The organism is Veillonella rodentium, assembly GCF_900187285.1.
Classification (GTDB): Bacteria; Bacillota; Negativicutes; order Veillonellales; family Veillonellaceae; genus Veillonella; species Veillonella rodentium.
This window is the reverse complement of sequence record NZ_LT906470.1, coordinates 1675344-1733014: the sequence shown is the minus strand read 5'-3', so window position 1 is coordinate 1733014 and position 57671 is coordinate 1675344. Positions and strand designations below refer to the sequence as shown.

The 57671-nt window shown below is 44.7% G+C and carries 52 protein-coding genes and 8 tRNA genes (2 of these 60 cut by a window edge); 53 read left to right on the top strand and 7 right to left on the bottom strand.

The window, feature by feature from the left end; translation table 11 throughout:
• The 15 genes from CKV62_RS08100 to atpC form a co-directional block, all read left to right on the top strand.
• Positions 1 to 94 carry the end of a phosphoglucomutase gene (locus CKV62_RS08100; protein ID WP_095066456.1) on the top strand. The gene continues 1544 nt to the left of window position 1, outside the view, so 94 of the gene's 1638 nt are visible here — the last part of the coding sequence; its start codon lies off the left edge, out of view; its stop codon occupies positions 92 to 94.
• A gap of 135 nt (positions 95 to 229) precedes the next feature.
• Positions 230 to 505: an ACT domain-containing protein gene (locus CKV62_RS08095; RefSeq protein ID WP_038116444.1), complete on the top strand. Its 276-nt coding sequence runs from the start codon at positions 230 to 232 to the stop codon at positions 503 to 505.
• A gap of 8 nt (positions 506 to 513) precedes the next feature.
• Positions 514 to 1872: a PFL family protein gene (locus CKV62_RS08090; protein ID WP_095066455.1), complete on the top strand. Its 1359-nt coding sequence runs from the start codon at positions 514 to 516 to the stop codon at positions 1870 to 1872.
• 35 nt (positions 1873 to 1907) lie between these two features.
• Positions 1908 to 3059, top strand: coding sequence for a glycosyltransferase family 4 protein (locus tag CKV62_RS08085; RefSeq protein ID WP_038116442.1), 1152 nt, complete (start codon positions 1908 to 1910; stop codon positions 3057 to 3059).
• Between the two features lie 56 nt (positions 3060 to 3115).
• A complete protein-coding gene (gene wecB, locus CKV62_RS08080; RefSeq protein WP_095066454.1) occupies positions 3116 to 4258 on the top strand; it encodes a non-hydrolyzing UDP-N-acetylglucosamine 2-epimerase in 1143 nt (380 codons plus the stop codon).
• Position 4259: 1 nt separating this feature from the next.
• Positions 4260 to 4454 (top strand): AtpZ/AtpI family protein, encoded by a 195-nt coding sequence (locus CKV62_RS08075; protein WP_095066453.1) that lies wholly within the window; start codon positions 4260 to 4262, stop codon positions 4452 to 4454.
• Between the two features lie 10 nt (positions 4455 to 4464).
• On the top strand, positions 4465 to 4830 hold the full coding sequence (locus tag CKV62_RS08070; RefSeq protein WP_095066452.1) for a Tat pathway signal protein: 366 nt from the start codon (positions 4465 to 4467) through the stop codon (positions 4828 to 4830).
• A gap of 190 nt (positions 4831 to 5020) precedes the next feature.
• Entirely contained in the window at positions 5021 to 5713 is a 693-nt protein-coding gene (atpB, locus tag CKV62_RS08065; protein ID WP_169835180.1) for a F0F1 ATP synthase subunit A, read from the top strand.
• Positions 5714 to 5735: 22 nt separating this feature from the next.
• Positions 5736 to 5963: a F0F1 ATP synthase subunit C gene (gene atpE / locus CKV62_RS08060; protein WP_005377043.1), complete on the top strand. Its 228-nt coding sequence runs from the start codon at positions 5736 to 5738 to the stop codon at positions 5961 to 5963.
• Positions 5964 to 5981: 18 nt separating this feature from the next.
• Positions 5982 to 6479, top strand: a complete 498-nt coding sequence (gene atpF / locus CKV62_RS08055) for a F0F1 ATP synthase subunit B (protein WP_095066450.1) — start codon at positions 5982 to 5984, stop codon at positions 6477 to 6479.
• 4 nt (positions 6480 to 6483) lie between these two features.
• The gene (atpH, locus tag CKV62_RS08050) at positions 6484 to 7035 is read left to right on the top strand and encodes an ATP synthase F1 subunit delta (RefSeq protein WP_095066449.1); all 552 of its coding nucleotides are present in this window, start codon (positions 6484 to 6486) and stop codon (positions 7033 to 7035) included.
• A gap of 16 nt (positions 7036 to 7051) precedes the next feature.
• Entirely contained in the window at positions 7052 to 8590 is a 1539-nt protein-coding gene (gene atpA / locus CKV62_RS08045) for a F0F1 ATP synthase subunit alpha (protein ID WP_095066448.1), read from the top strand.
• Between the two features lie 3 nt (positions 8591 to 8593).
• The gene (atpG, locus tag CKV62_RS08040) at positions 8594 to 9448 is read left to right on the top strand and encodes an ATP synthase F1 subunit gamma (RefSeq protein WP_095066447.1); all 855 of its coding nucleotides are present in this window, start codon (positions 8594 to 8596) and stop codon (positions 9446 to 9448) included.
• A gap of 18 nt (positions 9449 to 9466) precedes the next feature.
• Entirely contained in the window at positions 9467 to 10891 is a 1425-nt protein-coding gene (gene atpD, locus CKV62_RS08035) for a F0F1 ATP synthase subunit beta (RefSeq protein ID WP_095066446.1), read from the top strand.
• A 3-nt stretch (positions 10892 to 10894) separates the two neighbouring features.
• Complete coding sequence (atpC, locus tag CKV62_RS08030; RefSeq protein ID WP_095066445.1) at positions 10895 to 11302, top strand: ATP synthase F1 subunit epsilon; 408 nt, start codon at positions 10895 to 10897, stop codon at positions 11300 to 11302.
• A 48-nt stretch (positions 11303 to 11350) separates the two neighbouring features.
• On the opposite strand, the gene CKV62_RS08025 is transcribed toward atpC, so the two are convergent.
• The 4 genes from CKV62_RS08025 to CKV62_RS08010 form a co-directional block, all read right to left on the bottom strand.
• The gene (locus tag CKV62_RS08025; RefSeq protein WP_095066444.1) at positions 11351 to 12226 is read right to left on the bottom strand and encodes a hypothetical protein; all 876 of its coding nucleotides are present in this window, start codon (positions 12224 to 12226) and stop codon (positions 11351 to 11353) included.
• A 100-nt stretch (positions 12227 to 12326) separates the two neighbouring features.
• Positions 12327 to 12402: transfer RNA gene (locus CKV62_RS08020), tRNA-Val, on the bottom strand.
• 3 nt (positions 12403 to 12405) lie between these two features.
• A tRNA-Glu gene (locus CKV62_RS08015) sits at positions 12406 to 12480 on the bottom strand.
• Between the two features lie 5 nt (positions 12481 to 12485).
• A tRNA-Asn gene (locus tag CKV62_RS08010) sits at positions 12486 to 12561 on the bottom strand.
• Between the two features lie 743 nt (positions 12562 to 13304).
• Here CKV62_RS08010 and CKV62_RS08005 point away from each other — a divergent pair.
• The 4 genes from CKV62_RS08005 (at position 13305) to CKV62_RS07990 (ending at position 17407) form a co-directional block, all read left to right on the top strand.
• Entirely contained in the window at positions 13305 to 14147 is an 843-nt protein-coding gene (locus CKV62_RS08005; RefSeq protein WP_095066443.1) for a fumarate hydratase, read from the top strand.
• Between the two features lie 19 nt (positions 14148 to 14166).
• The gene (locus tag CKV62_RS08000) at positions 14167 to 14727 is read left to right on the top strand and encodes a Fe-S-containing hydro-lyase (RefSeq protein WP_004695073.1); all 561 of its coding nucleotides are present in this window, start codon (positions 14167 to 14169) and stop codon (positions 14725 to 14727) included.
• Between the two features lie 219 nt (positions 14728 to 14946).
• Entirely contained in the window at positions 14947 to 15498 is a 552-nt protein-coding gene (locus tag CKV62_RS07995; RefSeq protein ID WP_095066442.1) for a TIGR01440 family protein, read from the top strand.
• Positions 15499 to 15508: 10 nt separating this feature from the next.
• A complete protein-coding gene (locus CKV62_RS07990; protein WP_095066441.1) occupies positions 15509 to 17407 on the top strand; it encodes an LPO_1073/Vpar_1526 family protein in 1899 nt (632 codons plus the stop codon).
• Between the two features lie 61 nt (positions 17408 to 17468).
• Here the strand turns inward: CKV62_RS07990 and CKV62_RS07985 are convergent, their stop codons facing one another.
• Positions 17469 to 18194, bottom strand: coding sequence for a Crp/Fnr family transcriptional regulator (locus tag CKV62_RS07985; protein ID WP_095066440.1), 726 nt, complete (start codon positions 18192 to 18194; stop codon positions 17469 to 17471).
• 273 nt (positions 18195 to 18467) lie between these two features.
• Between CKV62_RS07985 and hcp the strand changes: the two genes are divergently transcribed.
• The 24 genes from hcp to rplL all read left to right on the top strand — a co-directional run bounded on the left by hcp (position 18468) and on the right by rplL (position 37638).
• Entirely contained in the window at positions 18468 to 20033 is a 1566-nt protein-coding gene (gene hcp / locus CKV62_RS07980; protein ID WP_095066439.1) for a hydroxylamine reductase, read from the top strand.
• Positions 20034 to 20569: 536 nt separating this feature from the next.
• Complete coding sequence (gene sdaAB / locus CKV62_RS07975; protein ID WP_095066438.1) at positions 20570 to 21232, top strand: L-serine ammonia-lyase, iron-sulfur-dependent subunit beta; 663 nt, start codon at positions 20570 to 20572, stop codon at positions 21230 to 21232.
• Between the two features lie 11 nt (positions 21233 to 21243).
• Positions 21244 to 22116 (top strand): L-serine ammonia-lyase, iron-sulfur-dependent, subunit alpha, encoded by an 873-nt coding sequence (sdaAA, locus tag CKV62_RS07970; protein WP_095066437.1) that lies wholly within the window; start codon positions 21244 to 21246, stop codon positions 22114 to 22116.
• A 73-nt stretch (positions 22117 to 22189) separates the two neighbouring features.
• Positions 22190 to 23605: a CCA tRNA nucleotidyltransferase gene (locus CKV62_RS07965; protein ID WP_095066436.1), complete on the top strand. Its 1416-nt coding sequence runs from the start codon at positions 22190 to 22192 to the stop codon at positions 23603 to 23605.
• Positions 23605 to 25572, top strand: a complete 1968-nt coding sequence (locus CKV62_RS07960) for a penicillin-binding transpeptidase domain-containing protein (RefSeq protein ID WP_095066435.1) — start codon at positions 23605 to 23607, stop codon at positions 25570 to 25572. Before CKV62_RS07965 ends, CKV62_RS07960 begins: the two co-directional genes overlap by 1 nt.
• Positions 25573 to 25617: 45 nt before the next feature.
• A complete protein-coding gene (locus tag CKV62_RS07955; protein ID WP_095066434.1) occupies positions 25618 to 26445 on the top strand; it encodes a bifunctional 5,10-methylenetetrahydrofolate dehydrogenase/5,10-methenyltetrahydrofolate cyclohydrolase in 828 nt (275 codons plus the stop codon).
• Positions 26438 to 26779, top strand: a complete 342-nt coding sequence (gene hypA / locus CKV62_RS07950; RefSeq protein WP_095066433.1) for a hydrogenase maturation nickel metallochaperone HypA — start codon at positions 26438 to 26440, stop codon at positions 26777 to 26779. Before CKV62_RS07955 ends, hypA begins: the two co-directional genes overlap by 8 nt.
• A gap of 14 nt (positions 26780 to 26793) precedes the next feature.
• The gene (gene hypB / locus CKV62_RS07945; protein WP_095066432.1) at positions 26794 to 27447 is read left to right on the top strand and encodes a hydrogenase nickel incorporation protein HypB; all 654 of its coding nucleotides are present in this window, start codon (positions 26794 to 26796) and stop codon (positions 27445 to 27447) included.
• The gene (locus CKV62_RS07940; RefSeq protein ID WP_095066431.1) at positions 27444 to 28730 is read left to right on the top strand and encodes a hypothetical protein; all 1287 of its coding nucleotides are present in this window, start codon (positions 27444 to 27446) and stop codon (positions 28728 to 28730) included. Before hypB ends, CKV62_RS07940 begins: the two co-directional genes overlap by 4 nt.
• 28 nt (positions 28731 to 28758) lie before the next feature.
• Complete coding sequence (gene brxF / locus CKV62_RS07935) at positions 28759 to 29223, top strand: BREX-3 system P-loop-containing protein BrxF (protein WP_095066430.1); 465 nt, start codon at positions 28759 to 28761, stop codon at positions 29221 to 29223.
• A 246-nt stretch (positions 29224 to 29469) separates the two neighbouring features.
• Positions 29470 to 29545 (top strand) — tRNA-Thr (locus CKV62_RS07930).
• Positions 29546 to 29554: 9 nt separating this feature from the next.
• Positions 29555 to 29639: transfer RNA gene (locus CKV62_RS07925), tRNA-Tyr, on the top strand.
• 5 nt (positions 29640 to 29644) lie between these two features.
• Positions 29645 to 29720, top strand: a tRNA-Met gene (locus CKV62_RS07920).
• Between the two features lie 30 nt (positions 29721 to 29750).
• A tRNA-Thr gene (locus tag CKV62_RS07915) sits at positions 29751 to 29826 on the top strand.
• A gap of 5 nt (positions 29827 to 29831) precedes the next feature.
• Positions 29832 to 29908 (top strand) — tRNA-Met (locus CKV62_RS07910).
• A gap of 222 nt (positions 29909 to 30130) precedes the next feature.
• Positions 30131 to 31318 carry an elongation factor Tu gene (tuf, locus tag CKV62_RS07905; protein ID WP_095066429.1) on the top strand — a complete coding sequence of 396 codons (1188 nt, stop codon included), beginning with the start codon at positions 30131 to 30133 and terminating at the stop codon, positions 31316 to 31318.
• A gap of 433 nt (positions 31319 to 31751) precedes the next feature.
• Entirely contained in the window at positions 31752 to 33989 is a 2238-nt protein-coding gene (locus CKV62_RS07900) for a nitric-oxide reductase large subunit (protein WP_095066428.1), read from the top strand.
• 266 nt (positions 33990 to 34255) lie between these two features.
• Positions 34256 to 34405: a 50S ribosomal protein L33 gene (gene rpmG, locus CKV62_RS07895; protein ID WP_004693530.1), complete on the top strand. Its 150-nt coding sequence runs from the start codon at positions 34256 to 34258 to the stop codon at positions 34403 to 34405.
• Between the two features lie 41 nt (positions 34406 to 34446).
• Complete coding sequence (gene secE, locus CKV62_RS07890) at positions 34447 to 34668, top strand: preprotein translocase subunit SecE (protein WP_038116182.1); 222 nt, start codon at positions 34447 to 34449, stop codon at positions 34666 to 34668.
• An 11-nt stretch (positions 34669 to 34679) separates the two neighbouring features.
• On the top strand, positions 34680 to 35216 hold the full coding sequence (nusG, locus tag CKV62_RS07885) for a transcription termination/antitermination protein NusG (RefSeq protein WP_038116184.1): 537 nt from the start codon (positions 34680 to 34682) through the stop codon (positions 35214 to 35216).
• A gap of 100 nt (positions 35217 to 35316) precedes the next feature.
• On the top strand, positions 35317 to 35742 hold the full coding sequence (rplK, locus tag CKV62_RS07880) for a 50S ribosomal protein L11 (protein ID WP_004693535.1): 426 nt from the start codon (positions 35317 to 35319) through the stop codon (positions 35740 to 35742).
• 74 nt (positions 35743 to 35816) lie between these two features.
• Positions 35817 to 36527, top strand: coding sequence for a 50S ribosomal protein L1 (gene rplA / locus CKV62_RS07875; protein ID WP_095066427.1), 711 nt, complete (start codon positions 35817 to 35819; stop codon positions 36525 to 36527).
• Between the two features lie 174 nt (positions 36528 to 36701).
• Positions 36702 to 37199, top strand: a complete 498-nt coding sequence (gene rplJ, locus CKV62_RS07870) for a 50S ribosomal protein L10 (protein ID WP_054674852.1) — start codon at positions 36702 to 36704, stop codon at positions 37197 to 37199.
• A 70-nt stretch (positions 37200 to 37269) separates the two neighbouring features.
• The gene (rplL, locus tag CKV62_RS07865) at positions 37270 to 37638 is read left to right on the top strand and encodes a 50S ribosomal protein L7/L12 (protein ID WP_038116191.1); all 369 of its coding nucleotides are present in this window, start codon (positions 37270 to 37272) and stop codon (positions 37636 to 37638) included.
• 48 nt (positions 37639 to 37686) lie between these two features.
• Here the strand turns inward: rplL and CKV62_RS07860 are convergent, their stop codons facing one another.
• A complete protein-coding gene (locus tag CKV62_RS07860) occupies positions 37687 to 39303 on the bottom strand; it encodes an ArnT family glycosyltransferase (protein ID WP_095066426.1) in 1617 nt (538 codons plus the stop codon).
• Between the two features lie 254 nt (positions 39304 to 39557).
• On the opposite strand from CKV62_RS07860, the gene CKV62_RS07855 reads away from it, so the two are divergent.
• From CKV62_RS07855 to rpoC, 3 genes are all read left to right on the top strand, one after another.
• On the top strand, positions 39558 to 40973 hold the full coding sequence (locus CKV62_RS07855; protein WP_095066425.1) for an aspartate ammonia-lyase: 1416 nt from the start codon (positions 39558 to 39560) through the stop codon (positions 40971 to 40973).
• A gap of 365 nt (positions 40974 to 41338) precedes the next feature.
• Complete coding sequence (gene rpoB / locus CKV62_RS07850) at positions 41339 to 45493, top strand: DNA-directed RNA polymerase subunit beta (protein ID WP_095066725.1); 4155 nt, start codon at positions 41339 to 41341, stop codon at positions 45491 to 45493.
• A 27-nt stretch (positions 45494 to 45520) separates the two neighbouring features.
• Positions 45521 to 49723 carry a DNA-directed RNA polymerase subunit beta' gene (gene rpoC / locus CKV62_RS07845; protein WP_095066424.1) on the top strand — a complete coding sequence of 1401 codons (4203 nt, stop codon included), beginning with the start codon at positions 45521 to 45523 and terminating at the stop codon, positions 49721 to 49723.
• 244 nt (positions 49724 to 49967) lie between these two features.
• Here rpoC and CKV62_RS07840 read toward each other — a convergent pair whose 3' ends face one another.
• Positions 49968 to 51989: a BCCT family transporter gene (locus tag CKV62_RS07840; protein ID WP_095066423.1), complete on the bottom strand. Its 2022-nt coding sequence runs from the start codon at positions 51987 to 51989 to the stop codon at positions 49968 to 49970.
• Between the two features lie 355 nt (positions 51990 to 52344).
• Here CKV62_RS07840 and CKV62_RS07835 point away from each other — a divergent pair, with 355 nt between their 5' ends.
• The 7 genes from CKV62_RS07835 to rplC form a co-directional block, all read left to right on the top strand.
• Entirely contained in the window at positions 52345 to 52590 is a 246-nt protein-coding gene (locus tag CKV62_RS07835; protein WP_095066422.1) for a ribosomal L7Ae/L30e/S12e/Gadd45 family protein, read from the top strand.
• Positions 52591 to 52666: 76 nt separating this feature from the next.
• On the top strand, positions 52667 to 53041 hold the full coding sequence (gene rpsL / locus CKV62_RS07830) for a 30S ribosomal protein S12 (RefSeq protein WP_038116209.1): 375 nt from the start codon (positions 52667 to 52669) through the stop codon (positions 53039 to 53041).
• 51 nt (positions 53042 to 53092) lie between these two features.
• Entirely contained in the window at positions 53093 to 53563 is a 471-nt protein-coding gene (rpsG, locus tag CKV62_RS07825; protein WP_095066421.1) for a 30S ribosomal protein S7, read from the top strand.
• A gap of 18 nt (positions 53564 to 53581) precedes the next feature.
• Complete coding sequence (gene fusA / locus CKV62_RS07820; protein ID WP_095066420.1) at positions 53582 to 55657, top strand: elongation factor G; 2076 nt, start codon at positions 53582 to 53584, stop codon at positions 55655 to 55657.
• A 50-nt stretch (positions 55658 to 55707) separates the two neighbouring features.
• Positions 55708 to 56895: an elongation factor Tu gene (gene tuf, locus CKV62_RS07815; protein ID WP_095066419.1), complete on the top strand. Its 1188-nt coding sequence runs from the start codon at positions 55708 to 55710 to the stop codon at positions 56893 to 56895.
• A 181-nt stretch (positions 56896 to 57076) separates the two neighbouring features.
• Complete coding sequence (rpsJ, locus tag CKV62_RS07810) at positions 57077 to 57388, top strand: 30S ribosomal protein S10 (protein WP_004695100.1); 312 nt, start codon at positions 57077 to 57079, stop codon at positions 57386 to 57388.
• Positions 57389 to 57400: 12 nt separating this feature from the next.
• Positions 57401 to 57671, top strand: partial view of a 50S ribosomal protein L3 gene (gene rplC, locus CKV62_RS07805; protein ID WP_095066418.1) — the start only. The gene runs 371 nt beyond the window's last position; 271 of the gene's 642 nt are visible here — the first part of the coding sequence; the start codon lies at positions 57401 to 57403; the stop codon falls past the right edge of the window.

The following is a 57671-nucleotide window of genomic DNA, read 5'->3' as shown; positions in this document are numbered from 1 at the left end:
TTATGGTGAAAGCTATAAAGGTGACCGCGGCCTCGTAGCATTGTTGACGGCTGGTGAAGAAATTGTAACCGCCGCACTTTCAGAAGATGCATAACTATTTATAGTTTTGTGTAATCTCATGAAGAATTCACCGTAAAAAAGCGATAAATTATGATATAATATATTAATATAGTTTATCGAATGACCGTATATGGTTAGATGGTTTGTAGTCCATAGAAAAGGTGATATTATGAAATTAGTTGTTACCGTTGTCGGCGTCGACCGCGTTGGTATCATTGCGGGGGTCAGTACAGTTTTGGCTGATCATGGAGTCAATATTCTATCAATTAATCAGACTATTTTAGATGGTCTGTTCAATATGATTATGATGTGCGAGACTGAATCCGAAGACGTAAAGGATTTGACGTCTATTCAGGATGCATTGACAGCATTAGGAACGAAACTCGGCGTGGAAATTCGCGCTCAACATGCGGATATTTTCTTGAGCATGCACCGCGTAGGATAGGGGGCACTATGTTATCTATCGATAATATTCTAGAAACGAATCAGATGATTCATGATAATAAGCTTGATGTGCGTACGATTACGATGGGCATCAGTTTGTTAGAATGTGCTTCCAGTTCCGGTAAAGAGTTATGTGATCGCATCTATGATCGCATTACAAAGGAGGCGGAACACCTGGTATCCATCGGTGAAGATATCGAGCGAGAGTTCGGTATTCCTATCATCAATAAACGTGTTTCCGTGACACCTATATCCCTCGTGGCGGGCGGTACCGATTTAACGTCTTATGTACCTGTGGCGGAGGCCATGGATAGAGCGGCAAAGACCGTCGGTGTTAATTTTATCGGCGGTTTCTCGGCTCTCGTTACAAAGGGGGCGACACGAGCGGATCGCATCCTGATTGAATCAATTCCCGAAGCATTGGCGACGACGGATATCGTGTGCAGCTCCGTAGGTGTAGGTTCTACTAAGACCGGTATCAATATGGATGCGGTGCGGGAAATGGGCCTCATCGTAAAAAGAACGGCGGAACTCACCAAGGATAACGATGCCCTTGGCTGTGCAAAGCTCGTTATATTCTGTAATCCTGTTGAGGATAATCCGTTTATGGCGGGGGCCTTCTTCGGTGTTACGGAACGGGATAGTGCTATTTCCGTGGGGGTATCCGGTCCTGGCGTTGTGAAACATGCATTGGAGTCCGTTCGCGGTGAGCCGTTTGATGTAGTGGCTGAAACGATTAAACGAACGGCTTTCAAAATCACTCGCGTAGGCCAACTGGTGGCACAAGAGGCGTCCCGTCGCCTCGGTAAACCGTTCGGCATCATCGATTTGTCGTTGGCACCGACACCGGCCGTAGGCGATTCGGTGGCACATGTTCTGGAGGAAATGGGTTTATCTTCCTGCGGCTGTCATGGTACGACGGCTGCGTTGGCACTGCTTAACGATGCGGTGAAAAAAGGCGGTCTCATGGCATCATCGCATGTAGGCGGCCTCAGCGGCGCATTTATCCCCGTATCGGAAGATGCGGGCATGATCGATGCCGTGGCTTGCGGCAGTCTTTCCCTTGATAAGTTGGAAGCCATGACTTGTGTGTGCTCCGTAGGGCTTGATATGATCGCTATCCCGGGGGACACGACGGCAGATACGATTTCCGCTATCATCGCTGATGAAGCGGCGATTGGCATGATTAATAATAAGACGACAGCGGTTCGCGTCATTCCTGTACCGGGTAAAACGGTCGGCGAAGTCGTTAAGTTTGGCGGACTGTTAGGCTATGCTCCTATTATTGAGGTGAGTCCTTATAGTGCGGCAGAGTTTATTGCGCGTGGCGGTCGTATTCCGGCACCTATCCGCAGTTTGACGAACTAATTCAGTGAATGTGACCCGGTTGTTGGAGGTGTCTTATGAGAGAGTTCATGCCTGATTATGTGTGGGCCTTTGTGTTGGCGCTCATCATAACATATGCATTGACGCCCCTGGTGAAACGCTTTGCGGTCGCCGTCGGGGCAATAGATAAGCCGGATGCTCGTAAGGTGCATCACGGTGCGATTCCACGACTCGGTGGATTGGCGATTTTTCTCGGTTATATGGGATCTGTTCTGCTTAACGGTTCAATTCCTCATGACCATAAATTATTCGGTTTTGTGCTCGGTACGGTCATTCTCGTTATCGTCGGTATTTGGGATGATATCAAGCAGATCGAACCTAAGACAAAGCTGATGGGGCAGATTATTGCGGCGGCTATTCTCGTGGCGTATGATATTCGAGTGGATTTTATCAACCTTCCTTGGGGCGGTGTGATATACCTCAAATATTGGGCGATTCCTTTGACTATATTTTGGATTGTAGGCTTTACGAATATCGTAAACCTCATCGACGGCCTTGACGGGTTGGCTGCGGGCATATCCTTTATCGCCTGTATCGCCGTGTGTGCGATGACCTTACAGCTCGGTCAGATTGATTTGGCTTGTATTGCACTTGCTTTGGCGGGTGCTACGGTAGGTTTTTTGCGCTATAACTTTAATCCGGCTAAAATATTCATGGGTGATACGGGATCTATGCTGTTAGGCTATACGTTGGCGGCTATTTCCGTTATGGGTGCCGTAAAGACGGCGGCCATGATTGCTTTAGTGGTGCCGGCTATCGTGTTAGGGTTGCCGATTCTGGATACCTTATTCGCCATTGTACGCCGCAAAATCAGCGGGCGTCCGATTTTTAAACCCGATAAGGGTCATGTGCATCATCGTTTGCTAGCTCAAGGGTTATCTCAAAAGCAGGCGGTCCTCATGATGTATGCCGTAACAGCTCTTTTCGGCGGCGTATCCGTTATCGTTGCGGAGGTTAACGCCTGGGTCGGAGCGACCTTGGTATTAGTGATTTTCTTGTGCAGTATCTATATTGCCCGCCGCCTTGGTGTTATCATGCATAGCGATGCGGCAGGGCATCCGTTACCACGTCCTACAATTGAACGCAGCGACTCGGATGATACCATATCCTTCGATCGCGATGAATTGGCCAAAGCCTTGGAGAATCCGGATGATTCTCATAAGGAATAACCATATGTGGGGCGCTTGCGCCCCTTTTTTTCTACCTTATTATATTGGAGGCAACTATGTTAAAAGTTATGACAATCTTCGGTACAAGACCTGAGGCGATTAAGATGGCCCCTCTTGTGAAAGCATTGCAGGCAGCTCCGGATATGGAGCCTATTGTAACGGTAACGGCTCAGCATAGAGATATGCTCGATCAAGTACTGCATTTATTTAACATTACGCCGGATTATGATTTGAATATTATGAGTCAGGGGCAAACGTTGTATGACGTAACAAATCGTGCATTGTTGGGCCTCAAGGATGTGTTGGAAAAAGCGAAACCCGATGTCGTTCTCGTTCACGGTGATACGACGACAACCTTTGCGGGTGCTCTGGCGTCCTTTTATCAGGAAATTCCCGTGGGACATGTGGAGGCGGGACTTCGGACGGGAGATATCTATTCACCGTTTCCTGAGGAGATGAACCGTAAACTCACAGGCTCTATTGCAACTTATCATTTTGCGCCCACGTCCAGTTCTGAAAGCAATCTGAAAAAAGAAAATATCAATGATGCTCATCTATATGTAACGGGCAACACCGTTATCGATGCTCTCGATACGACGGTACAGGATAATTATGTCTTTGAGGACGAAGCGATTAATGCACTGGATCCCGCTAAGAGAACAATTCTCGTAACGACTCATCGCAGAGAGAATTTGGGCGAGCCTATGCGCCATGTATATCAGGCTATCCGCGATCTGATTGCTGAGTTTGACGATATTCAAGTGGTATTCCCTGTTCATAAGAATCCGAAGGTGCGTCAAGTGGTACAGGAGGAACTGGGCTCCGTTGAGCGTGTGACTCTTATTGATCCTCTCGATTATGAACCGTTCGCAAATTTGATGGCTAAATCCTATCTGATTCTCACCGATTCCGGCGGGATTCAGGAGGAGGCTCCTGCTCTTGGAAAACCGGTTCTCGTGTTGCGCGATACGACGGAACGTCCCGAAGCTGTTGAAGCCGGTACGGTGCGTCTCGTAGGCACGGATAAGGATGCTGTACATGGTGCGGCCTATGAATTATTAAGTAACGAAAAAGCCTATAAATTAATGTCGAACTCCGTGAATCCTTACGGTGACGGCAAAGCATCGGAACGCATCATTCAGGCGCTTCGTCATGAATTCTTGGGTGATGCGAAACGTCCGGAACGGTTCGGTAAATAAGATGGATAAGGATACTGTGAAAGCCCTGGCTATGGCTACATCAGCAGGGATGACACTGGCTGCCTGTATCGGCGGCTTTGTTTGGATCGGATATAAACTGGACGGTTGGTTAGAAACCAGTCCGCTATGTATGATAATATTGGGTCTGATCGGAGCCGTCACAGGATTCTATATGTTGTATAAACAGGTTATGTAGTGAGGTGTATATGAATCGATATGTAAAATTCATACTGCATGTTCTGCTGACCTGTTTTTTTATTGCCCTTTTAGGGCTGTTAGTTCTGTCTGTGCTGAATTTACAGCGATATATGATGGGCTGGGGCTGGGGCATGTTGATCATGATTCTCTATCTGTTGACCCTTGGTGTTCATGCTAACAGCTTTACCTGCGGAAATCCGCATGGAGCGGTTCGAAAAGCGCGTCGCCAGATGATGTGGCGACTGGTTTTAGTGGGGGCATTAGTTTCGATCGGTATTCAAATTCCCGGGGTGGAGCCGTTGAGTTTATTTGCGGCAGTTGTAATAATACAGCCCGTATTATATATGTTGTATTGGTGGAACAGTCGTATATAGTTCATTTGATATTACGGATTGACCTATGTGATTAATGCGCAAAACGCAATTACTGATTCTTTAATGCGTAAAATGCAATTCAAATATCTTTTTGGGGAATTATATACTCGTCAAGTGTTGATTATATATCTATAACGATGTATTATAATACATATATATATGATGCATATATATGGTTTTTTTATAAGCTATGGAAGGGGTTGAGTCTGTGGAATTGCATGCAGGTCATCATCAGTTGGTCCAGTGGCTGGGGTTAACATTTCATATAGATACCCTTGTTGCGACGTGGATTACGATGGTGATCGTTATCATCATTACCGTGTTGGCTACACGTGGTCGAAAACTGGTACCTTCAGGTATTCAAAATGGCGTAGAAGTCATTTTAGAACTGCTGGAAGGTCAATTATCCCCCACGCTCGGCAAGCATTGGCCAATGGTGAGCTCATTATTATTCACATTCTTTTTGTTTATTTTCATAGGAAATGAACTGGGTTTATTGCCTACTTTACATGCGCTTACTTCGCCGACAGCAGATATTAATACGACAGCTGCGTTGGCACTATGCAGTAGCCTTGTAGTATGGGGGATGGGGATTAAAGTAAAAGGGTTATCATACTTTAACCATTTCTTGCAGCCTTATAAAGCCATGCTGGTTTTGAACATTTTCGAGGAAATTGCAAAACCAATCACATTAGCTTTTCGTCTATTCGGTAATATTGTGGCAGGTGAAATCTTGTTGGAAATTCTCTACCACATGCCTTGGTTTGTACCGGTACCATGGATTTGGATTGCTTTCAGTTTATTTATCGGCATTATTCAGGCCTTTATTTTCACAGTTCTTACTGCCAACTATTTGGGAATGGCATTAAGTGAAGATCATTAATTTATCTAATGGAGGGTTAATCATGGAAGTTCAAGGTTTATTCGCTTTAGCTGCGGCAATCGCAGTAGGTTGTGGCGCTATTGCTGCAGGTATTGGTGACGGCATGGTAGCAAGCAAAGTTATCGAAGGTATTACACGTCAACCGGAATTACGTGGACAATTGATGTCTACTATGTTCGTAGCAATCGGTTTGATTGAAGCGATGCCTATCATCGGCGTAGTAGTGGCTTTCATTTTGTTATTCCGTTAATAGCAGGGAGGAATTACCTTGGTTGATTTAAGCCCAGGAACAATTCTTGCTCAGATGTTGAACTTTTTTATATTAGTTTGGATATTACACCGTTTTGCTTATAAACCGTTAGTGTCTATGATGGAGGCTCGCAAGGAACAAATTGCGAATGACTTGGCCAGTGCCGAACAGTCGCGCATGGAAGCGGAGCAAATTAAAGCTGATTATGCGGCTCAAATTGCTAACGCCCGTCATGAAGCACAGGAAATTGTTGAAAAAGCGAACCATCAAGCTAAGGTGAATACCGCTGAAGAAGTGGCGGCGGCACGTGCACAAATCGAATCCGAAAAGGACCGTGCCCGTCAGGATATCGCCAATGAACGCGATCGTGCGATGAACAGCTTGCGCAATGAAGTTGTATCCTTGTCTGTGGCTATGGCCGGTAAAGTAGTGGCTAAAGACATGAACAGTGAAACTAATACAAAATTAATCGAAGACGCTATTCGTCAACTTGATAGTAAAACGATAGGGTTGTGATACGATGAGCACAGAAATTGTAGCAGATAAATACAGTTCGGCTATGTTTGAATTAGCGCAAGAACAAAATAGTTTAGCCCTCATGGAGGAACAGTTGGGTTATGTAGCCTCTGTTATGGAGGAACAGCCTGAGTTGCGGGCGTTTTTAGAAAATCCGCTGGTTATGACAGATGCGAAAATCAAGTTGATGGGCAAGATTTTTGAGTCCGCTATCGATAAAACGGCTCTACACTTCCTGTATGTTATGATTAAACGCGGTCGTTATCGCTATATTGAAACGGCTATAAAAGGGTTTATCAAAAAGTCTCGGGAAGCGAGAGGTATATTGGAAGCTACTGTCATCGTAGCGGAACCGATTACCGCGGCGGTAGAACAATCCGTACAGGCTAAACTGCAAGATGTAACGGGGAAAGAGGTCATCCTGACGGTGCGTCAGGATCCATCCATTATGGGCGGTATCGTTATCCAATTAGGGGATAAGCGCATAGACGGATCTGTATCTCGCCGGTTACAGGAATTAGAAAAATCTTTATTGCGAACGAACTCTATTAGATAGGGGTGAATGGGTATATATGAAAATGAAGCCTGAAGAAATCACTGCTATAATCAAACAGCAGATTCAGGACTATGATGTTGACCTCAATGTCGATGACGTGGGTACTGTTCTCGACGTAGGGGATGGCATCGCCCATATTTATGGTCTTGAAAGAGCCATGGCCGGTGAGTTGTTGGAATTACCTCACGGTGTTTATGGCTTGGTTTTAAACTTGGAATTGGATAATGTCGGCGCCGTACTTTTAGGTGATGACTTCCTGATTAAAGAAGGCGATGAAGTGCGTCGTACCGGCAAAATTATGGATGTTCCGGCAGGGGATGCCTTGATTGGTCGCGTTGTGAATCCATTGGGTCAACCGCTTGACGGCAAGGGCACCATCCATGCTACGGAACGTCGTCCTATCGAGCATCCTGCACCGGGCATTGCAGACCGTCAGTCCGTAAATGAACCGTTGCAAACCGGTCTTAAAGCCATCGACTCGATGGTACCGATTGGTCGTGGACAACGTGAACTTATCATCGGCGACCGCGGTACCGGTAAAACGGCAATCGCCTTGGATACGATCTTGAACCAAAAGGGTAAAGACGTTATCTGTATTTATGTAGCCATCGGGCAAAAGGAATCCACCGTTGCGCGCGTGGTTCAGAAATTAGAAGAGGCCGGTGCGATGGATTACACTATCGTAGTATCCGCCAGTGCATCTACAGGTGCGCCGCTTCAATATATCGCACCATATGCAGGTGTTGCCATGGGTGAATACTTCATGTATCAAGGCAAACATGTATTGTGTGTATATGATGATCTAACAAAACAGGCGGCTGCATATCGTGCTATGTCTCTATTATTGCGTCGTCCACCGGGGCGTGAGGCTTATCCAGGTGACGTATTCTACTTACATAGCCGTTTGTTGGAACGTGCGGCGAAGCTTTCACCAGAACTCGGCGGCGGTTCCATTACGGCGTTGCCGATTATTGAAACGCAGGCCGGCGACGTATCCGCCTATATTCCGACAAATGTAATTTCCATTACGGACGGTCAGATATTCTTGGGAACCGATATGTTCTACTCAGGTATTCGTCCTGCTGTTGACGTAGGTTTATCCGTATCCCGTGTAGGCGGTAGTGCACAGACTAAAGCGATGAAACAGGTAGCGGGTCAATTGCGTTTGGACCTTGCTCAATATCGTGAACTTGCGGCATTTGCCCAGTTCGGTTCTGATCTTGATGCGGCGACTCGCGCGCAGCTCGATCGCGGCGAACGGTTGACGGAGATGTTGAAACAGGGGCAATACGAGCCTATGAGCGTTGCTGAAATGGTTATCTGTTTATATGCAGGTACAAAGGGATATTTATCGTCTATTCAGGTTGATGATGTATTGGCGTTTGAGGCGGAATTATTGCGCTATGTGAAGGCTAATTATCCTGAAATTATCAGCAATATCGATACATCTAAGAAATTAGAGGAAGAAACTGAAAACCTATTGAAGCAAGCAATTCCTGAATGTGTGGAAGCATTTGGCTCTACTCATACGTTAGTGTCTCATAAGGAGGCGTAATGTATGGCTAGTGCACAAGATTTGCGAAAGCGTATAAAAAGTGTTACCAATACGCAACAAATTACAAAAGCGATGAAGATGGTAGCGTCAGCTCGACTCCGTAAGGCTCAGATCAAGGCGGAAGCAACCCGTCCTTATGCGGAGAAGGTTGGGCAAATCTTGCGTCATATGTCGAATAGTGACTTGGAAGGTTTTGAAAGCCCTCTCTTGGAGGTACGCCCCGTAGAGAGAACTTGTTATATTGTAGTAGGCGCCGATAAAGGTCTTGCCGGAGCATTCTCGTCGAATGTGTTGAAGTTTGCTATGGAGCAGCTTCACGGTAAAAGTCCGGAAGCGTACCGTGTCATCACGGTGGGGCGGAAACCTCGGGACAGCATGAAATCCAGAAGTATCCATATCGATAAATCCTTCAGCGGATTTTCGGACAAGCCGTCCTATGAACATGCGCGAGCTATTATGAATGAGGCGCTTTCACTATACGAACGTCATGAAGTAGACGAAGTCATCATGATTTATACACGGTTTGTAAATTCTATGACGCAAATTGCACAGGCTGAACGTTTGTTGCCGATTGAGCAGCCGCAAGACGAGGTACAGGGCGAGGAATATGATTTTATGCCGTCCGCCGTATCCGTTTTGGAAGCGCTATTGCCGAAGTATTTAGAAATTACCGTATATAATGGATTGTTGCAATCCGCTGCCAGTGAATTGGGTGCTCGTATGACGGCCATGACATCCGCAACGGATAATGCAGGGGAACTCATTGATTCCCTAGGGCTTGAATATAATAAGTTACGTCAATCCAGTATTACAAATGAAATTTCTGAAATCGTTGGTGGCGCTAACGCCTTGCAATAGATAAGGAGACATCTGTCGATGAGTAATAATATTGGTAAAGTTGTGCAGGTCATCGGACCGGTTGTAGACGTGCGTTTTGAGGCGGGTCATTTACCAGCCATTTATAACGCTATTTACATCTACCATGATCATAAAGCACATGATAGACAAAAAATTGTAGTAGAGGTTATGCAGCATTTGGGGGACGATACCGTTCGCTGTGTTGCCATGAGTTCTACTGACGGTATGACCCGTAATATGGAGGCTGAGGATACTGGTGCACCTATTTCTGTTCCTGTAGGGGATGGCGTATTAGGTCGTATCTTTAACGTCCTCGGTGAAACGGTGGACCATGATCCGGCGCCTGTGATGGCTGATGCAAAATGGCCGATTCACCGTCCTGCACCTAAATTTGATGACCTTTCTCCGGACACACAAATTCTGGAGACCGGTATCAAGGTCGTTGACCTTATCGCACCATATGTAAAAGGCGGTAAAATCGGCCTTTTCGGTGGTGCCGGTGTAGGTAAAACCGTATTGATTATGGAATTGATTCACAACGTCGCGACCGAGCACGGCGGCTATTCCGTATTCTCCGGCGTAGGGGAACGTACCCGTGAAGGTAATGACTTGTGGAATGAAATGAAAGAGTCCGGCGTTATCAATAAGACGGCCCTCGTATATGGTCAGATGAATGAACCGCCAGGGGCTCGTATGCGTGTAGGTCTTACAGGGCTTACAATGGCTGAATACTTCCGTGATGTGAAGAAACAGGACGTGCTCTTGTTCATCGATAACATTTTCCGCTTTATCCAGGCGGGTTCTGAAGTGTCCGCCCTCTTAGGCCGTATGCCGTCTGCGGTAGGTTATCAACCTACATTGGCTAATGATGTAGGGGCGTTACAGGAACGTATCACATCTACAAAAGAAGGTTCCATTACTTCCGTACAAGCTGTATACGTACCTGCCGATGACTTGACTGACCCGGCACCGGCTGCAACATTCGCTCACTTGGACGCGACAACTGTATTGTCCCGTTCCATTGCGGAGTTAGGTATCTATCCGGCGGTGGATCCGTTGGATTCTACAAGTCGTATTCTCGATCCTCATGTACTTGGTGAAGAACATTATGCGGTAGCTCGCGGCGTACAGGAAGTATTGCAAAAATATCGCGATCTTCAGGATATCATCGCAATCCTTGGTATGGAAGAATTGTCTGACGAAGATAAGCTTACCGTATCCCGCGCACGTAAGATTCAACGTTTCTTGAGTCAACCGTTCTTCGTAGCTGAAGTATTTACCGGTTCTCCCGGTAAATACGTACCATTGTCCGAAACATTGAGAGGCTTTAGAGAAATCCTGGACGGTAAGCATGATGATTTGCCGGAAGGCGCTTTCTACATGGTCGGTACCATTGATGAAGCCGTTCAAAAAGCAAAGGAAATGCAAGAGAAGGGGGAATAATCCATGGCGGAACCTATGACCCTACAGATTATTACGCCTGATTCGGTTATATATGATGGACAGTCTACATTCTTTGTGGGCCGTGCTATCGACGGGAGCTTCGGGATATTACCAAATCATGCACCCATGATTATCGCTTTAGATGTGGCTCCGTTACGCATTGATGAGCCTGGCGGTTCATCAAAGGAATATGCCGTATTCGGCGGTTTCTGTGAAATCGAACATAACAAGGTGAATATCGTAACACCTGACTGTCAAGATCCGGACGTGATTGATATTGAACGTGCTCGGCGTGCGAAAGAGCGTGCCGAAGGACGTCTGTCTCATCCGACACCGGATATTGATGTGGAACGGGCGCAAGCTGCTCTGAAACGAGCGCTGTTGCGACTACATGTAACAAAACAAATATAATAAAAGGGCTAACCGATCGGTTAGCCCTTTGTTGTGTATTATGCGATTTTATAATACGCTGACCCCTTTGAGGGAATATGCCGTATTTTTAGGTTGTTCAACTTGAAAGTCCAGCACTACCGGTGATTCCGCATTGACGCCGGGAGCCTGATAACGGTCTTGGTCCGTCGGGATTCGCTTGTATGGCAATTGATCGAGTAACATGGATACGACCTTGTTCCAAATCATTTTATGCGTTGGCATAGTCAATGTGTCGTCTGTCTGATTGAAACCGCTGCGTACCGTATGGACTATTTTGTCATTTGTATCATAGTAGTATAAGAGTCCGCTTACCTTTGCAGTGATGTAGATTTCATCATTATCGGCTGGGGGAATTCTATTGATGGAGTTTAACTGGACATATGTATCCTGAATCGGAACCGGCATGATTACGATATCTGAATTTTGCGCCGCCGCAATTTGAGTTAAATCGGTAGCCGAAATATTGGCAGTCGGCGTGTTTGTGCTGACGATGGTCGTATCATAATATGGATATTTTAATAGGCTTGATACGCGTTCCGTCATATATTGACCGAATTGAGCGGTTTTTTCATTTTTTAATGTGGCGGGAACAACGATGGTTACCTTTCGGCTCGGGAAATTTTTTAGTTGACCGTCATAATTTGCTGTGGAATCGTTGATAGTCGCTTTGTCCTGTGCACCGGCATTACCGGCGGCAGTTGGTATTTGGTTTATCACATTCGCATCATATGGCGCTATAGAAGCTTTTTGAGTCGATGCGGACAGTATGGGGTGTTGTTCTCTTGTTTGAACCGATGTTTCCGATTGGATTGTCGCCGCGTGGGCAATGCTCGCAGCTGAAATAACTGCCACAGCGCTTAGAATGAGTAATGGACGAATAAAGCTTTTAAATCTATATGTCATGATTCCTCCACGAATTTAAATAAAAGGAAAGGTTAATATTAATAACTATTATATCATAGTGTAACAAAAAAGAAGCAAGCCTTGAGCTTGCTTCTTTAGCTGGTGGACGATGACAGGATCGAACTGCCGACATCCTGCTTGTAAGGCAGGCGCTCTCCCAGCTGAGCTAATCGTCCATGTGGTGACCCGTCCGGGAATCGAACCCGGGATACCGCCGTGAAAGGGCGGTGTCTTAACCGCTTGACCAACGGGCCAAAAGTGGCTCCCCGAGTAGGACTCGAACCTACGACCGATCGGTTAACAGCCGATTGCTCTACCGACTGAGCTATCGAGGAATGGTACGTTTGTTATTATATGTTAGTTTTATTATAAAAGCAAGCATTTTTTTCGGCTAAAGTCGCCAAAATTCGTGTTGAATGGTATGACTAAAAGACATAACATTATGAATTATATAGCTCATAACAAAAAGTGATGAGTTAGTCAGTAATTTTTATAAAACTTGATAAGAAAAGAATATACAGTTATTTACTGGGATTGTCGGTGTTTTGTAATAAGAATATAGGTAAGAGTTAGCAATATATCTATATTGAAGATAATCGGTATAGATATGCAAGATTAAAAAGTTTAATCAAAGTTGTTGAAAGATAATATCAATTAATATAATTACTGTATTTATCTTATTAGATATAGACTGCTTTCACAAGGTTTTCGGAAGATATTGTATAGGTTTTGAAAATTTTATATAAAGCATTCTATAGAGCGGGAAGACTGCTGTATATGTATGACTTTTATCACACCTATAAAATAGAATGATTATAGAATGAATCATGAAAACATACTCGTAGGAGGGCTATAATATCTGTAGAATTATGCATGAAAATAATTCTCAAAAAATTAAAAAGCATTGAGAAAACTGTATAGGTAGGGCGTTGAATCCCCCTATATTGTGTGCTACGATTTATGTATAGAGTTAATCTCATCGGTTTGAGATGGATATTCTCTCATATGCTTGAGGAATGTAATTCATCTCATCTGTATTAGAATTAATATTCAACTATTTTCCTGAGGAGGGATTATCTTGCGCGAGATTCAAGTATCTGAAATCACAAAAACAGTCCGTCAAATGTGTATGGACGCAGCTTACCACTTGCCAAAAGACATCTATGAAGGTTTGAAAAAAGGCCGTGAAACGGAAGAGTCTCCGGTAGGTTGTATCGTTCTCGATCAAATCATCAAAAATGCAGAAATTGCCGATGCTGAAGATCGTCCTTACTGCCAAGATACCGGTATGACAATGGTATTCTTAAAAGTAGGTCAAGACGTACATTTTGTTGGCGGAGATCTTACAGAAGCTATCAATGCTGGTGTTGCTGCCGGTTATGTTGAAGGTTACCTTCGTAAATCCGTTGTAGCTGAACCGTTATTCAACCGTAAAAATACACAAAATAACACACCTGCTATCATTTATACTGAAATCGTTCCTGGCGATAAAGTAGATATTCAAGTAGAATTAAAAGGTTTCGGTTCTGAAAATAAATCCGATGTAGCTATGCTCGTACCTGCTGATGGCGTGGAAGGCGTTAAAAACGCAGTTCTTGAAATCGTAAAACATGCAGGTCCTAACCCATGTCCTCCAATCGTACTCGGTATAGGTATTGGCGGTACTATGGACCAGGCAGCTGTTATGTCCAAAAAAGCATTGCTTCGTGACATTAGCGTACCTCATAAAGATGCAGACTATGCAAAATTGGAAAAAGAAATCATGGAAATGGTTAACAAGACCGGTATCGGACCACAATTGGGCGGCACTACAACTTGTATCGGTGTAAACATCGAATGGGGCGCAACTCATATCGCAGGTCTTCCTGTTGCAGTTACTATCATGTGCCATGCTGCTCGTCATGCTCACGTAGTACTTTAATCGATAGGAGGTAAAAACAATGGCTGAATCAATTCGCATTAATACTGAAGAATATAATGAAGAGTTTTCCCGCAAATTAAAAGTTGGTGATAGCGTTCTTATCACCGGTAAAATTTACTCCGCTCGTGACGCTGCTCATAAAGTTATGACTGAAGCTTTAGCGCGTGGTGAAAAATTGCCAATCGACTGGACAAATAAATTCGTTTATTATCTTGGACCAACACCTGCAAAACCTGGTGATCCAATCGGTTCCGCTGGTCCTACAACTTCCGGCCGTATGGATGCTTACACACCGACAATGCTTGATCAAGGTATCAAAGGCATGATCGGTAAAGGTTCCCGTAAACCAGAAGTAGTTGAATCCATGAAGAAAAATGGTTGCACATACTTCGCGGCAGTAGGTGGCGCTGCAGCATTGATTGCAAAATCCATCAAAAAATACGAAGTACTTGCTTATGGTGAACTTGGCCCAGAAGCTTTGGCTGAATTGACTGTTGAAGACTTCCCTTGCATCGTAGTTGGTGATACTGAAGGTAATAACTTCTACGAATTAGGTCAAAAACCTTACAGAAAAATCTAATCGTCGCCATTGAGCGATTGAAAGAGGCTTGCTTTAGCGAGCCTCTTTTTTGTTATCTTTAAATGTATCCGGTGATATAGGGCGATATTTTCGCGATTTATACGGTATTATCATGCGATGTTCACCTCATATGTGTAGAGTATAGTCTATCGAATCTATCGATTTTGTGATAACATACATTATAGATTTTATATATTCATTATCGAGTGAGGCGATGATATGAGTTCCTTAGAAGATATACGTCAGTCTGTTCGTGTGGCGATGACTGAGTTATTAGATTTAGCAAAGATTCATGCAGGACAATTATTTGTTGTCGGTTGCTCTACCAGTGAAATCATGGGTAAAAAAATAGGCACTGATTCCCACGTTGATGTGGCTCATGTCGTATTTGATGAAATATATGATGCCGTTAAGGCTCGTGGGCTTAATTTAGCGGTTCAATGTTGTGAGCATATTAATCGCGCTTTGGTGATGGAGCGTGGAGCCGTTACATGGGAGGAAGAGGTGAATGTGGTTCCTCAGCTGCATGCCGGCGGCGCTATGGCGGTGAGGGCCTATGAACAGTTCACAAATCCTGTGGTGGTCGAGTTTATTAAAGCCGATGCCGGTATAGATATCGGCGATACTTTTATCGGTATGCATATGAAACATGTGACGGTGCCGGTGCGTCTCAGTATTAAGGAGATCGGTTCCGCTCATGTGACCGCGTGTCGTGTTCGTCCTAAGAGCATTGGGGGCGGACGTGCTGTATATAATGAAGCGTTGATGTAGGGGGAGAGTTATGTCAAGCGTAGTACCTTATTTTGTTTTGACCATTGTGGCATTGGGCTTTTTTGCGGTTTGTTACGCCGTATTTAATCGTGGTGATGGTAAAAGTCAAACACGTGATACGAAACGTGACACACGTGTTCGTCATACGCGGCATAATACGGATACGGGTCATAGCAGTAAAGCGTATCCGGAAATACCATTTTTAAATAAAGAACCTGGTGCCGATCCTTATCAGCGTGAACCTCAGTATGATATTCCGATTCAAAATAATGGTTCGGGTGTAGATGTGTATCAACATGAGTCTTTGCCGGATACGCCGTTTCATAGCGACAGTTATAATGCGGATGAATATCAAGATGAGTATTATCGCGTTCCGTCACCTCAAAATCAAACTTTTAATGTAGACGATAATCAAGAGGCGTCGGCTCAGGATACACAACCTCAAAATGAATATGCTCTTGCCCTTGTGGATTCTCGTGAAAGCGATTTGATACCTGATGAGTATGTCGCTTATAAAACATCATTAAAACTGGGCGATCCGGAGCGTGAGGATACATCGACTACATCAGATGTACCTGATACACAGGATGTAGCCGATTCCCCGGAACAGTCGATTGCACCGAATTTGCAAGCTACATCAGATACAATTATTCTTGATGCTGTTACGGATGAAATGCGTCAGCAATCTGAAGGTGTTGAGGATACGATTGCCATGGGTGAATCCCTGGAAGCCCTTGCGGCGGATAAAGAGGAAGCCATTGACGCCACACAGATGATCGGCGGCGTTATAAAGGAAAAGCGGAATGATCAGGAGCAGGCGGCACCTCAAGCGCTATCCGCCTTAGAAGAAACACGCCTCTTTGATGCTGCGGAAATCAACGAGCAGCTGGCTGCGACTGAACGGTTACATGAAGAGTCATCCTCTCATGCTGTACCGCAAATAGATTATGAAGATAAATATCTTGAAATGGCGATGGCTCCTTTCACTCATGCCTTTGGTGTTTTGTCCGGTGATACGCATCAGTATGTTGAATCGATCACACGGGATGCATTGGCGGCGCTTAATGTCACAACTGTGGCAGAGGTCAATGTATTATTGGATAATATCGTTATCCAAGAGGCGTTGATGAGTATGCAGAAAGCCTATGCGGGCACGACGACGGAGTGGATGAAATCCGCTGCATTGGGGGCGTTCCTCGATGTGGTACAGTCGCCGAAGTCCAGCACACCTTATTTAGTGGCCTTTGATGCGTTGCGCGTGTTACCGCATATGACATTGGGGCACTTTCAGGTGATGGCCTTAACATTGCTGTTACAGTATTCTCGTAATTCAAATAACTATGGTCTCATTCACTTTCAGCATTATGTGGAAAAATATATTGAGCCGTTTATTTCCGATTTGCCTCAGAATCCGTCGTTTTATCGTCAGCTAGAGTATCTCCGCTGTACGCAGGAGGAACGGGAACCGATTACATTGGCGCAGGTGTTGTCGAACTCGTATCCGTTTGTATTCAACTATCGCGGTTTTACCAAGGAGGAATTGTTCCGAGCTACGGACGGGCATGGTGTTGATCCGCGTTATGTGGTGCGCAGCTTGAATTCCAATCTGTATAAACTGGCCCTCGTTGATGAAGCGATGGCACCGCGATTCTTTAGAGAAACGCGTATTTCTAACTTCATGGTACAGCGCGATCTGATCGCTCTTATGAAGAGTAAGCCTACCGCATTTTCAGGGCAGGAAGCGCGCGATATCATGGATGATATTTCACCGGTACTTCTCGACTTGGCGGATGTATTTGACAATACTCCGATGTCGTCCATCAGCTTGACTTTATTAGGTCTTTATTTGGGACGCGCCCATGTGAAAGCAACCATCGGTGAAGAATTTGATTTGTCTCATTGGTTCTGATAGATTTCGGATTGTAAAGAAAAGCCTCACCCTGTCGATATGACGGGTGAGGCTTTATCGATTATAGTCCGTTAAACCCGAACTCTTCGATTTCATCTATGTCTTTTAATGTTACATTGCGGCCTGCAATGTCTATGATACCCTCGTTACGCAGACGGCCCAGTTCACGGCTGAGGGCGGTGCGGGATACGTTGAGAACCTCCGCCATCTGTTCGCGATTATGAGGCAGGTGGATTGTCGTGGACTGCTGACGGTTATACAGATCTGTGAAATATGCGAATATTTTTTCTCGCATTCCCTTTAATGTGAGATAGTGAACCTTTCTTGTGAGAAGGATTGCTTTTTCAGATAAGTCCTGCAACAGGTTTGACAGGATTTTCGTCTGACACTGGTGACAGTCCGGCAAGGTTTCGATGAATGTTTCCAACGGAATAAACATGATTTTTGTTGCTTTCACGGCCTTGATCGTAGCAGGCCAGAGCGGATGTTTGCTGAATAACAGCGCCTCGCCGAAGATGGCGGATTCGTCGAGGTTCGCCATGATAACGCGTTGCCCCATCACGTTTTCCCGTGTTAAGAGTGTACTGCCTTCGAGGATAACGCCGATACCCTCCATCGGATCGCCGGAGAGGGCGACGAATTCATTTTTCTTGTAGCTGTGTACGATAACCTTTGCGTTGTTCAAGTAGCTGCGCAATTCCGTTTCCCCTAAGTTGTTGAAGAGGGGACATTGTGTGAGGATAGGCATATATTGGTTGATAATATCATTTGAAAGTATTTGTTTCATAAGCGCCTCCTGTGTGATAAAACGTATATGTAATCTTAAATAGGTTCTGTATAATTATAATATAGGGATTGATGTCCGACCTGTTCCGTAAGGGGAGTCAGGTAAATTTTTCAAAAAAGTTTTTATTTGTTGCTCAAGCTACAGAAATTGTATCACCTTTAGGATATACTTTGCAATGTAATCAATCGGATATCCGATAATTATCGGTGTATCGTACAGGTTTTATAGATTTTAAGCTTGACTGCGAGAAAGTCTCGCAAAGGAGGATTTTCAATGAGTATGTTCTGTTATCAATGTGAACAATCAGCAGCACCAGGTGGCTGTACAGTACAAGGTGTATGTGGTAAAACTGCACCGGTTGCAAACAAACAAGACGAATTAACTGCAGCTTTGGTGGGATTGGCTCGTGCGTTAGACGTAAAAGGTCACACTAAAGAAGGTATCGATTATATTATGCGCGGTTTGTTCATGTGTGTAACAAACGTAAACTTCTCTGAAGACCGCGTTCAAGAATTCATTGACGAAGTGAATGCTTACCACGCAAAAGTGGACAGCGTTCAACAAAATTTCGATTGGGAACAATTGTGGAAAGGTGAAGAAGACATCGTATCCCTTCGCTCCACATTATTGTTAGGTATGCGTGGTATGGCTGCATACGCATGGCATGCTGCTCGCCTCGGTTTCCACGATGCTGATGTTGACGCTTGGTTCGTTAAAGGCATGGTAGAATTCGCTAAAGATCACAGCGCTGAAGAATGGCTTGATCTTTTGATGGAATTCGGTCATATCAACTTGAAATGTATGGCTGTTCTTGATAAAGCTAATACTGAAACATATGGTACACCTGTACCGACTACAGTTCCTTTGACTGTAGAACCTGGTCCTTTCATCGTTGTAACCGGTCATGACCTTCATGATTTGAAACAATTATTGGAACAAACTGACGGTAAAGGCGTAAATATCTATACTCACGGTGAAATGTTGCCTTGCCACGCGTACCCTGAATTGAAGAAACATCCTCAATTGAAAGGTAACTTCGGTACCGCATGGCAAAACCAACAAAAAGAATTCGTTGATGTTCCTGGCGCATTCCTGTTCACTACAAACTGCATTATGCCGCCTAAAGAAAACTACAAAGCAAATATCTTCACTACAGATATGGTAGGTTTCGACGGTTGTGCACATATCGAAGAAAAAGAAGACGGCACTAAAGATTTCAGTGCAGTTATCAACCGTGCTATCGAATTGGGCGGCTACAAGGAAGCTCAACATTTCACAGGCATTAACGGCGGTCATGAAGTGACTACAGGTTTCGGTCATGGCACAGTATTAGGTATTGCTGATAAAGTAATCGATGCTGTAAAAGCCGGTGCTATTAAACACTTCTTCTTGGTAGGTGGTTGTGACGGTGCTAAAGTAGGCCGTAACTACTACACTGAATTCGTAAAACAGACTCCTGATGATACTGTTGTATTGACATTGGCTTGCGGCAAATTCCGTTTCAACGACATGAATATCGGCGAAATCGGCGGTATCCCTCGTATCCTTGATATGGGTCAATGTAACGATGCCTACTCCGCTATTCAAGTAGCAGTAGCCTTGGCCGGTGCATTTGAATGTGACGTAAACGACTTGCCATTAACATTGGTATTGTCCTGGTACGAACAAAAAGCGGTATGTATCCTGTTAACCTTGTTGGCATTGGGTATCCGTAACATTTACATCGGACCTTCCTTGCCTAAATTCTTCTCCAGTAATGTATTGAACATTTTGGTAGAAAAATTCCAATTGCATCCAATTACAACTCCGGAAGCTGATATGAAAGCTATCTTGGGCTAATCGGATCTATTATCTAGGTAACTGCAGTCCTATTTCCCCTCTCTTTTATGATTTAGGACTGTTGTTATATATATATATGGCGCACCCTGGGCCTCTCTCCCGGGGTGCGTTTTTTTCCTGTGAAAGTTATTTATAGATACAGTATATTGATGGGACACCTTCACATCTACAGTTATAAAAAGGAAGGGCTATACTTATGCAGCGACATCAGGTCACGAGGAGCAAAGAAGTATAGCCCTTCCTTTTTAATTAAAATGTAGTAATGAAATCTGGGCCCCGTCAATATACAATCCTTCTAAGATAACTTTCACAAGAATAAAGAAAGTCTATTGAAGACGTACAAATATGCCGTCAATGTACATATAGACAGTCCTGTAACTTCATTGTTATACTATAGATGAATGAGGATAATTCCTGTTAATCCCTATGTTTTCAGGGAATTATAGATGGCGTTTTCATTCATGGTTATATGAAAATGGTATCGGTATGGTAATTATCGTTTTAAATTGTTTTGTATATCTACTGTAGAGGCGATTATGAATAGTATTTTTGATATTATAGGACCCGTGATGATCGGACCGTCCAGTTCGCATACGGCAGGGGCCGCGCGGCTGGGAAAGATGGCGCGCTGCATATTCAGGTCTACGCCAAAGAAGGTGGACCTCACATTATACGGTTCCTTCGCTAAGACGTATAAGGGACATGGTACGGATAAGGCGCTCTTGGGCGGCTTGTTGGGCTTTAAGGAGGATGATGCGAATATTCGCATTGCCGATACTATGGCGCAGCAGGCGGGCATGGAGTATAAGTTTATCGAGTCTCCGCTTGATGTGGGGCATCCGAATGTGGTGCAATTTGATATGTATGATGAGCATAATCGGCATATGGCTGTTGTGGGACGTTCGCTCGGCGGTGGTCAAATCATGATTACCGAAGTGGATGGAAATGACATGTCCATTACAGGGGACGAATTTACGCTCGTCGTATTTCATGAGGATCGTCCCGGTGCTATTTCTCTTGTCAGCCAGGCGCTCAGCGAATCGGATATCAATATTGCGACGATGCGCGTATTCCGCAAGGGCAGGCATAAGGATGCGGTTATGGTTATTACTACGGATACCGTGGTCAATCCCATTACGGTTCAGTTTATGCGCGAGTGTCCCGGAATTCAGGATGTTATGACCTTTGAGGCATTATAGGAGGGCGAATTATGAGTTATGCATACGATACAGTTGCAGATATTATTCGCCTGGCGGAGGAGAATAATATCTCCTTTGGTGAAGTAGTATTGCGCAATGAATTGGAAAATTACGACCGCACAGAGTCGGATGTGTTCAATGAAATTGAACGCCGCTTAGATATTTTCGAAGAATCCATTCAAGCCGGATTATCTTATACCGAAAAAACGACATCCGGAATGTCCGGCGGTCAGGCGGCACATCTGAATGGACAAACGCCTCGTTTTATGAGCGAGATTGCATATAAGGCGATGACCTATGCCATTGCCGTTAACGAGGCGAATGCGAAAATGTTTCGCATTGTCGCGTGTCCTACGGCCGGCTCCTGCGGCGTAATGCCGGGTGCGGTGAAAGCCATAGTCGAGCACTATAAATTGGATAAGGCTGCGGTGATAAAGGGCTTTTTAGCGGCATCAGGCATCGGAAATGTGGTGGCAAACCGTGCATGTGTGGCCGGTGCCGTTGGCGGATGTCAGGCGGAAGTCGGTACCGCCGCGTGTATGGCGGCCGGTGCCATCGTGGAAATGATGGGCGGTACACCGCGTCAAGTGGGCGATGCGGTGGCTTTGTGCATGAAAAATTTATTGGGCCTTGCCTGTGACCCTGTGGCGGGGCTTGTAGAGGTACCGTGTGTAAAACGTAACGGTTTCTATGCGGTCCATGCTATTACCGCTTCGGAAATGGCTTTGGCTGGTATTGAAAGCCAGATTCCGCCGGATGAAGTTATTGAAACAATGAATAATATCGGTCGTGCTATGCCTGTGGCATTGCGCGAAACGAGCGATGGCGGTCTTGCGATAACACCGACGGGACTGGCAATTACAAAACGGGTGCAATCCTTATAAGGGTTGCATCTTTTTTCATGTCTCCATTTGTAGTAAAATAAAAGTTAGACTAGCGTGGAAAGGAGGGCGTCAGATGGAACAGGCGAAACGCATATTGTCCATATTGGAAGATGCCGGCTATGAAGCTTATATCATAGGCGGTGCTGTTCGCGACGTATTGTTACATCGTGAACCTCATGATATAGACATTGTTACATCTGCACGTCCCGATGCGGTTATCGATACATTGCGCAGTCATGATGTGCAGACGACAGATCTCGTAGGAAAGTCTTTCGGGGTCGTCGTGGCCACTGTCGGTGATGCGCATTATGAAATTGCGACATTCAGAAAAGAGCGATACGGTACAGACAGTCATCGACCCGAGGAAATCTCCTATGCGGATACCCTTGAGGAAGATGTGGCACGGCGCGATTTTACGGTGAACGGTATGGCCATGAACCGACAAGGTGAAATCATTGATCTCGTCGGAGGCCGTCGAGACATTAAGCATAAAACATTGCGTACCATCGGCAATCCGGTGGAGCGGTTCGAAGAAGATGCGTTACGACTATTTCGGGCCTGCCGTTTCGTGGCAAAGCTTGATTTTCTGCCGACCAAGGAGTTACTGGATGCAATGCCGAAGGCATTTCATCGTGTATCGGGGTTATCACTGGACCGGGTTCGAGGTGAGCTGGACCGACTTATGTTGGAGCCTGCTGTGGCGAAGGGCTTGGATGTGCTCGTTCAATCACGCCTTGCGGAATGCTCGTGTCGCGTTGTGGAAAATGGCGTGGCGAGAGAGGTGCCGATTTTGCCTGAATTGTATCACTTGGTGAATCTGCCTCAAGAAAAGGACTTTCACGAGTTCGACGGTTGGTATCATACATTGGCCGTTGTTGCCCATACGGAGCCGGATTTAACGGTCCGCTGGGGGGCCTTGCTGCATGATGTGGCAAAGGGAATGCCTGCGATTCGCGCCGTTCATAACGGGAGGCTTACAGATCGCGGTCATGATACATTAGGTGCCGAGATGGCGGAGACTATATTGACCCGATTGGGATATTCTAAAAATTTTGTGCATCGTGTCGCGTGGATTGTAAAGAATCACATGCGCTTTCACTATTTTGCTCAGAACGGTGATGCGGATGAACGAAAGTGGATCCGCAAAGAAGCGCGAAGCGGTGAATTTAGGGATAGTCGAATTATGCGTGAGGCCTGGGAACAGTTGGCCAAGGTGTGCGCTGCCGATGTATTGGGCTGCGGAAAGCCTAATGCGGCGACGGATGGCACGTTGGCGTTTGGTGAATGCATGGCGGATTTGAGTTTATCCATGCCTGTACATACTAAGGACCTGAATTATGATGAACGGGTGATTGAATTGGCGGGGAAACGAGTCGGGGAAGGCTTGCAGTATCTGTTGCAACAGGTGCAGAACGGTATTATTCCGAATGAATCTGATGCTTTATATAACGCCTTGGATCATAAACTACGCCGTCCATTGGAGAAATGATGAATATAGTAGAAAAAATATTGAAACGAATGAGCAGCTGGAACAGAACGACATGTTGTCTGGCGATTCTCATGGGGGTGGCCTTCGCGCTCGTAGGCCGACTGGCACAATTACAAATTTTTGATACCTTTGACTTGCAGGCAAAGAATTTGTCGCAGGTGCAGGTGGATAGAAAACTGCAATCGCCGCGTGGCACCATTTATGATCGAAACGGTAAACCGCTGGCCATGAGCGTGGTGACAAAATCCTTATATGCGGATCCGAAAATGATCAAGCAATCGCCGCAGGAAATCGCGGAACTGATTGCGCCGCATGTGATGATGTCCGAATCGGATATTGTGAAAGCCTTGCAGGAGGATTCCGCATTCGTCTGGCTTGACAGGATGATGGAACCGGAGCACTCCAAGGCGGTGGCGAAGATTATTAAGGATAACAATATTGTGGGGCTCAACTTTGTAGAAGAGTCCAAACGATATTATCCGAACGGTATCCTGGCGGCTCAGATCCTCGGCTTTGTCGGCACCGATGATAAAGGTCTGGACGGCCTTGAAATGGTGCTGGACGATGAACTGAAGGGCGGGGTTCAGCAGGAAATCGTTGCAACGGATAACAAGGGGAACGCTATTTTCGGTTCCGTATTATCCAAGTTTTTACCTGATAAGGGTAAAAGTATAACATTGACGATTGATGCTACGATTCAGTTTATGGCGGAACGAGCTTTGGATAAGGCCATGGCCGATACAGGGGCGAAGCACGCCAGCGTTATCGTTATGGATCCGAAGACCGGTGAAATTCTCGCTATGGCAAACCGTCCGACCTATGATCCTAATCATTATAATCAGGGGACGGAAGAAGACTTTAAAAATATTGCCGTTACGAACTTGTATGAACCGGGTTCCACGTTTAAACCGATTATCGCGTCTGCCGCATTGGCTTCCGGTAAATGGGAGCTCGATAAGGTGTACAACGATAAAGGTGCCTTTTTAGCCAATGGACATATAATTCGAAACTGGAATGGTGAAGGATATGGTCAGGTACGCCTTTTGGATATCCTGAAATATTCCATCAATACGGGGATGGCGGAAGTCGGTACGACAACCGGTGCCGAAATCCTCTCGAAATATGTTCGCGACTATGGGTTCGGCTCCACTACCGGCATTGAATTGCCCGGAGAAGGGGAAGGCATTTTATATGATCCTCAGGATATGAGTAAACTCGACGTGGCGACGATGTCTATCGGTCAAGGTGTAGCGGTAACGCCGCTTCAAATGGTGCGTGCCTTTGGGGCTATCTCCAACGGGGGCACCATGATGAAACCTCACATCATCAAGTCCTACAGCAATGCTCAGGGCGAGGTGACGAGCACGACGGAACCGACTACCGTAGGTCAACCGATTCCGACTGAAACGGCGAAAACCATCGTAGATATTCTGGAAAAAGAAGTCTCCGAAGGGGGCGGTACGAAAGCGATGGTTGAAGGGTACCATTTCGGCGGTAAGACGGGGACAGCCGAAAAACTGGATACGAAAAACGGCGGTTATCTGGATGGACAATATATCGCCTCCTTTATCGGTTTCGGCCCTGTAGAAGATCCTAAATTCGTAGTCCTCGTAGCCATTGATGATCCGAAAAAAGGATCTATTTACGGCGGGCAAATTGCGGCGCCGGTATTTAAGAACATCATGGCGCAGCTCGTGCGATATTATCAGATCAGTCCTTATGTTAAGGATGGTGCTGAAGTAGCATCTGCACCGAGCATTTCGTTGCCGCCGGTGAATCCGTCCGGTGACGGTTCTATTGTATTGCCTAATTTCGGGGGCTTTACATATGGCGAAGTGCGCGACTGGCTCCATAAGGCCGGACTTGCATTTAAGCCGGACGGTACGGGTACCGCGGTTTCTCAGGATGAAAGCCCCGGTTCTACCGTCAAAGCGGGCGATGCTATTACAGTTCATTTTAGTCGCTAATAGTTTAGCGGTAATTTTGTTAGATCCCTTGGAATGGAGATAGTTATGATTGAATTACGCGGTAAGGCGGTGGCCGATGCCCATAAGGAGGCATTGCAGGATAAAATCGCAGCGGTTGGTGATGCGGTGATTACCATGGCGGTATTACTTGTGGGAAGTGATCACGGTGCTCATATGTATGCCACATTTATGGAAAAAACGGCGAAGAATTTCGGGTATGGATTTGTACTGAGAGAATTACCTGAAACAGTCTCTCATGATGAAGTGGTGACGGCATTACGGGAACTGAATGATGATGACACCGTTCACGGCATTTTGCCGTTGATGCCGATGCCGAAACATATCGATACGGAAGTGCTCATCGACGCGCTTGACCCTAAAAAGGATATCGACGGTCTCACTACGTATAATATCGGACTCGTAACGGCCGGCAAGGGAGGCTTCGCACCGTGTACCGCAAAGGCGTGTATGGCTATTCTGGATCACTATGGTATTCCTGTAGAGGGAAAACATGTGGTCGTTGTAGGACGCAGCCAGGTTATCGGGAAGCCCGTAGCTTTCATGACCCTCGCCGCACACGGCACCGTTACGATTTGCCATTCCAGGACGCCGGATTTAGCAAATTATGTAAAACAAGGTGATATCGTTATTGCTGCGGCCGGTCGACCTCATATGATTACTGCGGATATGATTAAGCCCGGAGCCGTAGTTATCGATGTAGGCATCAATGAATTGAACGGGAAAACGGTGGGCGATGTGGATTATGATGCGGTGAAGGAGATTGCTTCGGCCATCACTCCGGTGCCGGGCGGTGTCGGATCCGTTACGACAACGATGATGCTCGAGGCTGTATACGAGGCATATCATGCATGAAATGTCCATTGCTGAAGGCATCCTAGATATAGCTCTTGATACATTGCGACAACATGAGGCGAAAGTCGTTCATTCTGTACAACTTGATCTAGGCCTTATGAGTGGAGTCGAGCCGGATGCATTGCTGTTCTGTTGGGATGCGGTAACGAAAAATACCCCTGCAGAAGGATCTCGTATTGACATTAATAGCATTCCTATTGAAGGAAGGTGTTTGGATTGTGACCGTCACTTTCACGTGGAAGATTATAAATTTATCTGTCCCTATTGTGACAGTCATTTTGTACAAACCGTAGGCGGTCGTGAATTACAGGTGACCTCTATGGATATAGATTGAGAGAAAGGAAGGCCATGCAAGTTCAAGTTAAAACGGATGTACTGGCGAAAAATGATGCCATTGCAGAGTCCTTACAACAGCTGTTTAAGGAAAAGAACATATTTGTATTTAATCTGCTGGGCTCTCCGGGGTCGGGTAAGACATCTCTTTTAGAGGCGACGTTACAGGATCTTGCTAAAGACTATCGCCTTGCCGTTATTGAAGGAGATCTGTTCACCGCTAAGGATGCGGAACGAATCCACGCACTGGGTGTACCGGTTATTCAAATTAATACGGTAGGCGGTTGTCATCTGGATGCGAAAATGATTCAAGACGCATTGGGCGATTTGAATCTGGATGACCTTGATATGATTATCATAGAAAATGTAGGTAATCTTGTGTGCCCTGCGGAATTTGATATCGGTGAAAGTATGAAGGTCACCGTTCTATCCGTTACGGAAGGAGAGGATAAGCCCCTCAAATATCCGTTGATTTTTAAAGAATCGAAAGCGATTTTACTGAATAAAATTGATTTACTGCCGTATATACCGTTTAAAAAGGATAAGGCTTTACAGGATATACGAAATTTGAATCCCGCAGGGGAAATTTTTGAAGTGAGTTGCACCGCTCGCGATGGTCTAGAACCATGGCTCGCGTGGTTGCGTGCACAGTTGGAGAATAATCGATGAACCATTCTATGAAGCGTCGCATTGCGGCAACACTTTTGGTAGGACTATCTGCAACCGGCATCGGATATGCGGAGGAACCTGCTGCTACGAAGACTATGCCTGTGGCGACTACGAAAAGCCCGGAACAGTCCAAAACGGGCTGGCTTGCGGAACAGATGGCCGTTACAGATTTCGGTGATTCCATTCAGTATTGGCAGGCGGCCAGTGAAAATGAAGGGCCTTTGCCGAGTGCGACAAAGAACAACCTGGCTGATATCGGTAAGTCCTATACGGCTAATAATTTACCGGCTCTCGGTGATACGGCGGATGATTATGCGATTGAAGGATACCGTTTGGGTGATCACTTTACAGCGCCTAAAGATGTGGAACGTACCTCCGTGCGGGATAATTTCACAACCTATTTCATGAAGGATTTTGATGTTACCGTTTATACCGGGCCTGCAAAGGAACGATTGGTAGATAATCAGTTACGGGGACAAGGGGCCAATTACTTCTTTGAACCGAATACCATTACTAATATTCATAGTACGAAAAAGGGCACCGCTACTGTACGGGAAATCGGTCCGGGCAGCACGCGTATGGAACTTGTCTTTGCTTATGGCAGTCCCAATGCGATGTGGCGTGACCAAAAGAATGAGACTTATATTTTCCTATATGAAGGCCATGAGGAAAATTCATGGGATCAAAAAAAGGAGTTTACCGCCTCTGTAGAGAATACAAATAATAATAGCCAAAAAAAATCCATGTTAGATGATCGCAAAAACTATATTGCTTTTACTATCAAAAACAATACGGTGGAGGCTGTTGATTTTATTTCCGGGCAGGTATGGCCTCGTTTCGGATTACCTAAAGCGCCTGTATATAATTTCGAGGCGGGAAAATTGACGGCTGATGACTTTGTACTGCGCGGTTTTCAGTTGAACGATCATTTCGTCAATGATCCGAATAATGAATGGAAGACGCAAGGTATGTTGTTCGGTTCCACCTTTATCGGCTATAACGAATACGGTGTCAGCGTTGATAAGAATTCCTTGATCAACCGGGTGTTACTCAATATTTATACGCCTACTCGCCGCGGTATCGCGATGGGGGATACAAAATATCTATTGCTCTTTGTTTACGGAATGCCGACACGTATCGTTGAATCTACAACGAATACCGGCACTGCTACCGTATATGAATATAAAAATCCGGCGGCAAGCAATTCTTACTTACAGTTTGCCCTAGATGATAAAAACCAATATATCAAATCCGTTATGTTATCTGATCGTCCTGTTAAATAGAGACGATCACAGCGAGGAGGCAAGGGATATGGTTACTGTTCAAGATGTAAAGGAACGATGGGAACAAATTCAAGGTGACGATGAACGCATACTATTTATCGTCGGGGGGCCCGGGTCCGGTAAAAGTCTGCTGATTCGTGAGTTGTCTGAACAAAAGGGTTGGAAATATCTGGAAGCGAAACAATTAATCGAAGAGGAATTTCTGTTGGTTCCTCGTGATGAACGTCCGAAGCTTGCAGAGGAGGCCGTTCGTCGCGCCCTCAGTCGCAGCGATACGGAGGTCGTATTATTGGACGGAATTAATGTGTTCTTCGCACCGATTTTAAACTTACAACCTTTTGAACTATTGAAAACTATTAGTAAAACATATCCTATTGTCGTCGGTTGGAGAGGCCATCTTGAAGGCGACAAACTGTATTTGGAACATAATAATGATCCGAAACATGCTTCCGTAACGATTACACATCCGAGTCATGTATTGGAAATCGATTAATCTGATCGGAATTGATTTTGATTTGTATTATATTTAATTGTGATAGAGAAGCACTTTTGTTGAATTTTAGCGGTTCTTTCAACAAAAGTGCTTTTTCAATAATTTTTGATAAAATGCTTGCATAGGTCATGGTTTCATGATATTATGATTAAGCATAAAGAGGCACCTTGGTAAACAAGATTAATTTATCAAAAAAATCTTGACACTGAGTGCGACGGATGATAGAATACATCTTGTCGTGAAAATGCTGGCGTAGCTCAATAGGTAGAGCAGCTGACTTGTAATCAGCAGGTTGTGGGTTCAATTCCTATCGCCAGCTCCATTTTATTTTGGAGGGATTCCCGAGCGGCCAAAGGGAGCAGACTGTAAATCTGCCGTCTTCGACTTCGAAGGTTCGAATCCTTCTCCCTCCACCAGTTATAGCGGGGTGGAGCAGTTGGTAGCTCGTCGGGCTCATAACCCGAAGGTCGCAGGTTCAAGTCCTGTCCCCGCAACCATGTTTTTACAGTGACGTGAACGTTCATTGTGCTGGTGTAGCTCAGTCGGCAGAGCGTATCCTTGGTAAGGATAAGGTCACCGGTTCAATCCCGGTCACTAGCTCCACATATGGCGGCATAGCTCAGTTGGCTAGAGCAATCGGTTCATACCCGGTGTGTCCGCGGTTCAAATCCGTGTGCCGCCACCATATACCCTCACCTGGTGGGGATTTTTTTATGTCCAAATCTAATACTTATTATGCTTTTGCCTGTGATGAGTGAATCAGGTGAAAGCATTTTTTGTTTATCAAGCTTTATAGATTATGATATAATATCTTGTAAGGATGTTAATTCCGTTGATTAAATTAGTTTAATATATTATATTAATATTAGAATGTAATTTGTTTTTGTGAAGGAGGATACAATCCTAAATGGCAAAAGAAAAATTTGAACGTACGAAACCGCATGTTAATATCGGTACAATCGGTCACGTTGACCATGGTAAAACTACTTTGACTGCTGCAATCACTAAAGTATTGGCTGAAAAAGGCCAAGCTGACTTCCAGGATTACAGCATGATCGATAAAGCTCCTGAAGAACGTGAACGCGGTATCACAATCAACACTGCACACGTTGAGTATGAAACTGAAAATCGTCACTATGCACACGTTGACTGCCCGGGCCATGCTGACTATGTTAAAAACATGATCACCGGCGCAGCTCAAATGGACGGCGCTATCTTGGTTGTATCCGCAGCTGACGGCCCTATGCCTCAAACTCGCGAACACATCTTGTTGGCTCGTCAGGTTGGCGTTCCTGCAATCGTAGTATTCTTGAACAAAGCCGATATGGTTGACGACGAAGAATTGATCGAATTGGTTGAAATGGAAGTACGTGAACTTCTTTCTTCCTACGAATTCCCTGGCGACGAAGTGCCTATTATCATAGGTTCCGCATTGAAAGCGTTGGAAGGCGACGCTCAATACGTAGCGAAAATCGACGAATTGATGGCGGCTGTAGATTCCTACATCCCAACGCCGGTTCGTGATACTGATAAACCTTTCTTGATGCCTGTGGAAGACGTTTTCACAATCACCGGTCGTGGTACAGTAGCAACCGGCCGTGTTGAACGTGGTGAAGTAAACGTTGGCGACACTGTAGAAGTAGTAGGCTTGAAAGAAAAAGCTGAACAATACGTTGTTACAGGTCTTGAAATGTTCCGCAAAACATTGGATTCCGCAGTAGCAGGTGACAATGTCGGTGCATTGCTTCGCGGTGTTGACCGTAAAGACATCGAACGTGGTCAAGTATTGGCTAAACCGGGTTCCATCAACCCACACACTAAATTCAAAGCGGAAGTGTACGTTTTGACTAAAGAAGAAGGTGGCCGTCATACTCCATTCTTCTCCAACTACCGTCCACAATTCTATTTCCGTACAACAGACGTAACAGGTGTTGTAAACCTTCCTGAAGGTGTAGAAATGTGTATGCCTGGCGATAACGTAACAATGGAAATCGAATTGATCACTCCAATCGCTATCGAAGAAGGTCTTCGCTTCGCGATCCGCGAAGGTGGCCACACAGTAGGCGCCGGCGTAGTAACACAAATCGAAGGTTAATATGCCTTTTATGCTCATCGCAGTGATGCGCTGAGTGTGATAACTGAATCATAGATTCTAAAAAGGGACCCGTCGGGTCCCTTTTTATATTTGTCTCATGCATTGATTGAAAAACAGGATTGAATGTCCAAATATATAATCCTGATATAGATATAGATATAGATATAGATATAGATATAGATATAGATATAGATATAGATATAGATATAGATATAATATGTCCGATTCCCTGTAATGTGCTAAACATTTTGTGTTGAAAATTGATCGGGTTATGATGAAATGATACGTAGGATTTATTTGTAATGATTTGTAGTGAGAAAAATTTCAATACATTGTAACTTAGGATACAGCTTTATCACTAGATTTAGTGTATAGTATATACGAGGAGGGCATAGGTCCTCTTTTGTGCGTTTATAGAAAAGGAGGTAATGTGATGGGTGAATACAAAAAGTATTGGATAGCCGTGGTAGCTGTTCTTGTTATCGGATTTTCGATTCTCGGTTATCTGGGTACTGATGTGTATCATCAAGCACCGCCGGTGCCGACAGCGTATGTTTCTCGAGATGGACAGGTCTTATTTACTAAAGAGGATATTCTGCATGGTCAGTCGGCTTGGCAATCTACAGGCGGTCAATCCGTAGGTACCGTATTGGGGCATGGTGCATATCAGGCGCCTGACTGGACAGCTGACTGGCTGCACAAAGAGGTGTCCGTTATGCTCGACATCAAGTCTCAACAGGCCTTCGGTGTTCTTTATGAACAGTTAGGTCCTGCTCAGCAGGCTGCTGTTAAAGAAGTCGTTAAAACGGAGTACTTCAAGAGCGCCGTTCGCGAAGACGGAACCGTAGTGCTTTCACCGGAACGTATTGCGGCGATGAATATAACTGGGCAATATTTTGTTGAACTTTATGGAGACAACCCGAAATTATCCGAAACGCGTGATCATTTCGCGATGAAGGATAATACGTTGCCGGAATTACAGGACCGTATCGATATGGCGCGGTTTTTCTTCTGGACTACGTGGATGGCATCCGCTCAACGTCCGGGGACAGATGCAACATATACGAACAACTGGCCGCATGAACCGTTGTTAGATCACAATCCGACACCGGAAAGCATTGCCTGGTCCGTTGTGAGTGTTATTATTTTACTTTGCGGTATCGGTATCGTTGTATGGATGTGGGCGTTCGGTCGCAAACAGGATGATCATGAATTGACACCGCCTGCGGAAGATCCGATTTCCAAATTAAATCTCACACCGTCTCAGCGGTCTTTGGGAAAATATTTATTTACGATTTTGGCATTATTTTTATTACAGCTCGGTATGGGCGGTATCATTGCGCATTACACCGTAGAGGGACAGGCCTTTTATGGTATTCCGTTGGCGCAATACTTCCCGTATTCTATTGCTCGTACATGGCATATTCAGGCGTCCTTGTTCTGGATTGCAATGTCCTTTTTGAGTGCCGGTTTATTCTTGGCGCCGATCATTAACGGCGGTAAGGATCCGAAATTCCAAAAACTTGGGGTGGACATTTTATTCTGGGCACTCGTTGTTCTCGTAGTGGGGTCGTTTGCGGGCACATACTTAGGTGTCGCTCATGAAATTCCGGCGGCTTTGAACTTCTACTTGGGCCACCAGGGATATGAGTACATCGAGCTGGGCCGCGTATGGCAATGGATTGAATATATCGGTATTCTGTTCTGGCTTGTGCTCATGGTGCGCAGCATCATCGGAGCTTTCAAAAACAAAGGGGATAAAAACCTCATAGCCGCGTTTATCTTCTCGGTTGTCATGGTCGGTATTTTCTATGGTCCTGGGCTTTTTTACGGGGAACACAGCCACTTGGCAATCATGGAATACTGGCGCTGGTGGGTGATTCATCTATGGGTAGAAGGTTTCTTTGAAGTATTCTCCACTACTTTAATGGCGTTTATCTTTGTAACCCTCGGACTTGTATCATATCGTGCCGGTACAATCGCGGCGATCTCGTCCGGTGCTATTTATCTCATCGGCGGTATTCCGGGGACATTCCATCATCTTTACTTTACCGGTGTTACATCGACTGTGGTGGCCACAGGGGCATCATTCTCCGCATTGGAAGTAGTGCCTCTTGTTCTCTTGGGGTATGAAGCATTTGAAAATTATACACGCCTTCACAGTGCGCCTTGGATGCATCGACTAAAATGGCCTGTATACTGTTTCATTGCGGTGTCCTTCTGGAATCTGGTGGGTGCAGGTATCTTCGGCTTCCTTATCAACATGCCGGTTTCACTGTTCTATATTCAAGGTCTAAATACGACGGCCGTTCATGCTCATACGGCGTTGTTCGGTGTATACGGGTTCCTCAGCCTGGGCTTTGTATTCCTCATCGCCCGTTACATTCGACCTGAGGTGGAGTTTAACGACAAGTTGATGAAATTCGGCTTCTGGGCATTGAACTGGGGCCTTGCGTTAATGGTTCTTATCAGCTTACTGCCGATCGGTTTGATTCAAGGCTGGGCAAGCGTTACACAAGGCTTGTGGCTCGCTCGCAGCGAAGACTTCATGCAGCAGCCGCTGTTACAAAATCTGCGTTGGCTTCGTATGGTGGGCGATACTATCATGATATTGGGGGCATTGGTCTTCTTCTGGCAGATTGTGAAAGTAACTTTCACAAAGAAACAGTAATAAACAAGGCAGTAATAGTAAATATGTAAATATAATATATAGACATATATAAGTTAAATATAAGTTAACATGACATGGCGTTCTTTGGGTAGACAAGGGGCGCCGTTGTCTGTTATACTATTCATGTCAGGCACACGTGCCTGGCTTTTTTGAGTTGCTTAAATTCTTGACATCGCTTGCTACGTATGATATAGTTTTTTAGTATGTAGTCGAGCGATTTCGAGTGCAAAAGACAGATTAGTAAATATAAAGCGAGGTGTATCCGGATGCGTAATGCCATTACTTTAGCTTGCACAGATTGCAAACAACGTAATTATCAAACGAACAAGAATAAGAAAAATAATCCTGATCGTATTGAAATGATGAAATATTGCAAATTCTGCGGTAAACATACATTACACCGTGAAACAAAATAATTCTTATCATTCATTACCTGTTGATTTGAGGATGTGAAACAATGGCAAAGTCTAACTCAGCAGTGCAGCAGCGTGGTGGATTTGGAAAATTCTTCCGCGGTGTGAAAGCTGAACTAAAAAAAGTAGTCTGGCCAACAAAAAAAGAACTCATCAATTACACAATTGTGGTATTCTTAGTGACCATTTTTATTGCTGTGCTCATTTATGTATTTGATGCGATTTTTGCCCAACTTTTTAATACGTTGTTGCACTTTGTTGGATAGGGGGCCATTACATGGAAGCAGATAAGAAGTGGTATGTAATTCATACCTATTCAGGCTACGAAAATAAAGTAAAAACCACTCTTGAACTTAAGGTTCAGTCTATGGGTTTACAGGATGTTATCAGTCGTATTCTGGTGCCTCTTGAAGACGAAATAGATGAAAAAGACGGGGTTAAAAAAGTAGTAAAACGCAAAATCTTTCCTGGGTATGTATTGGTGGAGATGGAGGTTAACGACCGTTCCTGGTATGTCGTGCGCAACACGCCGGGCGTAACGGGTTTCGTCGGATCCGCCACAAAACCAGTTCCACTTTCTGATTCCGAAGTAGAACATATACTTAAGTCTCAGGGCTTGAATAAGAAGCCGACCGTCAATATTGATATTGAAGTCGGTGAAACGGTACGCATTACATCCGGGGCCTTTGAAGATAGACTAGGCGTTATTACAGAAATTAACCCTGAAAAGGAAACATTGAAGCTCAATGTGGAAATGTTCAATCGAGATACCGAAGTAGAGGTAGAGTTCTCTCAAGTTGAGAAAACTCTTTAATATATACATATAACTCTAAAAGCGCAATCGATTTTGGTTGCCAGTGGGAGGATGTACATCCGTTACCACCACAGTATAAGCATAGGAGGTTTAATTACCCATGGCTAAGAAATTAGTTAAACAAGTAAAACTACAAATTGAAGCCGCTAAAGCTACTCCAGCACCACCAGTTGGTCCTGCACTAGGTCAGGCAGGTGTTAATATCGTTGCTTTCACAAAAGAATTCAACGAACGTACTGCTAAGCAAGCTGGCTTGATCATTCCGGTAGTGATTAATGTATATGAAGATCGCAGCTTCGATTTCATTACAAAAACTCCACCGGCTGCAGTATTGTTGAAAAAAGCTGCAGGCATCCCTAAAGGATCCGGTGTACCTAACCGCGATAAAGTGGCTAAAGTAGGTCGCGATAAAGTTCGTGAAATTGCTGAATTGAAAATGCCTGACTTGAATGCTAATACCGTAGAACAAGGTATGCGCATGGTAGAAGGTACTGCTCGCAGCATGGGCATTGAAATCGTTGACTAATAAGCGTAGGATTGGCGCAATGCGCTGATCGGTGGGAGGGAATTCCCGTTTGACCACATAAGGAGGATATTATAATGGCAAAAGTAGGTAAGAAATACGCTGAGGCGGTAAAACTTATTGAAGCTGGTAAATTTTATGAGCCGGTAGAAGCAATTGAGCTCGTTAAGAAAACTGCAACTGCAAATTTCGATGAAACAGTTGAAATCGCTTTCAACTTGAATGTCGACCCTAAATACGCTGATCAACAAGTTCGTGGTGCAGTAGTATTGCCTCATGGTACTGGCAAAACTAAACGCGTTCTTGTGTTCGCTAAAGGCGACAATATTAAAGCCGCTGAAGAAGCTGGCGCTGATTACGTAGGTTCCGAAGAATTGGTATCTAAAATTCAAGGCGGTTGGAGCGACTTTGACGTAGTTGTGGCAACACCTGACATGATGGGTCAAGTTGGTCGCCTCGGTAAAATCTTGGGTCCTAAAGGCTTGATGCCAAACCCTAAGGTTGGTACTGTAACTCCGGACGTTGCTCGTGCAGTAAATGAAATCAAAGCTGGTAAGATCGAATATCGTACTGATAAAGCAGGTATCGTTTCCTGCTCCATCGGTAAAGCATCGTTCGATGAAGAAAAATTACTTGACAACTACCGTACAATCGTTGATACTATTATCAAGGCTAAACCTGTAGCAGCTAAAGGTCAGTATATTAAATCTGTAACCTTATCCGCTACAATGGGCCCTGGTGTGCCTTTGAACGTGTTCAAATTGAGCGCTGTTTCCAAAGAGCAATAATCATATATGTCTCTTAGCTGTAGACGGCTGGTATGTATAATGGATGAAAATCCGCCCGCTGAGGCTGACACTAGAACAACCTAGGACTAGTTACGACCTCATCGCGTGCGATGGGGTCGTTTTTACGCTAAGATAGTACATAGAGCACCAAAAAATCTACAAGGAGGTAATCTAATGGCTGTCACTGAACAAAAGAAAGCAATCGTTGCTCAAATGAAAGAAACTCTTTCTGAAGCAAAAGGCGCTGTATTGATCGGTTACTCCGGTTTGACCGTTGCGCAAGCAACTGATCTTCGTCGCAAAATGTTGGCTGAAGGTGTTGAATACAAAGTAATCAAAAATACATTGACTCGTATTGCTGCAAATGAATTGAACCTTGAAGGCTTTTCTGAACATTTAGAAGGTCCAACTGCGTTGGCTACTTCTAAAGATGATGCTGTTGCACCTGCTCGCGTTATTGAGCAATTTATTAAAGCTGTAGAAGGCGACGTTGTCACTGTAAAAGCTGGTATCGTTGAAGGCGAAGTTATGGACGCTGCAGGCGTTAAAGCAATCGCAAGTCTTCCAAATCGCGAAGGCATGCTTTCCATGTTGCTTTCCGTTTTGCAAGCACCTGTTCGCAACGTTGCATACGCTGTCAAAGCTGTTGCAGACGCAAAACCGGCGGAATAATTATTACTGCAAACTACTTGTCGGCTGCATGACACCGGCATACTAAACTAATTTATGGAGGAAATCTAAAATGGCATTGAACATTGAAAACATCGTTGCTGAATTGAAAGAAGCAACAATCCTTGAACTTAATGATCTTGTAAAAGCAATCGAAGAAGAATTTGGCGTAACTGCAGCAGCTCCTGTAGCTGTAGCAGCTGCTGGCGGTGCTGACGGCGGCGCTGCTAAAGATTCCTTCGACGTAATCTTGAAAGAGGCTGGCGGGTCCAAAATCAACGTAATCAAAGTTGTTCGTGAAGCAACTGGTCTTGGCTTGAAAGAAGCTAAAGCAATCGTTGACGGCGCTCCTGCACCTGTAAAAGAAGGCGTAGCTGCTGATGCTGCTGAAGCTTTGAAAGCTCAGTTGGAAGAAGCTGGCGCAACTGTAGAATTGAAATAATTTCGGCCATACTAAAAGGCGTACCCATGGGTACGCCTTTTTTGTTTCTTATTGAACCTTGTAAATCTTAGCCGTTGCGGTTTTACCGATTTCTCTCGTCATGGGATAGGCTGACGATTCAGTAAATTTTTTCTTGTATTTGTCGGGAACGATGATAATAGCACCGTGTTCTTTAGGCACTACCTGATAGAATTCGTCTTTTGTGATAGTCGGCATTAATGTTTTACCTTCCGTCCACAGCGGATTATCGGTAGTATGCACGAATACCTGTGTAGGTGTAGCTTCTGTATAATACCGGATTGATGTGAAATATGTACCATATACATAGATCTTTTGACTACTTGATTCTATGTATGATTTAAATTGAATCCCCGATTGATTGAGCAGAATAGGAGGGACTGTGACAGTTACCGCACTGTATAGGATAACTATCGGTGTAAGCAGGTAGATAGTCTGCTGCCAAAGGGTTTTTATGAAATGTTTTGATACTATCAGTAACAGCGGGATTATTGCTGACGTAATCATCAACGGTGCAGGCCATAGCTCCGGTGATGTAAAGCTGGCAGTTAAGAAAATACTTAAATATATGAAAAATGGAATGGATATAATATATGTAAAGGTTTTATCATTTTTATTGATAATAGTTATGAAAGCTTCCGCACCCCATATGATACATGGAATGATAGCGAGTAGTGTATAGGTTATATATTTTGTGGCTACCACTGAATAGAAGACAACGATAACTGCAAACCATAGAATACCTAATAGATCGAAATTATCTTTCCGGCTGATACTTTTAAGACGATAGATTATGGTCGGCGTCCATGGCAATAGGGCGAGCGGAATAAGGATTATGTAGTAGTACCAAACATTAAACTTCGGATGTTCTGATACGATGGCCCGATCAATGTTATGAAGGCCTAAAAAGCCGATGATGAAATCCTGACCATGTATAGTGTACATAGCCATATACCAGGGGCAGCCGATGATGAAAAACAGAATAAGGCCTAATGGATTAAAAAGTAATCGCATATCATCTGCAAGGCTGTAGTCTGTATTTTCTCTATGAGCGAACCACCTCATACAAATAAATAACAGTAAAATCAGTCCCGGCAATACGATGCTTACCGGCCCTTTCGTGAGGACCGCAAAAGCGGCTGCCACATAGGCTTTCACCATAGAAGCTCTGTCGCGATTCTCAAAGGCTAAATAAGAATAGCCGAAAATGCCGAGTGAGAAGAAAAATAAAAATCCGTCTGTTATGATGGCGTGTGAAATATACCAGAACTGCAATGTGCTGAAAAGCAGTATGGCGCTTGTCACGGCAAGATGTGTTGATTGTTTTATACGAAATACAAGATGATACATCAGGGCTATACTGGCGCCTGCGATCAACGTATTCGGCATGCGCGATGTAAAGTCAGATATACCGAACAGTTTGTATGTTATCATGAGAGCCCAATAGGTGAGAGGCGGTTTATCATACCATACCTGGTCATATATCATGGGCGATATCCACGAGTTATGCTTCAGCATCGTGATAGCGGACAGAACATAGTTGGATTCCACCGGATCCGTTACAGGTAAATAGGCATTGTAAAATCCGTAACTGATGACAGTTAACAAGAACAGTGCGCCTATTCGTAATTTATGATTATCAATCATGTAGTTGTACTCCTTACTTACATAGTCTATCTTATTGTACTATAGGGGCGAGAATTATTAAATACAGCTTTAATTTAATATATTTATTCATTAAAATAGATTTCTATACATTATATAGAATATTGTTTGTAAGGAATACTTGAAATGACTTTTGTGTATACAAGATACATGTTATAATGAAGCCATAAATGAAGTGTACGTTATCAAAATTTTACCGTTTTCAAAGACATAGTACATTGGAAAGAAGGTTTATTATGAGAAAAGAACACGATTTTCTGGGTGAGTTAGAAGTAGCTGATGAGCTATATTATGGTGTACAGACAATTCGTGCATTAGAGAACTTCAATATTACGGGTAAACATTTAGACCAGGATTTTATCAAATCTCTGGCGATGGTAAAAAAAGCATCCGCATTGGCGAATATGAAGACGGGTCGCTTAAATGTATCTATCGGTAAAGCCATTGCGCAGGCGGCGGACGAAGTTATCGCCGGTAAATTTGCGGATCAGTTCCCTGTAGATCCGATCCAAGGCGGAGCCGGCACATCTGTTAATATGAATATGAACGAAGTGTTGGCCAATAGGGCTCTTGAAATTCTAGGCCATCCTAAGGGTAACTATGATATCGTTAGCCCTAATAACCATTGTAATATGGCGCAATCTACAAATGATGCATTTCCGACGGCTATCAAGGTATGTGCTATCTTGAAGACAAAACCGCTTCTTGAAGCGTTACAACGTCTCGTGGACGAATTGGAAAAGAAAGCGGAAGAATATAGTGAAATTTTGAAGATGGGGCGTACTCATCTTCAAGATGCGGTTCCTATTACGTTAGGTCAGGAAATGGGTGCTTATGCATCCGGTGTACGCCGCGGTATTAAGCGTATTAAATCCGCCGTTGAAGGCGCTCATGTCATCAACATGGGGGCTACTGCTGTAGGCACGGGCCTTAATGCGGAGCCTAGTTATATTCATGATGTGGCGTATGAACTCAGCGAAGTCGTAGGTGAACCGTTCTACACAGCGGATAATCTCATTGATGCTACGAATAATACGGATATTTTCGCGGATATCTCCAGCGGTATTAAAGTTACCGCATTGGTACTTATCAAGATGGCCAACGATTTCCGTTTGATGGCATCCGGTCCTCGTTGCGGTATCGGTGAATTGAAGTTGCCTCCTCGTCAACCGGGATCCTCCATCATGCCGGGGAAGGTTAATCCTGTTATCGCGGAAGTATTGAACCAGGTGTGTTATCAAGTTATCGGTAATGATCTTACCATCACGTTGGCTGTGGAAAACGGCCAGTTTGAATTGAATGTAATGGAACCGGTATTGGCATATAATTTATTTAATAATCTTTGCTACCTCAAAAATGGGGTTAATACATTTGTAGATAAATTATTGGTGGATCTTGAAGTCGATCGGGAGCAATGTGAGTACTGGCTCAACCGTTCCGTAGGTATCGTGACGGCATTGTTGCCGCATTTAGGATATGAAACGGCATCGGCTCTTGCGAAGGAAGCGTATAAATCGGGCCGTGCTATTCGGGATATCATCTTGGAACAAGGCTTATTAACGGAAGAAGAAATCAATCATATCTTATCTCCTAAGGAAATGACACGGCCCGGTATTGCCGGTGCGAACCTTTTGAAACATAAGGGAAACTAAACATTCGTTTTTAGATTCGTTATTAATATGAACACGTCTATTTCGATATGATATCAAATGAATGATACATGAAAATCAAAAACTGTCAACCCCTTTGGTTGACAGTTTTTTGCATTACTGATAAAATTATATATTGCAAAAGTAGCGTTTTCTGCTTTTGGATGCAAAAACTATAACACAAATAGTGATGAGGTTTTCTTCCAAGGTTGTGCTTGGTTAACGGGAAGCAAGGTTATTTTAAAAATGAAATGGACCTTGCTTTATTTGACGTTATTCGAGCAGGAAAACTGAGACCTGTAAGATGTCTTTTTCATGCCGTTATAGAAAATGGTAGACCGGTGTGTTTGATAGGGGTGAAAGCAAATATGTTCAAACCTGAACAGGTAGGCAAAAGGACTCGTTATACATATGCAAAAATTAACGAAGTTATCAAGATGCCGCATTTATTGGACATTCAGCGTAAATCGTATGAATGGTTCTTGGAGAGTGGTTTACAAAATATTTTCAACGATATTTCTCCGATTAAAGACAATTCAGGTAATCTAGTACTTTCTTTTGAAGGGTTCAGCTTGGGTGAACCTAAGTATGATATTAATGAATGTAAAAATCGTGACGCTACATATGCAGCGCCACTTCGCGTAAATATTCGCTTGGTAAATAATGATCCGGAAAATATGGACATCAAGGAACAAGAAGTATTTATGGGCGATTTTCCGTTGATGACTGATACGGGTACTTTCATCATCAATGGTGCGGAACGCGTTATCGTATCTCAATTGGTACGTTCCCCTGGGGTATACTATGGTAAAGAAATCGATACCATGGGTAATCGATTGTATGAGTCCACCGTTATCCCTAATCGCGGTGCGTGGATAGAACTTGAAACAGATGCGAGTGAAGTGGTGTCTGTCCGTATTGACCGAAACCGTAAATTACCGGCAACGGTATTGGTTCGTGCATTAGGCTGGGATACTAATGAAAGTATCCTCGATCTATTCTGGAACGGCGAGACCGGTGAGGACGGATTGCCGGTATATGATGAACGCATCGTTCGCACACTGGAAAAAGACACGACTCAATCTGCTGATGAAGCATTGGTTGAAATTTATAAGAAATTACGTCCCGGCGAACCTCCAACTGTGGAATCCGCTCGTAATTTGTTCGATAATTTATTTTTTGATGCCCGCCGTTATGATTTGGCGCGCGTAGGCCGTTATAAATTAAATAAAAAACTCGGCTGGCGTCAACGTATGTTGGGTCAAACATTGGCGCAACCTATCGTAGATACTGAGACGGGTGAAATTATTCTCGACGCAGGCGTGCAGGTTTCCGAGGAACAATTGGGTGTAGTGGCTGAAAGCCACGTGTTCGACGGTGAAGGCTTTGCAGAGTTCTATATTCAAAATTCTGACGGCACGTCTTCCAAGGTGATCTGCAATAACTGCAATTTGCCATATGAACATCGCACGGTTACAAGAGAAGATATGATTGCTAATATTTCGTATTTGCTCAATCTTATGGATGGTGCGGGTCATACTGATGATATCGACCATTTGGGGAATCGTCGCCTTCGTTGCGTAGGTGAATTGTTGCAAAACCAATTCCGTATCGGTTTAACCCGTATGGAGCGCGTTGTTCGTGAGCGCATGACGATTCAGGAAATTGAATCGATTACGCCGCAAGCGTTGATCAATATTCGTCCTGTAGTGGCGGCAATCAAGGAATTCTTCGGTTCTTCCCAGTTGTCCCAGTTCATGGACCAAACAAATCCATTGGCGGAGTTGACTCACAAACGTCGTTTATCCGCTCTCGGCCCTGGCGGTTTGTCTCGTGAACGTGCCGGTTTCGAAGTTCGTGACGTGCATCATTCTCACTACGGCCGTATGTGTCCGATTGAAACGCCGGAAGGTCCGAATATCGGCTTGATCAACTCTTTGTCCAACTATGCAAAGGTAAATGAATTCGGCTTTATTGAAGCGCCATATCGTCGCGTTGAAAAAATTTACGGTAAAGGTAAAGAAGCCGATACCGTTGTTAAAGTGCGCGTATCTGACAGCGTTGTATACATGACGGCTGATGAAGAGGAAGGTATGACTATCGCTCAGGCGAACTCGCCTATTGATGCGGACGGTTACTTCATGGAGGATCATGTTGCCTGCCGTCGCGGTCATGATGTATTGGAAGTTACACCTGATAAGGTCGACTATATGGACGTTAGTCCGAAAGAAGTTGTATCTATCGGTACAGCTATGATTCCCTTCCTTGAAAATGACGATGCTAACCGTGCCTTGATGGGTGCGAACATGCAACGTCAGGCGGTGCCACTCTTGCGGGCTCAAGCCCCTCTTGTCGGTACAGGCATGGAATATACAGCCGCAACTGACTCCGGTGTCTGCGTATTGGCGCGCGAATCCGGTAAAGTCGTACGTTGCTGGGGTAATGAAATTCACGTTCTTCGCGATAGCGACGGCCGTGTTGATACATACCGTTTGAATAAATTCCTTCGTTCCAACCAATCCACATGCTTTAACCAGAAACCGATCGTCAATCGAGGTGACCACGTTGTAAAAGGCCAGGTGTTGGCTGACGGCCCTGCTACCGACGGCGGTGAATTGGCATTGGGCTATAACGTTCTTGTAGCGTTTATGCCTTGGGAAGGTTATAACTACGAAGATGCTATCCTGCTCAGTGAAGAACTTTGCAAGGAAGATATTTATACATCCATTCATATTGAAGAATACGAATGTGATGCGCGTGACACCAAATTAGGTGCCGAAGAAATTACGCGTGAACTGCCTAATACAGGTGATGATACGCTTAGAAATCTCGACGAAGACGGTATTATCTGCATCGGTGCAGAGGTACATCCGGGGGATATCCTCGTAGGTAAAGCAACACCGAAGGGTGAAACTGAACTTACGCCGGAAGAACGCTTGCTACGTGCAATCTTTGGTGATAAAGAACGCGAAGTACGCGATACATCCCTGCGCGTGCCTCATGGCGAATCCGGTAAAGTAGTAGACGTTAAGGTTTTCACTCGTGAAAACGGTGATGAATTACAACCGGGCGTAAATAAACTCGTCCGCGTATATATCGCTCAAAAACGTAAGATTCATGAAGGCGATAAAATGGCGGGTCGTCATGGTAACAAAGGTGTCGTTTCCCGCGTTATGAGAAAAGAGGATATGCCGTTCCTTCCTGACGGTACACCGGTACAAATCGTGTTGAATCCATTGGGCGTACCGTCCCGTATGAATATCGGGCAGGTTCTTGAAACTCATTTGGGCTGGGCCGTTCAAGGTCTAGGTATGAAGATTAAAGAAACGGATCTTCATATTCAGAATGTGTTGAAAGAAGCGCGTACCGACAGCTCTTATTGGGATGAAATCGAAGCCGTTCGCGATTTATATGGTGAAATTGAAGCTTTGGAAGCAAAGGTTACAGAAGATGTAACGGTAGATCATTTCGATGAAAATGAAAAAATCATTGATTTGAAAGCGAAAATTCTTAAACATATAGAAAAAGCGGCGCAGAAGAAATTCAAAGTTATGGGCGGTGAAGCTCGTTATCAGGAGCTCAAAGCTTTGGAAGCTAAATACAATGCACTTCATATGGAATATTTCGACTCCGAAGAAGAAGCGGCGGAAATGGATCCGGCTCTCGTAGAGGAGCTGGCCGCTATCGATAAGGTTAAGAATACCCTTAACGATATTGAATCCGCCGAAGCGAAGCGCGTTGAAATCCGCAAAGCCTTGGAAGGCCTCGGCTATGATTACGAAAAATACGGCATGCCGAAACCTGATGTAGCGGGTATTCATATCGCTACACCTGTATTTGACGGTGCTCACGAAAAAGACGTATTCGAAACCTTGGCGATTGCAGGTCGTCCTGATGACGGTAAAACCGTACTATATGACGGTCGTACCGGTGAACCGATGGATAATCGCGTTACGGTCGGATATGTTTATATGCTTAAACTCCATCATTTGGTTGATGATAAGATTCATGCTCGTTCCACAGGTCCGTACTCCCTTGTTACACAACAACCGTTGGGTGGTAAAGCTCAATTCGGCGGTCAGCGTTTCGGGGAAATGGAAGTGTGGGCTCTTGAAGCCTATGGTGCAGCCTATACACTTCAAGAGTTGCTGACCGTTAAATCCGATGATGTCGTAGGCCGTGTGAAAGCGTACGAAAAAATCGTTAAAGGTGAAAACATTCCAGAACCGGGCGTACCTGAGTCCTTTAAAGTATTGCTCAAAGAACTTCAAAGTATCGGTCTTGATGTAAAAATATTGAATGAAGATCAAGAAGAAGTAGTAATGAAAGAACTTGATGACGAAGATGAAGCGGTAGAAACTGGTATTGAAGATGTTATGGACGGCAGTGCTGTTGAAACAGATGAAGTAACAGTTGTAGAACCGGAAGCAGAGGAAGAAGCACCTGCCGATAATGGCGGGGAAGATGATATTCTCAGCCAACTGGCATATCCTATGGATCAATCCTCTGACGATGAAGACTGAAACTATCTATAGAAGGGAGCGATAGTAGTGCTAGACGTAAATGAATTCGATTCCATGCGAATCGGCTTAGCCTCTCCGGAACAGATCTTGGCATGGTCTCATGGGGAAGTTAAGAAACCAGAAACAATTAACTACCGTACGTTAAAGCCGGAACGTGATGGCCTGTTCTGTGAACGCATTTTTGGACCTACAAAGGATTGGGAATGTCACTGCGGCAAATATAAACGTATCCGTCATAAAGGCGTAGTCTGCGATAAATGTGGTGTTGAAGTTACTCGTGCAAAAGTACGTCGTGAACGTATGGGTCATATTGAATTGGCCACTCCTGTATCTCACATCTGGTACTTTAAAGGTATTCCGTCCCGTATGGGCCTGATCCTTGATGTATCTCCACGTTCTTTGGAACGTGTATTATACTTTGCTTCTTATATCGTAGTAGATCCTGCTGGAACACCGTTGGCGAAACGCCAATTGTTATCCGAGCAGGAATATCGTGAATATGAAGCTCAATTTAACGAAGACGGTTATACTATCGGTGGTAAATCCGTCGTTATTGAAACGGTGGCGCAACGCAACGAACGTTTGGCCATCGTGCGTGAAGCACAACGCAAAGAACGCTATAATGCGGCTCTTCGCGATGATGCGACGATTCCGGAAGCCGACAAAGAATACGAGGAACTCACTCGTGAAGAACGCTATGAATTAGGCGCTTCCGAAGAAATTCTTTTCGCCTGCATCGATATGGGGGCTGAGGCGGTAAAAGCGCTTTTAGCTGAACTCGATTTAGAAGTATTGAATGCTGAATTGCGTGAAGAATTGAACACGGCCAGCGGTCAGCGTAAAATTCGTGCGGTTCGCCGTTTAGAGGTTGTAGAAGCATTCCGTCAGTCCGGTAACCGCCCTGAATGGATGATTATGGATGTGGTTCCTGTAATTCCACCTGAATTGCGCCCTATGGTTCAGCTCGATGGCGGTCGTTTTGCCACATCTGACCTCAATGATTTATATCGCCGTGTCATCAATCGTAACAACCGTTTGAAACGATTGCTCGATTTGGGGGCACCTGACATCATCGTACGCAACGAAAAACGCATGCTTCAGGAAGCGGTGGATGCGTTAATCGATAATGGCCGTCGCGGTCGTCCTGTTACGGGACCTGGTAACCGTCCGTTGAAATCCTTGTCCGATATGCTCAAGGGTAAACAAGGTCGTTTCCGTCAGAACCTGCTCGGTAAACGTGTTGACTACTCCGGTCGTTCCGTTATCGTAGTAGGCCCTGAACTTAAAATGCATCAATGCGGCCTGCCTAAGGAAATGGCGTTGGAATTGTTCAAACCGTTCGTTATGAAACGTCTGGTTGAACGCGGTCAGGCATCCAATATCAAGGCTGCTAAACGTCAAGTTGAAAGAATCGGTCCCGGCGTGTGGGAGTCCTTGGAAGAGGTTATCAAGGAACATCCTGTTCTCTTGAACCGCGCCCCTACATTGCACAGACTTGGTATCCAGGCTTTCGAACCGATTCTTTGGGAAGGCCGTGCCATCAAGTTGCATCCATTAGTATGTACAGCGTTCAACGCCGACTTTGACGGTGACCAAATGGCGTGTCACTTGCCATTGTCCGTTGAAGCACAGGCGGAAGCACGTACATTGATGCTTTCCAGCCATAATATCTTGTCTACGAAGGACGGTAAACCGGTAGCGGTACCGTCTCAGGATATGATCTTGGGTACATACTACTTGACGGTTGTACGTGAAGATACTAAAGACAAGGCAAAAACATTTGCTACTTATGATGAAGTTATGCTTGCCTATGAATCTCATGTCATCGGATTGCAGGATATTCTCTATATCCGCATGCCTGAACATGGTCGCGTGGAAACCACTGCTGGTCGCCTGATCTTCAATAACGCGTTATTCCCTGAATTATGGCAATATGAACAACGTGAAGACGGTACTTATTCTTTGGGTAAGGTTATGGATAAGAAAACCGTCGGCAAATTGGTTGATCAATGCTTCCAGTTGTTCGGTAACGAAAAAACGGCGGAATTATTGGATAGAATCAAGTCCTTGGGCTATTCTTTCGCACGTCGCGCCGGCATGACCGTAGCGATTGCGGATATCAAGGTACCGGATGTCAAGTTTGATTTACTTGATACGGCGGAACAAGAGGTAGAAAAAGTATCCCGCTTGTACCGGCGCGGTCTCATTACAGAGGAAGAACGGTATCGTAAGACTATTCAGTTGTGGACTCAGGCGACAGAAGATGTTACCGATGCCATGATGGATAATATGGCCTGCGATAAAGACGGCTTTAACCCTGTATATATGATGGCTATCTCCGGTGCCCGCGGTAATAAACAACAGATTCGTCAGCTTGCCGGTATGCGCGGTTTGATGGCGGATCCGTCCGGTCGTATCATCGACTTGCCGATTAAGGCGAACTTTAAAGAAGGCTTGACCGTATTGGATTACTTTACATCCTCCCACGGTGCCCGTAAAGGCTTGGCCGATACGGCGCTTCGTACAGCTGACTCCGGTTACTTGACCCGTCGTCTTGTTGACGTATCTCAGGATGTAATCGTTCGTGAGGATGATTGTGATGTGGTAGGTATCGACCTCGTTCGTGAACGGGCTCGTTTGGCCACATCTTCCCGTCAGGCGCTGGACTTGTTGAAAGACAAGCTTCTCGGCCGCGTGTTGGATAAAGACGTGGTTAATGCGGAAACAGGCGAACTTGTGGTGCCTGCTGAAACCGTTCTTGATGAACAATGTTTGACGGATATTGCTGAATCCGGTGTTACATCGATCGCTTTGCGCGGTGTGCATTTGGGCTCCGACAGCGATATCAACCATACTAACCTGGTTCAGAAAATTATTCTTGGTGAAAGTGATGACAGCATCCGTGCAACATTGAAGGAAACCATGGTTCAGAATATGTTGAACAAGGATACTGTAAATGCCATCGTCGACAGTGACGGCGTGGAAATTTTCCCTGCCGATACACGCCTTACGGAAGAAGGCATCGAAGCTATTCTTAACTCCGATGTAAAAGAAGTACAGGTGCGCAACAATGAAATCCACGGTATCGAAGTGGAAGCTATCGTTGAAGGTACCGGTGTTATCGAACCGTTAAAAGACCGTATCGTAGGCCGCATTGCAGCCGAAGAATTGGTTAACAAGGAAACTGGCGAGGTTATCGTTCCTCTTAACGGTGAAATTACGGAAGCATTGGCTGATGAAGTAGTAAAACACTATGAAACCGTTAAGATCCGTTCCGTATTGACCTGCCGCAGCCCTTATGGCGTATGCCGCAAGTGCTACGGTCGCGATTTAGGTACGGGTAACCAGGTTCAAGTCGGTGAAGCCGTAGGTATCATTGCAGCACAATCCATCGGTGAACCGGGTACTCAGTTGACAATGCGTACATTCCATACAGGCGGTGTCGCAGGTGACGATATCACACAAGGTTTGCCGCGTGTCGAAGAATTGTTCGAAGCGCGTAAGCCGAAACGTAATGCCATTATCGCCGAAAACGAAGGGACTGTTCGCGTTGTGCCTAACGAAGGTAAAAAAGGCACCAATACAATCTTCATCACCGGTGAAGACGGTATCGAACTTGATTATCTCATCCCTTACGGTTCCCGCATTATCGTTAAAGACGGTGATGTGGTATCCTTGGGCGCCCGTTTGACAGAAGGCTCCATCAATCCTCATGACATCATGCGTGTCATGGGTACGGAAGCGACACAACGTTATCTCGTATATGAAGTGCAGAAAGTATACAAATCCCAAGGTGTAGAAATTAACGATAAACATATCGAAGTTATCGTACGCCAAATGCTTCATAAAGTTAAAATCGAAACTGCCGGCGATGCCGATATGCTTCCTGGGGATATGGTCGACGTTAATACTTTTGACGAAGAAAATCGTCGTCTTACTCTTAACGGTCGTGAAAATGCTACAGGCAAGCGCACGTTGTTGGGTATTACAAAAGCCGCATTGGCTACGGATTCCTTCTTGTCCGCTGCGTCATTCCAGGAAACGACACGTGTTCTTACCGACGCTGCCATCAAGGGTAAAATCGATCCATTGTTGGGCTTGAAAGAAAACGTAATTATCGGTAAGTTAATTCCTGCCGGTACAGGTATGAGTCGTTACCGTAAGATTGAAGTTGTAAAAAATACACCTGAAATCATTGATATTACGGAAGAGGTTATGTCTGAAGATTAATTGCTTCGGACCGGCCGTTAGGCCATATTAATTGTATAGATTTGTTGCATCGTTGATACTGTGCGACAGAATAAAAAGGGTGCACCCGCGAGGTGCACCCTTTTGTTATAGGCATATATTGATTTTAAGCTCTATGATTATAGGACTATATAATTATGCCTGTATAAATTGGGGGCTATATGATATGTGTTAGTGTCATTTGGTGAATTTAAATGATACTTAGTTGATTGCTGTTTTATAAAAATTACTCGGCCGCTTCCTCCGCGTCATGAGCCATGATGTCATAACCGACGTCATCCGATAAGGTTAGATATCGTTCATATTGTCGAATGATATCGGTAATGATATCCTCGCGTGTCATATATTGTGCATCATATCCGGCGCGACCGTCACTGAAATATGTCATGGGAATTGCATTTGTGCTTTCAGTAATATGGGGAATGTTGGGATCGTCAATGAGATGATCCGATACCTCCTGTGTAACGAGCTTGATACCGTAGGTAAAATTGCGCATCGATTCCTTTTCGATGGTCAACTCCACGGAGGCGTCGTTACCGTTGAAGTGTTTGTCAATTCGCGTAGTTAATCCGTATTCCTCGGTTAACTCTTTATTAAGCTGGTACATTGCGGGTAATACGGTCGTTTTCATAAAGGAAATAACATCTTCCGACTGCGTTTGATTGAGTATTTTAGCTAGACCCTGCTTCCAGTTTTTACTGTCCCAATAGATGGATGTGGTTGAAAGTTTCGTATTAAAGTATTGATTATCCGTCAATAATCCCTGCCATAAGCTGTAGCACATGATGACCATCAAGGCTGCAAACGGCAAGGCGAGAATGAGTGTTACCGACTGGAGTACGTTGAGCCCGCCGATACTGAGCAAGCTGATGGCGAGGAATGCCATCACGACGCCCCACATCGGACATTGCCATTTCGGTGATGGCGTGCCTTTGTCATAAGCGGCGATATTATTTAAGACATAAATCCCCGAGTCGGCGGATGTGATGAAAAATAATGCCAATACGATAATCGATAGGAGACTGGTCAGCCCGGATAACGGTAAATACTCGAGAAATGCGAAGAGCAGCTGCTCCGGTTTATCGGTTAATGCACCGAGTGCGCCGTTTGCCACGCTTTCATCAATATAAATGGCGGTATTGCCGAAGATGGTGAACCAGACGATGGTGAATACGGTGGGGATGATGAGAACGCCGAAGATGAATTCTCGAATTGTTCGACCTCTTGAGATTCGTGCGATGAACATGCCGACGAATGGCGCCCAAGATAACCACCATGCCCAAAACAGTATGGTCCAGCTGAAAAACCATGGACGGTTTTCCGGCGTGTAGATAGATGTATAGAAGCTTTGTCCCAGAATATGTGACAGATAGTAGCCGAAGTTTTCCACCATGGAGTTTAATAGAAGCAAGGTAGGTCCGGCGCAGAGAACAAAGAGCATTAAGACTAGTGCAACGGATATATTGACTTCGCTGAGCAGTTTAACGCCCTTGTCGATGCCTGTAACGGCGGATAAAACGGCAATGGACATAATGACGATGATGATGACCGTTTGTGCGGGAAAGTCGTTAGCGGAAATGACGTCAATATATAGAAAGCCCGAACCTAATTGGGCGGCACCGAATCCTAACGTGGTCACAATCCCTAATAAAGTTACGCAAAGTGCGATGATATCGATGATATGCCCACGAGGACCGTTGATCTTATCTTTCCACAACGGATAGAAACATGAGCGGAGCGCCAGGGGCAGTTTATAACGGAAACCGAAATATGCCAGTGCTAAAGCCATGATGCCGTATACAGTCCATGCGTTGATGCCCCAGTGGAAAATGGATCGGAATAGAGCCTCCTTGGCGCTCGGTGCACCGCCGACCAGGGCTACGGCGGAATGATAATGCGAGAGCGGTTCAGCAGTACCGAAGAACATGAGACCTACACCGGTACCGGCCGCAAACAGCATGGCGAGCCAAGCTGTATAAGAAAATTCAGCTTCCTCGTCGTCGTTGCCGAGTTTAATATCGCCCAGTGAACTGAGTGCGAGAAATATGCTGAAGATAAAGAAGAGGCTGATCGCTAAGATGTAAAACCAGCTGAAATCTTCAAATATGATATCCCGAACCCCTTGGAGGATCGTTTGAGATATTTGCGGAATCAGAAGGGCGCATAAGCTAAGCCCTAAAACGATAGACAAGCTGCCTATGATTACAGGTGGATTGAAGTTTGAATAACGCTTGATGAGTTGGATCATATAATCTCCTTTCTATAATAATTTATAATTACAAATATTTGTTCTATATAAATTTATATCATACTAAAATGGTGTTTATATTAATTTTGCATAATTGGTAAAAGAAAAAATAATAGCGCATGCATAGAATGAGTAATTATTCGCCAAAACAATCAAATGTGAATAAAAATTCTTTATGTATTTATAAAATGAAGCGACATGAAACACACGGATGAGTGTGCATATAAAATGTAGATAAATAGCGGTGTAAGACGTTGAAAATCGTTTGACATGGTCTTGCGTAATTGATATACTTACATAGTGCTCTGGGCATGGTATGCCTAATCAGCATAATTTCGTAAGGAGAATTAGTACAATGGACATTGCCCATCTGAAGTCGGTGAACAAAACGATCGGTGCCAAGCAAACGTTGAAACAAATTGCTAAAGGCGCTGTGAAGTATGTGTTCCTGGGTTGTGATAGTGATGAACGTGTGGTACAGCCTTTACGGACTGCTTGTGAAGAACAGGGAATACCTGTGAATGACAAGCACACCATGGATGATCTCGGACGTGCGTGTCGCATCAAGGTGCGCGCTACGGCGGTGGGAATCCTGCGTTAATCTCGGTAATATCCGATGTAACACTTTGTTATGGCGGATCAATTATAAATCTCAAATTTGGAAAGGAGGTGCCCAAATGCCAACAATTAATCAGCTAGTACGTAAAGGTCGCGAAAGCATGACTAAAAAGTCCGATGCTCCAGCACTTCAAGAAAGCCCACAAAAACGTGGTGTATGTACTCGTGTGTACACAGCTACTCCAAAGAAACCAAACTCCGCGCTTCGTAAAGTTGCCCGTGTACGTTTGACAAACGCTATTGAAGTAACTGCTTACATCCCAGGCATTGGTCACAATTTACAAGAACACAGTGTTGTACTTATCAGAGGCGGTCGTGTTAAAGACCTTCCAGGTGTGCGTTATCACATTGTTCGTGGTGCATTGGATACAGCTGGCGTACAAAACCGTATGCAAAGTCGTTCCAAATACGGCGCGAAAAAAGCTAAAAAATAATTTTAGCCAGTAAACAAATTAACACACATCTATATAAAGGAGGGATTGAACATGCCAAGAAAAGGCCCTGTTCCGAAACGTGATGTACTTCCAGATCCGGTGTACAACAGCAAATTAGTTACACGTTTCATCAACAAAGTTATGTACGATGGCAAAAAAGGCATTGCTGAAACTATCGTATATGATGCATTTGAAATTATTCGTTCCAAAATGGGTCAAGACCCAATGGAAGTTTTTGATCAAGCATTGAAAAATGTTATGCCTGTACTTGAAGTGCGCGCTCGCCGTATCGGTGGTGCTAACTATCAGGTGCCGGTTGAAGTTCGTGCTGATCGCCGTCAAACCCTAGGTATTCGTTGGGTTGTAACCTACGCTCGTCTTCGTGGTGAACGCACCATGAAAGAACGCTTAGCAGGCGAATTGATGGACGCTTTCAACAATGCAGGCGCTGCAATCAAGAAAAAAGAAGATACTCATAAAATGGCAGAAGCTAATAAAGCATTTGCTCATTATCGTTGGTAATAAGAGGAGTTGACAACTGTGGCAAGAGAGTTTTCCTTAGCAAAAACTCGTAATATCGGTATCATGGCTCACATCGATGCCGGTAAAACAACTACTACAGAACGTATCCTCTACTATACAGGTATCGTTCACAAGATCGGCGAAGTACATGAAGGTGCTGCTACGATGGACTGGATGGAGCAAGAGCAAGAACGTGGTATCACAATCACTTCTGCTGCAACAACTTGTCAATGGAAAGAACATCGTATTAACATCATCGATACTCCTGGTCACGTTGACTTTACTGTAGAAGTAGAACGTTCTCTACGTGTTCTTGACGGCTCCGTAGCGGTGTTCAGTGCTAAAGGTGGCGTTGAACCTCAATCCGAAACTGTATGGCGTCAAGCGTCTAACTACGGTGTACCTCGTATTGCTTATGTAAATAAGATGGATACGATCGGTGCTGACTTCTTTAACGTAGTTGACATGATGAAAACCCGTTTGGGTGCAAATTCCGTAGCAATTCAAGTGCCAATCGGCGCTGAAGATACTTTCCAGGGCATCATCGATTTGATGACTATGAAAGCGGAAATTTACAAATCCGATGACGGTAAAGAATTTGAAATCACTGATATCCCGGCTGAATATCAAGAAGTAGCGGAAGCTCGTCGCGAAATGATGATCGATGCTATCGCTGAAACTGATGACGATATCATGATGAAATATTTGGAAGGCGAAGAAATCTCCATAGAAGAATTGAAAGCAGCGATGCGTAAAGCCGTTATTGCTAACCAATTGTTCCCGGTTCTTTGCGGTTCTTCCTACAAAAACAAAGGTGTACAAATGTTGTTGGACGCTGTCATCGATTACATGCCTGCTCCAATCGATATTCCACCTATTAAGGGTGTAGTTCCTGGTACTGAAGAAGAAACAACTCGTCCTTCTTCCGATGAAGAGCCATTTTCCGCATTGGCATTCAAAATCATGGCTGACCCTTATGTTGGTAAATTAGCGTTCTTCCGTGTGTACTCCGGTACATTGGAATCCGGTTCTTACGTTTTCAACTCCACTAAAGGTAAAAAAGAACGTATCGGCCGTATTCTTCAAATGCACGCTAACTCCCGTAAGGAAATCGAACGCGTTTATTCCGGTGATATCGCTGCGGCGGTTGGTTTGAAGGATACTACTACAGGCGACACATTGTGTGATGAAAAAGCTCCTGTAATCCTTGAATCTATGGAATTCCCGGAACCGGTTATCTCCGTTGCCGTTGAACCTAAAACAAAAGCTGACCAAGAAAAAATGGGTACGGCTCTTGCTCGTTTGGCGGAAGAAGATCCTACTTTCAAAGTTCGCACTGATGAAGAAACAGGTCAAACTATTATTTCCGGTATGGGTGAGCTTCACCTGGATATCATCGTTGATCGTATGCATCGTGAGTTCAAAGTGGACTGTAACGTAGGTAAACCTCAAGTTGCGTACCGCGAAACTATCCGCAAGTCTGTTAAGGCTGAAGGCAAGTTCGTACGCCAATCCGGTGGTCGTGGTCAATATGGTCACTGCTGGTTGGAATTGATTCCTCAAGAACCGGGCGCTGGCTTTGAATTTGAAAACAAGGTCGTAGGTGGTGCGATTCCTCGTGAATACATTGGACCTGTTGAAAACGGTGTTAAAGAAGCTATGGAAACCGGTGTTATCGCCGGATATCCAATGGTTGATGTCAAAGTTATCGTATTCGACGGCTCTTACCATGACGTTGACTCCAACGAAATGGCCTTCAAAATCGCCGGCTCTATGGGCTTCAAAGAAGGTGCTCGCAAAGCAGACCCTGCATTGCTTGAACCGTACATGGCCGTAGAAGTAGACGTTCCTGAAGAATATATGGGCGACGTAATCGGTGACTTGAACTCCCGTCGTGGTCGTATGGACGGCATGGAAGCTCGCAATGGCAACCAACATATCAAAGCATATGTTCCGTTGAGCGAAATGTTCGGTTACGCAACTGATCTTCGTTCCAAAACGCAAGGTCGCGGTAACTACTCCATGACATTCGATCATTATGAAGAAGTTCCTAAGAAAATTGCTGAAGAAATTCAAGCAAAGAAAAATGGTTAATCTCACATTTGATTAATAGAATTACTATTTTCCTCGGAGGATAATTTAAAATGGCAAAAGAAAAATTTGAACGTACGAAACCGCATGTTAATATCGGTACAATCGGTCACGTTGACCATGGTAAAACTACTTTGACTGCTGCAATCACTAAAGTATTGGCTGAAAAAGGCCAAGCTGACTTCCAGGATTACAGCATGATCGATAAAGCTCCTGAAGAACGTGAACGCGGTATCACAATCAACACTGCACACGTTGAGTATGAAACTGAAAATCGTCACTATGCACACGTTGACTGCCCGGGCCATGCTGACTATGTTAAAAACATGATCACCGGCGCAGCTCAAATGGACGGCGCTATCTTGGTTGTATCCGCAGCTGACGGCCCTATGCCTCAAACTCGCGAACACATCTTGTTGGCTCGTCAGGTTGGCGTTCCTGCAATCGTAGTATTCTTGAACAAAGCCGATATGGTTGACGATGAAGAATTGATCGAATTGGTTGAAATGGAAGTACGTGAACTTCTTTCTTCCTACGAATTCCCTGGCGACGAAGTGCCTATTATCGTAGGTTCCGCATTGAAAGCGTTGGAAGGCGACGCTCAATACGTAGCGAAAATCGACGAATTGATGGCGGCTGTAGATTCCTACATCCCAACGCCGGTTCGTGATACTGATAAACCTTTCTTGATGCCTGTGGAAGACGTTTTCACAATCACCGGTCGTGGTACAGTGGCAACCGGCCGTGTTGAGCGTGGTGAAGTAAACGTCGGCGACACTGTAGAAGTAGTAGGCTTGAAAGAAAAAGCTGAACAATACGTTGTTACAGGTCTTGAAATGTTCCGTAAAACATTGGATTCCGCAGTAGCAGGTGACAATGTCGGTGCATTGCTTCGCGGTGTTGACCGTAAAGACATCGAACGTGGTCAAGTATTGGCTAAACCGGGTTCCATCAACCCACACACTAAATTCAAAGCGGAAGTGTACGTTTTGACTAAAGAAGAAGGTGGCCGTCATACTCCATTCTTCTCCAACTACCGTCCACAATTCTATTTCCGTACAACAGACGTAACAGGTGTTGTAAACCTTCCTGAAGGTGTAGAAATGTGTATGCCTGGCGATAACGTAACAATGGAAATCGAATTGATCACTCCAATCGCTATCGAAGAAGGTCTTCGCTTCGCGATCCGCGAAGGTGGCCACACAGTAGGCGCCGGCGTAGTAACACAAATCGAAGGTTAATATGCCTTTTATGCTCATCGCAGTGATGCGCTGAGTACAATACTTGCAGCACATAAGAGCGGCAGATACTGCCGCTCTAGTGTTGTGTTTTTAAACTATGAAGTAGAAGGTTGCCTCTGCGGGGGAGAATTTCTATGGAGCAGTTCATTCATGAAATGGACGACAGGAGGAATTATTAATAATGGCTAAACAGCAAAAAATCCGTATTCGCCTTAAGGCATACGACCACAAAGCTCTCGATCAAAGCGCTGCTAAGATCGTAGACACTGCAAAAAGAAATGGCGCTATGGTTTCTGGTCCGATTCCATTGCCAACAGAAAAGAATATCTTCACGATTCTTCGTTCCGTACATGTAAACAAAGACTCCCGTGAACAATTCGAAATGCGTACACATAAACGCTTGATTGATATTCTTGAACCAAATTCGAAAACAGTAGATGCTATCACTCGTTTAGATTTACCGGCTGGTGTATCTATTGAAATAAAACTATAAGGAGGTGCGATAATGTCTAAAGCTATTTTGGGTAAAAAATTAGGAATGACACAAGTCTTCACAGCTGAAGGCCGTTTAGTTCCTGTAACAGTAGTGGAAACTACCCCAAGTGTTGTAGTGCGCGTAAAGACTGTTGAAACAGACGGTTACGAAGCAGTACAAATCGGTTACGGTTCCATTAAAGAAAAACATTTAACAAAACCTGTAAAAGGTCAGTTCGACAAAGCTGGCGTAGCTCCAGTGAAATATCTTCGCGAAGTTCGCGTTGACAATGCAGCTGACT

Coding starts and splice junctions, on each gene's coding strand:
- rpsJ (WP_004695100.1), top strand. CDS start 57,077: ATGGCTAAACAGCAAAAAATCCGTATTCGCCTTAAGGCATACGACCAC.
- atpB (WP_169835180.1), top strand. CDS start 5,021: ATGGAAGGGGTTGAGTCTGTGGAATTGCATGCAGGTCATCATCAGTTG.
- tuf (WP_095066419.1), top strand. CDS start 55,708: ATGGCAAAAGAAAAATTTGAACGTACGAAACCGCATGTTAATATCGGT.
- CKV62_RS07960 (WP_095066435.1), top strand. CDS start 23,605: ATGAATATAGTAGAAAAAATATTGAAACGAATGAGCAGCTGGAACAGA.
- hypA (WP_095066433.1), top strand. CDS start 26,438: ATGCATGAAATGTCCATTGCTGAAGGCATCCTAGATATAGCTCTTGAT.
- rplL (WP_038116191.1), top strand. CDS start 37,270: ATGGCATTGAACATTGAAAACATCGTTGCTGAATTGAAAGAAGCAACA.
- CKV62_RS07965 (WP_095066436.1), top strand. CDS start 22,190: ATGGAACAGGCGAAACGCATATTGTCCATATTGGAAGATGCCGGCTAT.
- atpA (WP_095066448.1), top strand. CDS start 7,052: ATGAAAATGAAGCCTGAAGAAATCACTGCTATAATCAAACAGCAGATT.
- CKV62_RS07995 (WP_095066442.1), top strand. CDS start 14,947: ATGAGTTCCTTAGAAGATATACGTCAGTCTGTTCGTGTGGCGATGACT.
- CKV62_RS07900 (WP_095066428.1), top strand. CDS start 31,752: ATGGGTGAATACAAAAAGTATTGGATAGCCGTGGTAGCTGTTCTTGTT.
- sdaAA (WP_095066437.1), top strand. CDS start 21,244: ATGAGTTATGCATACGATACAGTTGCAGATATTATTCGCCTGGCGGAG.
- CKV62_RS08000 (WP_004695073.1), top strand. CDS start 14,167: ATGGCTGAATCAATTCGCATTAATACTGAAGAATATAATGAAGAGTTT.
- CKV62_RS08025 (WP_095066444.1), bottom strand. CDS start 12,226: ATGACATATAGATTTAAAAGCTTTATTCGTCCATTACTCATTCTAAGC.
- tuf (WP_095066429.1), top strand. CDS start 30,131: ATGGCAAAAGAAAAATTTGAACGTACGAAACCGCATGTTAATATCGGT.
- CKV62_RS07985 (WP_095066440.1), bottom strand. CDS start 18,194: ATGAAACAAATACTTTCAAATGATATTATCAACCAATATATGCCTATC.
- sdaAB (WP_095066438.1), top strand. CDS start 20,570: ATGAATAGTATTTTTGATATTATAGGACCCGTGATGATCGGACCGTCC.
- rpsL (WP_038116209.1), top strand. CDS start 52,667: ATGCCAACAATTAATCAGCTAGTACGTAAAGGTCGCGAAAGCATGACT.
- CKV62_RS08085 (WP_038116442.1), top strand. CDS start 1,908: ATGAGAGAGTTCATGCCTGATTATGTGTGGGCCTTTGTGTTGGCGCTC.
- CKV62_RS07855 (WP_095066425.1), top strand. CDS start 39,558: ATGAGAAAAGAACACGATTTTCTGGGTGAGTTAGAAGTAGCTGATGAG.
- CKV62_RS08095 (WP_038116444.1), top strand. CDS start 230: ATGAAATTAGTTGTTACCGTTGTCGGCGTCGACCGCGTTGGTATCATT.
- atpD (WP_095066446.1), top strand. CDS start 9,467: ATGAGTAATAATATTGGTAAAGTTGTGCAGGTCATCGGACCGGTTGTA.
- CKV62_RS08090 (WP_095066455.1), top strand. CDS start 514: ATGTTATCTATCGATAATATTCTAGAAACGAATCAGATGATTCATGAT.
- rpsG (WP_095066421.1), top strand. CDS start 53,093: ATGCCAAGAAAAGGCCCTGTTCCGAAACGTGATGTACTTCCAGATCCG.
- CKV62_RS07990 (WP_095066441.1), top strand. CDS start 15,509: ATGTCAAGCGTAGTACCTTATTTTGTTTTGACCATTGTGGCATTGGGC.
- CKV62_RS07940 (WP_095066431.1), top strand. CDS start 27,444: ATGAACCATTCTATGAAGCGTCGCATTGCGGCAACACTTTTGGTAGGA.
- rpoB (WP_095066725.1), top strand. CDS start 41,339: ATGTTCAAACCTGAACAGGTAGGCAAAAGGACTCGTTATACATATGCA.
- CKV62_RS08070 (WP_095066452.1), top strand. CDS start 4,465: ATGAATCGATATGTAAAATTCATACTGCATGTTCTGCTGACCTGTTTT.
- CKV62_RS07955 (WP_095066434.1), top strand. CDS start 25,618: ATGATTGAATTACGCGGTAAGGCGGTGGCCGATGCCCATAAGGAGGCA.
- CKV62_RS08075 (WP_095066453.1), top strand. CDS start 4,260: ATGGATAAGGATACTGTGAAAGCCCTGGCTATGGCTACATCAGCAGGG.
- hcp (WP_095066439.1), top strand. CDS start 18,468: ATGAGTATGTTCTGTTATCAATGTGAACAATCAGCAGCACCAGGTGGC.
- nusG (WP_038116184.1), top strand. CDS start 34,680: ATGGAAGCAGATAAGAAGTGGTATGTAATTCATACCTATTCAGGCTAC.
- rpmG (WP_004693530.1), top strand. CDS start 34,256: ATGCGTAATGCCATTACTTTAGCTTGCACAGATTGCAAACAACGTAAT.
- atpH (WP_095066449.1), top strand. CDS start 6,484: ATGAGCACAGAAATTGTAGCAGATAAATACAGTTCGGCTATGTTTGAA.
- wecB (WP_095066454.1), top strand. CDS start 3,116: ATGTTAAAAGTTATGACAATCTTCGGTACAAGACCTGAGGCGATTAAG.
- atpE (WP_005377043.1), top strand. CDS start 5,736: ATGGAAGTTCAAGGTTTATTCGCTTTAGCTGCGGCAATCGCAGTAGGT.
- rplJ (WP_054674852.1), top strand. CDS start 36,702: ATGGCTGTCACTGAACAAAAGAAAGCAATCGTTGCTCAAATGAAAGAA.
- CKV62_RS07835 (WP_095066422.1), top strand. CDS start 52,345: ATGGACATTGCCCATCTGAAGTCGGTGAACAAAACGATCGGTGCCAAG.
- rplK (WP_004693535.1), top strand. CDS start 35,317: ATGGCTAAGAAATTAGTTAAACAAGTAAAACTACAAATTGAAGCCGCT.
- atpG (WP_095066447.1), top strand. CDS start 8,594: ATGGCTAGTGCACAAGATTTGCGAAAGCGTATAAAAAGTGTTACCAAT.
- CKV62_RS07860 (WP_095066426.1), bottom strand. CDS start 39,303: ATGATTGATAATCATAAATTACGAATAGGCGCACTGTTCTTGTTAACT.
- hypB (WP_095066432.1), top strand. CDS start 26,794: ATGCAAGTTCAAGTTAAAACGGATGTACTGGCGAAAAATGATGCCATT.
- rplA (WP_095066427.1), top strand. CDS start 35,817: ATGGCAAAAGTAGGTAAGAAATACGCTGAGGCGGTAAAACTTATTGAA.
- brxF (WP_095066430.1), top strand. CDS start 28,759: ATGGTTACTGTTCAAGATGTAAAGGAACGATGGGAACAAATTCAAGGT.
- secE (WP_038116182.1), top strand. CDS start 34,447: ATGGCAAAGTCTAACTCAGCAGTGCAGCAGCGTGGTGGATTTGGAAAA.
- CKV62_RS07840 (WP_095066423.1), bottom strand. CDS start 51,989: ATGATCCAACTCATCAAGCGTTATTCAAACTTCAATCCACCTGTAATC.
- atpC (WP_095066445.1), top strand. CDS start 10,895: ATGGCGGAACCTATGACCCTACAGATTATTACGCCTGATTCGGTTATA.